Origin of the sequence: Vibrio sp. 947 (assembly GCF_033339115.1) — a bacterium.
Lineage (GTDB): Bacteria > Pseudomonadota > Gammaproteobacteria > Enterobacterales > Vibrionaceae > Vibrio > Vibrio alginolyticus.
In genome coordinates, this window is sequence record NZ_JAWOTX010000027.1 from 1 (window position 1) to 57,671 (window position 57,671).

Here is a 57,671-nt window from a genome sequence, read left to right on the forward strand (position 1 = left end):
CGGCCTGTCACGCCGGGGGTCGCGGGTTCGAGTCCCGTCCACTCCGCCACTTATATTAAGCCTCAGTCGAAAGACTGGGGCTTTTTTCGTTTTGGTTAACTGACTTACCTTAAACCCACTTTCATATTGAAACCTTGCATCTAGAGGCAGGCTTCCCTCTGGCGATGCTTTCTAAGCCCTGTTATGAGTGAAGTGGAACTCAGTTTTGTGTGGTTTCTACTGAACCGGGTCCTAGTATCGAGCGCTAGTTCTCAGCCCTTATGCTTACTTACCAAAGCTTCCTTTATTATTACCTGGAAAATTTATTCACTAGGTTATGTTATTTTCGGGGGAGATTTCTCTGCTTTAGATGTTTTGATTTAGCCATAGGCGCTTATTAATATAAACTCAGCGCATTTAAAACTTTCCAAACATGGATTTTGTTTTGTCGATCTATTTAAGCCAGTGTCTTAAAGTGTATTCGCTACTTCTTCCCTCTAACCCTCTCCAACCTACAAAGCCACCACTACATTCGTATAACGTGAGCGGTATAGGTGCTCTCATAGCTGTGTTTGCTGAGTAAGTCGTTCACCTAGCACATTGACTGAGGAAAAGTCTTCTTTCAGTGGACCTTCGTGTAAGTCACGATAGTTTTAATAATTATCTGGTACTTTTTATTCTAAAGGTGTACGCTTCACATCGAGTGTTTTTTCGACAGTAAATCATGTTATATCTCTTGTTTAAAAGCTTTGTAAGAAGGCTGAACTCCGTGCAAAAAACGCGATGAAGTGTTGCTCGGAGTCTTAAATTAATCTTCATCAGGTGTTTTATGTGTGGGTAGCTTCGCTGAAGTTATACGCAGGCGTCTCTACACCTGATAAAAGAGAAGAGATGGCCGGTGATATTTCATCATCGGCCTTTTTGTATCTGTTAAGCAGCTACAAAGCATTACCCAGTATTGAAATAAGGGCCGGTATTGATCACCGGCCCTTTTTTATTTGGTTGAAAACATGAGTATTTTACAAGTTAAAAATTTGTCTTATCAGATAGCCGATAAGACATTATACAACAACGTGACCTTTCGTATTAACGTGGGAGAGAAAATAGGTATCACTGGAGCGAATGGCGTTGGAAAAAGCACCTTATTAAAATTGCTTATTGGTGAATTATCTGCAGATAAGGGCTGCATTGACTGGTTACCAAACCTTGAGGTGGGGTATTTAGAGCAACATTTTAAGATGGATAATGCGCTGACGGTTTATGAATGCTTAAAGAGTGCTTTTGAGAACTTATACGCTGCCGAGCAGAAGCTTTGGACTTTGTATCAGGCGATGACCGAGTCTCACTCTACATCTCTTTTAAGCCAAGTCGCTCGGCTACAGGCATATTTAGAAGATGAAGACTTCTATGCAATTAATACCAAAATTGAACGAGTTGCTGTAGGTCTTGGTATTTATCAATTTGGCTTAGATACACCGCTTGTCTCGCTAAGTGGTGGTCAAAGACACAAAGTCCTTTTAGGCAAGTTGTTACTTCGCAACCCCGATGTGTTAATTCTTGATGAGCCGACAAACTATCTTGATGCTCCGCACATTGAATGGCTAGTCGCGTTTCTCAATGATTACATTGGCACCGTTTTACTGGTTTCTCATGATATTGATTTCCTTAATCAAGTAGCGACCAGTGTTTGTGATATTGATTATCAAACGGTTCGAAAATACAGCGGTACTTATGTCAAAGCAATGCAGCAAAAGCAGCACGACGGTGCTTTATTAGAAAAGCAATATAAGGCTCAGCAAAGTGAAATTCGAAAGTTAGAGAAATTTATTGCCCAAAATGGTGCAGGAGTTAACGCCAGTCTTGCTAAAGGGCGTAAGAAGAGACTGGATAAAATCGAACGTATTCAACTGAATCATGTAGAGAAAGTATCGACGTTTGACTTTGCTTACCAGCCCATTGAGCAACCGAATGTGGTTGAGGCAAAAGCGTTGATGATCGGTTATCAGCAGCCTCTGCTTCCAGTATGTGATATCACGTTAGCGCGCGGGGAAAAGTTGGTTGTTGCTGGCTTTAACGGCGTGGGTAAGTCGACCTTACTTAAAACCCTGATGGGGAAGATCGAGCCACTCTCTGGTGAGGTGGTATTGGCAAAAGGTGCAATGATTGGTTATTTTTCTCAAGGTTTGTCTTGGCGCCATCCTCAGAACACGCCTGAACAGGAGCTGTGCTCTTGTGCGCCAACAATCTCAAGCAAAGAGTCACGCAAGCTATTAGCTCGCTTTGGGATCATGGGGGATAAGACGCAGCGCCACTTAGATACATTGAGCGGTGGTGAGCAAACTCGGGTGAAACTGTGTTGTTTATCGGTTCAGAAATGCAATGTTTTGCTGTTGGACGAACCAACAACACATTTGGATAGCAGCAGTAAAAATGCGCTTAAAGAGGCTCTCCATCGCTTTTCCGGTAGCGTGATTGTGGTATCTCATGAGAAGGCATTTTTGCAATCTTGGCCTGATAGAGTTTTAGATATTTCGTTGCTCACTTGTGCTGAATCGGAAACAGAACAGGAGGTGGAGCTATGATGCGGTCCATTATCCTATTTCTCGTTGCTTTTCTTGTTGGTGCTGATGAGTTGATGCTTGGATCTATTCTTGAACCTATCGGAAATGATTTAAGTGTTCAACCGAGTCAGGTTACCTTATTTATTACGGCATATAGTTTGGCCATAGCAATTTTCGCTCCTTACCTGGGCCGTTTATCAGACCGAGCTGGGCGTATTCGTATCATGGTGCCTGCTTGCTTTGTATTTGGGGTTGCGTCTATTACGACGGGCATAGTTCATGATTTTGAACTTGCTATTGCAACTCGTGTGATCACTGGTATTGCAAGTGCAGGCATGTTACCAATTGCATTCGCGTTAGCGGGAGACGCGAAGGGTAATAGAGCGATGCGTCAAATTGTGATGGTTCAGGCGGGATTAACGCTAGGTATGATAACTAGCCCGGCGATTGGAGCATTGTTGACCCAGCTTTTATCATGGCGTGCCGCTTTTATTATTTTGGGCGTGGCGGCTCTTTTTGTCGGTGCCATGAGCGTAGTGTCCATGAACAACAAGCATAATGAGTCCAAGAAGTCAGATACTCTGCCACCTATCACAGACGTCATTCATCTTCCATGCGCGTTGAGGGCGATTCTAGCGATGTGTTTAGGCCTAGGGGGAGGTATTGGTGTATTTAACCTGATAGGCCTTCATATTCGAGATACCAGCGAGTTGGCGCTCGGTTGGGTGGGCGCTATTTATGCTGCTCTAGGGATCGTGAGTGTGGTTGGAAATATGTGCGTGGGGAGAGCTTGCCGTTGGCTTGGTAGCTCTCGAGCCGTTATGCGAGTGGCTTTAATGGTGTGCATACCTTGCAGTGCATGGGTGTTCTCAAATGAGATGAGTACGGTTACCGCTTATCTTCCAGCTCTAGTGCTCTGGTCTCTCGCTGGAGGGGTTGGTTCTCCAGCATTACAAGCACATATAGCAAACTTATCTGATGAATATCGAGGTGTGTTGATGTCTTCTGGAATGAGTATGATGCACTTTGGTGTCGCGATTTGGTCTGCCTTGGCGGGCTTCGCGTATTCTGTAGGCAATGAATGTGTCGCTTTCGTGGCTTTGCTATTGTTTGGCTCAGCAGTGGTTATCTTAAAGCCAGTTGGTAATACTGCACAAAGTGAGCGTTATTCGTAGTGTTTTAGTAGATAAAGAAAAGCCGTTACCTAAAAAGGTAACGGCTTGTTCCAAATACTTTTTGAAAAACGGTCTTAGTTCATGCCGTATTATCAATCTTTATATCTCATTTAATCTTTTGTTTTCTCGATTTTGTTTTTAACTGATTGTTTTTTTGTTTATTTTGTTCTGGGTTTTTCTTGGTTGTTCTCAATTAGTGTTGGTTTTTCTCAAAGATTTTTGGGTTGTATTGTGGGTTTTATTTGGTGTGTGTATAGTTTAGTAAATTATTTCGATACGATTTTGATATGGCTATAACTGATTCAAAACTCAAATCCATGCTTGGAAAGGAGCATACGAGGTCACCGATTAAGTTGTCAGATCGTGATGGCTTGTATGTTTATCATCGTAAAACAGGTGTCTTGTCTTTTGTGTACCGTTATCGCTACAACGGAAAACCGAGAGATTTGGCTTTAGGGAAATATCCTAATTTGAGCCTACTGGAAGCGCGCTCTAAGGTTAGGAAGTACAATGAGATTCTTGCTAAGGGGACAGACCCTAAGTTGCATAAAGATTTAGAAAAAAGAAAATCTATTGATGTTGTAACAGTCAAAGGTGCTCTGGAGTATTGGTTGGTGAACTATGCTGAAAAGCGTCGTAAGAATTACCATAAGCACCGATCGCAATTTGAAAGGCACGTATACCCATTAATAGGACACTTGCCATTAGAGCTATGTGAGACAAGGCACTGGGTTGAAGTTTTTGATGCGATTACTAATGGTACTTATCATCGTGCCGCCCCCAAAGCATCAGGCTATATCCTTCAGAATGCCAAGCAAGCATTGAAATTCTGTCGAGTAAGGCACTTTGCCGTATCTCACGCACTCGATGATCTAAACGTGGTAGATGTAGGTGAGAAGCAATACAAGCGAGATAGGGTTTTAGAGTGGGAAGAACTTCATGATGTATGGAAGTGGACCTCAAACGAAAAGAACCCTCCTTATTACAGACACCTGTTTTACCTACTGATTCTTTTTGGGTGCAGGACGCAGGAAATTAGATTATCTACGGTTGATGAGTGGGATTTGGAAAGTTTAATTTGGACAGTTCCCAAGCATAAAAGCAAAACAGGCAACGCCATTCAGCGCCCAATCCCTGAACAGGTAGCTGGCTACATTAAATTACTAATAAATAGTGGTTCAAATGACTACCTTCTGGGAGATGTAAAGCGCCCTGAAGCTGTTTCTAGTTTCGGTGGTAAGCTTTGGAAAAAGCTAAATCATGAACACAGTTGGACGCTCCATGATATTCGCAGGACTTTCACGACAATGCTAAACGACTTGGGGGTAGAACCCTATATCGTAGAGCAAATGTTAGGTCATGCTTTAGGAGGAACGATGGGGATTTACAACCGATCACAACACTTGGAAAAGAAAAGGAGAGCTTTAAACCTCTGGTTTAGCAAGCTTTTAGAAATGGAAGTTCAAGATAATGTTGTAAATATATCTATACCTGCTGTAGGTGAATAGGTGAGCAAAACTTCATATTAAAAAATTGATGCTTTACTTCGCGGCATGTATCTTTGCGCCATCATTTTACTAAATAGGATTGAATTGCAGTGAAGTATTGGATTTCGCTTATGGTGTCGTCATCGATGTTGCTAGTTGGATGTCAGTCTACACCCAAGGATATGGATCATGGTATCAAGCTAGATCTTGAGGCTAATAAAGAGATCTTAATGAATTTAGTTAGAGAGGGCTTAAAAGATCCTGACAGTTTGAAAAACTTTAAAATTGTCAGTGAATACAAGTGTTGGCTTACAGGTAACCTATACTCATATGTTACTGGTTCGGCGTCTTGGTGTTATTTAGCAACTTATCAAGCCAAAAACAGTTATGGGGGCTATGTACGAGGAACATCGAATTTCTACTTTAGCCAAGATAATGGTGTTATACATAAAAGCTACAACACCTCTATAGATGGTATGGTTTCGGATGAATTTGTAATGTACAAAGGTGAAAGTAAGCTCATCAATACATATTAAAAACTGCACTGTACAAGGGTAGCTAAGGTGTTGGCTACCCTATCTCCCCCTACAGCTAGATACTCATCTGGCGACATGCTCACCTGAGAAATAGAAATCTTAGTAATTTAGATCCACTGACATATATAAAAATTACAATAGTCTGCTACACCCATACTTCTTTAGCTGGTGGATTGTTTCTTTAGAGCGCTCTTTAGTAAGGTAAGACAGCCTGTAGATGATCTCACGTTTGAGTTGAATATTGTCTCGATGTAGTTTGTAGTAACAATGTTCAGGAACGCTTAGTTTCCCTTCAATGGTTATTTCTTTCCATTGACTCTTTAAGAACTCGATGATGCGGTGTGAAGATTGAACTTTTCTACCCTCAAGAAAGAGCCATATATGATAGTGTTGCTGACTTGATTTACTTCTCTCCCTTGCCCAGCAGTAGCCAATTTTTTTGAGCTTGTGAGTTCGTGTTAGTAGTGTCTTGCTGTGCCGGAAGAAATTACTTATACATTTGTTATCATCAGAATACGCCCCTTCAGGTAGATGTAGTTGAAATGAAATACAGATAACTCGAGCATAGGCTTCTTGCATGAGGTTTAGTTGGCGGATCATCGCCTTTAATCGAGTTTGGTTTATAAAATACTGGCACTTAGCTCCCACGTTAACTTCCCAATGCATACCATCGATTGAAATATATGGGTTATTTGTATATTGGCTCATGGCTGCTGACGTTTCTTGATTGCTTCTAAACCAATGGAAGTGAAAAGCAAGGTAGGGATATTAATAAATACCCCACACCTATTTCGGTTTAATGTTATGTGCTTTCAGGCTTTGATGACTAACTTGTCATTGATAAAACTAGCTTAATGTTCTCAATTTCGGACATAATTTTAGCAACAGCAACCCGCGGTTAATCACTGCTATGTTGGCTCAAGAAGTGCTCTATCTGGCTCTCTCTCCAGCCTAGAGCACGATTTCTTGACTTGATTGGTACAGGGAATCGTTTTTCTACTTTCCACCAGCGCCAGAGCGTCTTAGGGGAGCGTCCCATGATTGCTGATACTTCTTTGACGGTTAGTAATCTATCAAATGGTTTGTTTACTAAGGTGTGCATATATTTTCCTCTTTGTGCGTGTTGAGGATCTATACGTTGCCATTGAGAATTGTTTGGTGAAGTTCTCATTTAATCTTAGTAAAGCTCATATGAAAAAACTTTAAGCACATAGCTGTGCAGGAGATTAGATTTAGTAAAAGCTATACGAAAGTGGTTTGACGTAGTTGGGTTTTTTTGTGGGTTTTAAAAGAGAAAAGCCAATATTCATTACGAATATTGGCTTTAATATCAATGAGATGTGAAACTTAATTAGTTCATGCCGTATTTCTTAAGTTTCTTGCGAAGAGTACCGCGGTTGATACCCATCATAGTTGCTGCGCGAGTTTGGTTACCGCGAGTGTACTGCATGATAGTATCTAGTAGTGGCTGTTCAACTTCAGCTAGAACTAATTCGTATAGTTCTGTTACTTCCTGGCCGTTTAGTTGAGCAAGGTAGTTTTTAAGAGACGCTTTAACAGAGTCACGTAAAGGCTTCTGAGTAATCTGGTCTTGTGACGTTACTGTAGTTACTGTTAATGCTTCTGAAGTCAGATTTTGTTCGAACATATTCGGTCTAGCTCTTCTCTTAATTATGATGCAACGTTATCAAAATAACCTTCTAACGCCTCAATTTGCAGCGGAGCTGCGTCGATAGCGTTGAAGGTACGGCGAAACTCACTTGCCTGTTCATGCTCTTTCAGGTACCACCCAACGTGCTTGCGCGCGATACGTGGACCTAAGAACTCCCCATAAAACTCATGCAGAGCATTTACATGACCAAGCATAATGGTTTTCACTTCCTCAGTTGGAAGTTCCTCCATTGTGGTGCCGTTTTCCAAATAGTGATGGATTTCCTGGAAAATCCAAGGACGACCCTGGGCAGGGCGTCCAATCATTAAAGCGTCCGCACCGGTGTACTCCAGTACAAATTTGGCTTTCTCCGGGCTATCGATATCACCGTTCGCGATAACCGGAATTGAAATCGCCTCTTTTACCGCTTTAATGCTGTCATATTCGGCCTCACCTTTGTACATACATGCTTTCGTTCTGCCATGCAGAGCAAGAGCTTGTATGCCGCAGTTTTCGGCTAATTTAGCGATCTGGACACAGTTCTTGTTGTCTGTATCCCAGCCAGTTCGAGTCTTTAACGTTACAGGAACGTCCACTGCATTCACGACCGCTTTCAAAATCTCTTCGATAATGTTTGGGTATTGAAGCAGAGCAGAGCCCGCTAGCTTCTTATTCACTTTTTTTGCCGGGCAGCCCATGTTGATGTCGATGATTTGTGCACCGTTCTCAACACTGAATTGAGCTGCGTCCGCCATAAGCTGTGGATCGGAACCCGCAATCTGTACAGAGCGAATGCCCGATTCGCCCTCGTGTACCATGCGCTGTTTCGACTTTGACGTTCCCCATAGTTTTGGGTTAGCAGACATCATTTCACTGACGGCCATTCCCGCACCATAGCGAAGACACAACTCGCGAAACGGTCTATCCGTTACACCAGCCATAGGGGCTACGATTAGATTGTTCTTAAGTTGATAGTTTCCGATTTTCAAAACGTCATCACAGTTCTGTACCAGCAAGGGCGCGCATTTTACGCATTTTTTCACTGCGTGAAAAGACTAATATTTGAGCATTTACAAATTGTTTTTGTAAATTGTATGAATTTCAAACAATTAGCTCTGAAAACCTTGTCTAGCCTTGCTTACGACCAGAGATGCGACACCATTCACTTTGCTCAACAATCGGGTCAATGTGAAGCTCGTCACGGTAATAGTTCGCAACATCTTCAGCTTGAGTGTCTAATACGCCGGACATAGCGAGGTCGCCATTTGGCTTAACTAGCCCTTTGATGATAGGTGCAAGTTCACGTAAAGGTCCTGCAAGGATGTTGGCCACAACGATGTCAGCGACGAGACCTTCAGGTTGATTTTGCGGTAAGTAAACTTCTAGTTTGTCTGCAACGCCATTACGCTCAGCATTGTCTTTTGAAGCAAGCAGGGCTTGAGGATCAATGTCGATCCCTATCACTTTTTCAGCGCCCAGTTTGATCGCTGCGATCGCAAGAATACCTGAGCCACAACCGAAGTCGATAACGGTCTTACCGCTTAAGTCCATGCTTTCTAGCCACTCAAGACAAAGTGCTGTTGTAGGGTGAGTACCCGTACCGAATGCAAGGCCTGGATCCAACATAACATTAACAGCGTCAGGATCTGGAATATCGCGCCAGCTTGGACAAATCCATAAGCGTTCACCAAATTTCATTGGGTGGAAGTTTTCCATCCATTCGCGTTCCCAGTCTTTATCTTCAAGCTGTTCTACTTTGTAAGCAAAATTGTCAGCCAGCATGTTGCTCGCTTTAACTTGGTCGATGATGAAGTTAGTGTCTGCTTCTGCATCATACAGTGCCAGAATATCAGTATCGCCCCATAAGCGAGTTTCGCCAGGTAGAGGTTCGAATACAGGTGTATCCTGCGCGTCTAAGAATGTAACAGACAGCGCGCCAGTCTCTTCCATTAGCATATCGCCGATTTGCTCAGCGTTTTCATTGGTCGCGTTGAGTTTGATTTGAATCCAAGGCATTGGTTTTTGCTCTTAAAGTGAATGAAGTGGCGCAGAGTTTACCAGAACTCTACGATTTGTTTGAGTATATACCCAAATAAGCCGATTTATATGTTGAGCCCTTCGCGTACATATAAAACAAAAATGCCCACGGGAGTGGGCATTTTTTAAGACGTTTGCTTAGGCTTATTGTAAGCCAAGCTTCTTCTCTAGGTAGTGGATGTTTGCACCACCGTGTTGGAAGTTTTCGTCATTCATAATGGAGAATTGCAGTGGCACGTTAGTTTTGATGCCTTCGATGATCATCTCACCCAGTGCGTTTTTCATACGTGCAATCGCTACATCACGGTTCTCACCGTAAGTGATCAGTTTACCAATCATTGAATCGTAATGAGGTGGAACTGTGTAGCCTGTGTAGATATGAGATTCCCAACGTACACCCATACCGCCAGGAGCGTGGAAACGCTCGATCTTACCCGGAGATGGTAGGAAGCGCTCAGGGTCTTCTGCGTTGATACGACACTCAATCGCATGGCCACGGATCTTAATATCATCTTGAGTGAATGACAGAGGCTGACCCGCTGCAACACGAAGCTGTTCTTTGATTAGGTCGATGCCAGTAACCATCTCTGTTACTGGGTGCTCTACTTGAATACGAGTGTTCATTTCGATGAAGTAGAACTCACCGTTCTCGTATAGGAATTCAAACGTACCTGCGCCGCGGTAACCGATCTCGATACATGCACGAGTACAGCGTTCACCGATGTACTTACGCATTTCTTCTGTGATACCAGGTGCTGGAGCTTCTTCCACTACTTTTTGGTGACGACGTTGCATTGAACAGTCACGCTCACCAAGGTGGATTGCGCCGCCTTGACCGTCAGCAATAACCTGAACTTCAACGTGACGAGGGTTTTCTAGGAATTTCTCCATGTAAACCATGTCATTGTTGAACGCCGCTTTTGCTTCAGCACGTGTCATTGCAATAGCTTGGATAAGGTCTTTCTCTGCGCGAACAACACGCATACCACGACCGCCGCCGCCGCCAGATGCTTTGATGATTACTGGGTAACCAATGCGCTTAGCAAATGCTTTGTTTTTCTCTTCGTCATTGTCTAGAGGGCCGTCAGAACCCGGTACACAAGGAACGCCTGCTTTCTTCATTGCATTGATAGCAGATACTTTATCGCCCATTAGGCGGATAGTGTCTGCCTTTGGACCAACGAAGATGAAACCACTGCGCTCAACTTGCTCTGCGAAGTCTGCGTTCTCAGACAGGAAGCCGTAACCTGGGTGGATAGCCACAGCACCAGTCACTTCTGCTGCAGAAATGATGCGTGGAATGTTTAGGTAGCTGTCGATACCACGAGCAGGGCCGATACATACGGTTTCGTCTGCGAGTAGTACGTGCTTAAGATCGCGGTCCGCTGTTGAGTGAACAGCGACGGTCTTAATACCTAATTCTTTACAAGCGCGAAGAATACGAAGTGCAATTTCACCTCGGTTCGCGATGACTACTTTGTCTAGCATAAGGCAAGCCCCGCTTATTCGATTACAACAAGAGGTTGGTCGAATTCAACTGGTTGGCCGTCTTCAGCTAGGATTGCTGTAACAACGCCAGATTTGTCCGCTTCGATTTGGTTCATCATTTTCATTGCTTCAACAATACATAGAGTATCGCCAGCATTTACTTTCTGACCCACTTCTACGAATGCTTTAGAGTCTGGGCTTGGAGAGCGGTAGAAAGTACCAACCATTGGAGAAAGAACTTGGTGACCTGCAGGTGTTGCTGCTGGAGCTTCTGCTGCTGGCGCTTCCGCTACTGGTGCCGCTGCTACTGGAGCAGGTGCCGCCGCTGGAGCTGCTGCGTAGTGAATTGGTGCTTGAGGGGCTGCAGTGCCATGACGGCTGATGCGCACTGACTCTTCACCTTCAGAGATCTCTAGCTCAGCAATGCCAGACTCTTCAACTAACTCAATTAGCTTCTTGATTTTACGAATATCCATCTTTTCTTTCTCTTTTATCTTGTGATTAAGACAACCCTCGTAGGGTTGCAGAGTGTTAGGGTTACTTTGCCTGAAGCTTATTGATCGCTGCAGACAGAGCAAATTCATAACCTTGTGCGCCTAAACCGCAAATCACACCCTCTGCTTTATCTGACAGGTAAGAGTGATGACGGAATGGTTCACGTGCGTGCACATTTGATAAGTGCACCTCAATAAATGGGATGGCGACGCCAAGTAATGCATCTCGCAGCGCCACACTAGTATGAGTGAAAGCCGCTGGATTGATGATGATGAAGTCAATCTTGCCATAGGCAGCGTGAATGGCTTCAATCAGTTCGTACTCACGATTTGATTGTAGGTGTTCCAGTTCTACCCCAGCGTTATGGGCTTGCTCTGTAAGAGTATCCACAACTTGAGCTAAGGTACTGTGACCATAGTGTGTCGGTTCGCGCAGACCCAATAGATTAAGATTTGGTCCGTTTAGAACAAGAATCCGTGACTTTGCAGACATTGTGTTGCTATCTTCCCTTATCGTGAGTGGAACGTTTATATTCCCAAATATACGATAGTTCAGCACGATTTTTTTGTTAAAACCGAGCAAATTTTAAAAAATCGACCAAGATTATAGCTAATTCATAGCAATTAGCAGCAATTTACTGGTCTAATCTCCTAATAGCCACTCTCGTTTCTGTAACCAAGTTAACAAAAACAACATAATTGCCATATTTTTTGTGTGGCCAATTTGTGCACTAAAGCAAAAAACCGCCATGAGTGATGGCGGTTTTTAAAGTGCTTTTAAAACAGTTGGTTGAATTTATGCCAATTCTGCTTTCTCTGCGATAAGTTTATCTACAACGCTCGGATCGGCAAGCGTTGATGTGTCTCCGAGGTTGCTAGTATCACCCGTTGCAATTTTACGCAGGATTCGACGCATGATCTTACCAGAACGAGTCTTCGGTAAGGAATCCGTCCAGTGCAGTACATCTGGTGTTGCAATTGGACCAATTTCTTTACGCACCCAATCTTTCACTTCTTTGTGTAGCTCTGCTGACGGGAATTCACCATCGTTCAAGGTAATGTAAGCGTAGATAGCTTGGCCTTTGATATCATGCGGAATGCCCACAATAGCGGCCTCAGCAATTTTATGATGTGCGACAAGAGCCGATTCTATTTCAGCGGTACCCATGCGGTGACCCGACACGTTTAGTACGTCATCAACACGGCCCGTGATCCAGTAGTAACCGTCTTCGTCACGACGAGCCCCATCACTAGTAAAGTACATTCCCTTAAAGGTTGAGAAGTAGGTCTGTTCAAAGCGCTCGTGGTCGCCATAAACAGTACGCATCTGACCTGGCCATGAATCAAGGATCACCAAGTTACCTTCTGCTGCGGTTTCTTCAATGATGTTGCCCATGTTATCAACCAGTGCAGGTTGGACTCCGAAGAATGGTCGAGTTGCTGAGCCTGGTTTTAAATCTGTTGCGCCTGGTAGTGGTGCAATTAAGATACCGCCGGTCTCTGTTTGCCACCAAGTATCAACGATAGGCGAGCTCTCGTTACCAATCGTTTTGTAGTACCACTCCCACGCTTCAGGGTTGATAGGCTCACCTACTGAACCCATCACACGTAAGCTTGAACGAGATGTCCCTGCTACCGCTTCGTTACCTTTTGCCATTAGTGCACGAATAGCGGTTGGCGCAGTGTAGAGAATGTTCACTTGGTGCTTATCAACCACTTCACTCATACGAGCCGTGCTTGGGTAGTTTGGAACACCTTCAAACAGAATGGTTTTGGCCCCGTTCGCTAGTGGACCATAAATTAGGTAAGTATGGCCTGTAATCCAGCCCACATCCGCGGTACACCAGAAGGTTTCTCCTGGTTGATAATCGAAGACATATTTAAAGGTCATTGCCGCGTAGACGAGGTAACCGCCTGTAGTATGTAGTACGCCTTTAGGTTTACCTGTCGAGCCAGATGTGTAGAGGATGAACAGCGGGTCTTCGGCTTTCATCTCTTCTGGTGGGCAAACGTCAGAAACGTTGGCTGTTGCTTCGTGCCACCAAACATCACGGTGTTCATGCCATTCAACATCACCACCTGTACGTTTAAGCACGACGACTTTATTGATGGTTTTTACGTCTGGGTTGGTTAGTGCTTCATCCACGTTCTTTTTCAGTGGAACAGCGCGTCCGCCACGTACGCCTTCGTCTGCGGTGATCACGACTTTAGCGTCAGAGTCGATGATACGGCCGGATAGCGCTTCTGGTGAGAAACCGCCAAATACTACGGTGTGAACCGCACCAATACGGGTACAAGCGAGCATAGCCACTGCAGCTTCTGGCACCATTGGCATGTATAGACACACCACGTCGCCCTTGCGTACGCCTTGCTCTTTCAATGCGTTGGAGAATTTACACACTTCTTTGTGCAGTTCGTTGAAAGTGAGTGTTTTGTCGTCGGCTGGATCATCGCCTTCCCAAATGATGGCGACGTCATCCCCGTGTTCTGCAAGATGACGGTCAATACAGTTAGCCGAGACGTTCAGTGTGCCATCTTCAAACCAGCGAATATCAACATGGCCAGTGTCGAAAGAAGTGCTTTTTACTTTGGTGAAAGGTTTGATCCAATCAACGATTTTGCCGTGTTCGTTCCAGAAGCCCTCTGGATCGGTTACCGACTGCTGATACATGGCTAAGTAAGTATCATTATCCGCGTGTGTATGAGTTTTAATATTTTCTTTTACCGGATAAACGTGGGCTTCGCTCATGGCTTCTCTCCTTGTGCCTTATTTCTCGGCCTTACACCAATCTAGATAAGATTTTGAATATATTTTTGTAGGGCTGTTTTTTGGTTCTAAATAACTTGGTCGTGGTAATGACGACGTTGTGCTTATAACTGTCAGTCACCGCGCGTATTTCCACAATTAGACTTTAGGATGAGAGTGATAGAAGCGCCGGGAAATCGCTGAAACAAAAGTATTTCTGGGAGCTAGGTCAACTGATTTTTATGTATACGGTGCGGTTAGGTTGGGTAAATCGCCTTTCGTTAAGCGGACAAAGACCAAAGCGGCAGAAATCGCGTCTTGCAAGGCGTCGTGTTTGTCTTGGATAGGAAGTTCGAGGTGTTTACAAATGGCATCCAGACTTAAGTCGAAATAGGCATTCGGCAAATGTCGTTCCAACTTATCGTGATAAATCTGACTGACCTCGATGAGTGGGTTAGGAAGTGGGAAGCCAAGTTGCCTCAGACAAGCAAGGTCTAAGATCTTTTTATCGTAACGAATGTGATAGCCCACAAGTGGTCGGTTGCCGATAAAGTCGAGCAGCTCGAGCAGCGCCTCTTTTTCACTGATGCCATCGACTAAGTCTTGGTGGCGAATTCGATGGATCTTGACCGAGCCAGAGTCGAGCGATTGCGGCGCGCGTAAGCGGACTTCAAATGGTTGACTGGTGATGATGCGGTTGTCGATGATCTTGGTGGCTGCAATAGTCACCAGCTCGGCGCGATTTGGGTCAAGGCTGGTGGTTTCGCAGTCAAGAGAGACGTATTCTGTTTTATCTGGCGTGCAAAACAGCGACTGATAAGGCGAGCCTTTCAATTTGTAATGCCAGTATTTGCGTTGTAACCAGTTCATTGCTTACGCCTCTGTGATTTATGAAAATCAGGGTTAATCACGAATTTGATAATGGAAGCCTAAAAATTGCTTAAATTTCTTCACCACATGTAAGCTGTGGCGAAGCAAATCACGCTCAGTTCTATCCAGTTGTTTAATATCAATGTTATTCAACGCTTCTTGCTTTTTGAGTTGCTGATTGAGGCGAAGTTTAAAGAACAATTTCAGTGCTTCGTTGAGATTATCTGCCGTTTCGGATTCTAAGATGCGCTTATTTCTCAGAGCTTCAATGCGCTCAAACGTGTTCTTCTCCTCAATGGCATATTCCAAAGACAAGGTGCGAATGCCGTGTACAATTGGGAAAATACCGCCGCGTTTAATGTCCAATCCGTCTTTAGCACTTTTTACGTTGCCAAATAGAGTTAGGGGCACAGAAAACTGCAAGGCAGGGCGAGTAAAATCAGACAATATCAACATGCGATCTTTCATTGTGTCACGAAGATGCGCCGCAATTGGAGCCAGCAGCTCGCAATTCCCAGCAACAGCATGGGCGTCACTGAAAATGGCTAAGTCCATGATTTGTTCTGGTTCGGCTTTAGCTATCCAGTGGTTTAGGGTGCTTATCCATTCTTGCTGTGTTTTGACCCACTTCGGGTTGTTAACCATCACTTTGCCAAGGCAAAGTGGATAACCGAGCTGTTGTAGGGTGTGTGTGAAGGATTGCATCACTTGTTCGCAATGAGGCCATTCCAGACCATCTTGAATAATCAGGGCATTGTCTTGATCAGTTTTGAGAATTTGCTCTCCTCGGCCTTCAGAGCCGAGTACGATCAAGCAACAATGGTCGTGCAAGGCTGGTGGTATCACTAACTCGAACGCTTTCTCGATAATTTGTTCGTTTACGGCTGAGATAAGCTCCATGATGAAGCGAGTGCGGATGCCGTTTTTCAATAAGCTCTCGACCAATTGACGTTGGCGGTTTGAGGCCAAAGCGAGCTCTTCCACGCTGCTTGCTCGAGCAATACTGAGCGTTAACACGTGAGAGTGGGTTGAGAATGCGCTGAGAATTTGGGTCATATCCAGCATGCCGACAGCTCTGTTGCCTTCACATACCATGAGGCGTTTCATTCTATTTCTGGTCATTGTGATCATGGCGTTGAATAGAAAGTCTCCATCATCAACGTGATAAACAGGAAAGCTCGCGATCTCACCCACTGGTGTGTCGAGCGCGCAACCATCTATCATCACAGAATGCAGCATATTAGTACGAGTCACTATTGCGTACGGGTGGGCTGATGGCCATTTTTCCAATCGTGGATCATCGCCATGGAGTTGAACCAATGCAGCGTCAATCCCATTTTCTTTTAAGGAACGTGTTACCTCGTTAATTGGTGTATTTGGTTCAAGGATCATCGGTGGGTGATAAATGCTGCGGTCAACTTTAGTGAGAATAAACTCCGCTAAGTTTTGCTGTTGATGGGCCGCTTCGATGAGCTCTTGCCGTTTCGATAAATTGTTATCGAAATAGGCTGCAAACTGGCCATTTTCGTTGTAAAGGGCAAGGAAAATTTCTTTCGGCAGTAGGTAAGAGAGCGTGTCCTCAAGCGCGATGTAGTGATGACGTACCTTGTCTTCAAGTAACGAGCGTACATCGAACATATCGTCGTTGGCATAATGTGCGAACACTTCCTGTTGATCGTTGGAGCGCTCTTCTACCGCGCCTTTGATCAGAATATGTAAGTGGGGGTTCTTCTGTCCGCAGGATAAAATAACATCTCGAGCTCGATAGTAGGCGACGTCCAGAGAGGATCGCAGTCGCGTTTGTTGTGCTTCAGTTAAGCGATCGAACGGTGGAGATTGCATGTTAAATTTGTCAGGCATGAGAACACCCAATAATGATGGAAGGAACACTCTCTAAGTCTGACAAATTTCTTACCGGAAGCCAGACGACTTTGGTCTAAATTACGATGTTTTCGCTTGAAGATGCCAAATGTCGCAAAGTTAGTATTCCATCGAGGAAACGATAAGTTTCTTATTCTTCCCTTTTTATAATACGCATGGCGATCCATAATTCCCGGCTCGAACGTTGGTGTTCCCGTTTTAGGATATTAGTAATGTTGAAACCTTCTCCGTATGGCTGGATTTCCCAGTACTTTCTCGGATTCTTCTTTGCGTATGGCGTGTATCTGCCATTTTGGTCACTTTGGTTTAAGGATCAGGGCGTATCTTCGACAGATATCGGTTTGCTGGTCGGGTTAGGCCTTGCGACACGTTGTGTTGCCAATATCGTGATCACCCCACGAGTACACAAAGTCGAACATCTTATGCCTGCTTTACGTTGGTTGAGTTTCGCTGCCCTCCTTTTTGTTGGATTTCACTTTTTTACGGGTGGTAGCTTTTGGTTAATGGCACTAGCGACAGTGTTGTTCAATCTTTGTTGTGGACCGATTATTCCGTTGTCGGACGCGATGGCAAATTACTACGCTCGCCTGAAAATGCTCGATTATGGCCGCACGCGGCTATGGGGTTCGATCGCCTTTATCGCAGGCTCGACGGCAGTGGGCTACCTGGTGGCTGAATTTGGCTCCGATATGATCTTGTACACTGCGATGTTCGGCGTGTTTATCTCGTTGCTGTTTGCTATGCGACCGACTAACCCAATGCCTGTAACGCACGGTGGGCAAAGCGCAGAACGTCCAAAGCTGACCGCTCTTTTGACCGACAAGCCGATACTAAAATTCTTAGTGTTGGTGTCACTAATTCAGGGCAGTCATGCGGCTTACTACGGCTTTAGTGCGATTCACTGGAAGGCCGCTGGTCACTCGGAAGATGTCATTGGCTACTTGTGGAGCTTAGGAGTGGCCGCAGAAGTGGCAGTGTTTGCATTGAGTAAGCGCTTATTCGTAGGTTGGTCAATACGCGCGCTGTTTATTGCTGCTGCCGTTGGTGTAATGATGCGTTGGGGTATTACGGCGTCGACAACATCAATTATTGCTTTGGTGGTTGTTCAACTATTGCATGGTGTGACTTTCGCTACCGCACACATTGCCGCGATCCAATATATCCAAAACTCCGAAGAAAATAAGATCGTAGCGTTGCAAGCGTTGTATAACGCGATTCCGTTGGGCGCATTTATCGCGTTAATGACCGTATTGAGTGGCTGGGGTTATGAGCACTGGGGACCGCTTGTGTTCTGGGGCATGGCCGCGATGGGGTTATTGGCTCTGTTCATCAAGCTTGATTCGCAAGACCCACATCAGGTGGTTGATGTATCAGACAAGCCACTTGAAACACAGAATTAGACTTATGTAACAAAGGTTAAAAACTAAGCTTTGTCTCCGTTATCAAAGCAGTGTTAAATGAAACCTCTCCCTCATGGAGAGGTTTTTTTATTCTCTTGCTTTAAAAGTAGCAAGAAAGGCAAGAAAGGATATCGGATGCAAGGATGGCTGGTGGTTCCCGTTTCTTTAGCGTATTTGGGAGCTTTATTTATCATCGCGTGGTACGGCGACATTCAGAAAAGGTGGCTAGCGCGCTGGCGGCCTTGGATTTATAGCCTTTCCATTGCGGTGTACTGTACATCGTGGACCTTCTACGGCACGGTCGGGCAGGCCAGCAGTAATCCTTGGTCTTTCTTACCCATCTATATTGCTCCCATTTTAGTGTTTACCATCGGATGGCGCGTTTTAGCTCGGCTTATTTTGATTGCTAAACGGGAACACATCACGTCGATTGCTGACTTTATCGGAGCACGCTACGGTAAATCCCAAGGTTTGGCCGTGGTTGTTACGCTCATAGCGGTTGCGGGAATTTTGCCGTACATCGCTTTACAGCTGCGTGGTATCACTATGGGGCTTGAAATCATTGCTCCAGAGCTGGCTACTGATTTTGGTTATCAAAACGATAGCGTGTCGTGGTTTGTTGTGGTCGCATTGGCGATTTTTACGATGCTATTCGGTACCCGCCACATTGATAACACGGAACACCATCGTGGGATGATGATGGCAATTGCCTTCGAATCCATTATCAAACTGCTGGCTTTTTTAGTGGTTGGTGTCTTCATTGTTTGGTTGGCGATGAACACCGAGAATTTGAGCTTAATTGATGTTGCCGCACAGACGTATCAGTCACCAAATATCCCGACTATATTGATTCATACTGTACTCACGATGCTGGCGATCGTTTGCCTTCCGCGACAATTCCATACGATGGTGGTGGAAAATGAACGTGCTCAAGATTTGCACGTGGCTCGTTGGTTGTTCCCCATTTATCTGATCTTAATGGGGATTTTTGTTTTACCTATTGCGTGGGTAGGGCAAGGTCTCTTGAGTGGCGCTTCGCCTGATACTTATGTCATCAGTGTGCCGATGTCGGTAGGGGCGAGTGAAATCGCCTTGCTTGCGTTTTTAGGCGGTACTTCAGCGGCAAGCGGCATGGTTATCGTATCGACGATTGCCTTAGCGATCATGGTCTCGAATGACTTGGTTATGCCATTGCTATTGCGTCGCATGCGACTGACGCAGCGTAACCACCACCATTTTTCTGAATTATTACTGCGGATCCGCCGTGGTTTGATTTTAGTTTTGTTGATTGGCGCGTGGTGTTTCTATCAAGCGTTGGACACCATTCATTCACTGTCTGCTATCGGCTTTCTCTCGTTCGCGGCTATCACGCAATTCGCTCCTGCGCTGGTTGGCGGTATGTATTGGCGTCAAGGGAATAAGAAAGGCGTGTATGTTGGCCTCGCAGTGGGTTTTGCTACCTGGTTGATTACGTTAATGAGCCAAACAGACATGCTTGCCGGAGACGCCAGTAATAACTTCCTGATCTGGTTGATTACGCCACCAGAGGTATTGGCTAGTTTTGATATCGCGATTTCAGATTGGGGGATGATCCTCAGCGTGGTCGCTAATGCAGTGTGTTTTGTTGTGGTTTCTATGGCTACCCGACCAAGCCTAAGTGAGCGCTTACAATCGGCATCATTCGTTGGTACACCGTTGCCTGAAAGCGAAAATATGAGTCTGTACCAGAGCCGCGTTACGGTTGCAGAACTGGAAATGCTAGCGTCCAGATTTGTAGGACGAACGCGAGTTAAAGCGGCGTTTCAAGCCTACTGGAGCCAGCAACGAGAAGAGTTGATGCCGAATCAACAAGCGCCATCTTCTCTGATTCGGCATACGGAGCGTGTGCTAGCAGGGGTATTTGGAGCATCTTCTGCTAAGTTAGTGCTTACTTCTGCTCTACAAGGAAGAAACATGCAGCTTGAAGAGGTGGCGACTATCGTCGATGAAGCCTCTGAACTGTACGATTTTAGTCGGGGTTTACTCCAAGGTGCGATTGAGCATATTGGACAAGGTATTGCGGTCGTCGATAAGCAACTACGCTTGGTAGCGTGGAACCAACGCTATTTAGAACTCTTTGAATTTCCGCCAGGCTTGATTCAAGTAGGTCGACCGATTGCGGATGTGATTCGGCACAATGCAGAGCAGGGGTTGTGTGGCCCTGGTGACCCTGATGACCACGTCCGTCGCCGTGTTTATCACCTTGAGCAAGGGACTCGGCACACCTCTTCTCGGGTTCGTCCCGATGGTCGCGTGATAGAGGTGCAAGGTAACCCAATGCCAGGTGGTGGCTTTGTGATGAGCTTTACCGACATCACCGTATTCCGTGATGCAGAGCAAGCACTGAAAGACGCCAACGAGACATTGGAAGAAAGGGTACGTCTGCGGACTCGAGAATTAGAACAACTTAACAAGCAGCTGGTGGAAGCGACGCAGCGCTCGGATTTGGAATCGAAGTCCAAATCACGGTTCTTGGCGGCAGTAAGCCATGACTTGATGCAACCGCTCAACGCGGCGCGTCTATTCGCATCTTCACTATCGGAAGTCGCCAAAGACAGCGAAGCCAAAAAGCTGTCAGCACACATTGAAAGTGCTTTAGAGGCTGCCGAAGACTTAATTGGAGATTTGCTGGATATCTCGCGTTTGGAATCGGGCAAGTTGGAAGTCAACGTGCATGGCTTTGCGTTAAATGATGTGTTATCGAATTTGAATGCTGAGTTTAGTGCGTTAGCCAAACAGCAAGGTATAGAGTTCACCATGATTCCGTCCTCACTCATGGTTAAGTCGGATCCCAAACTGCTGCGCCGTGTGGTGCAAAACTTCCTGACCAATGCGTTTCGTTATAACCCGAATGGCAAAGTCGCACTCGGTGTTCGCCGCGTGAAAGGGCGAGTGCGTATTGATGTATGGGATAATGGAGTGGGGATTGAAGAAGAGAAGCAGCAAGAGATTTTTGAAGAGTTTAATCGCGGAACTCAAGTTCGTTCCGACCAAGGTCTCGGACTTGGTTTGGCGATTTCGAAAGGAATTGCTCAGGTACTTGGGCATGAAATTTCGATGCGCTCTTGGGTTGGAAAAGGCAGTGTTTTTTCCATCACCCTAGATAAAGCTGATCATGTTCAGCCTCATCCAGTTCACGTGGCAATGAGTAAGCAATCTGAACTTGGTCATCTGAGAATCCTATGTGTCGATAATGAGCCTGACATTCTAGTCGGCATGGAAAACTTACTTTCCCGATGGGGCTGCGATACACGAGTTGCGATTGATTTAGTTGAAAGTCTACAAGCGCTTGAGGATGGTTGGATTCCGGATGTAATTTTCTCCGATTACCGACTTGATGATGGTCGTACTGGTTTAGAAGTGCTACAGCAATGCCGCCTGAGATTAGGCCACAGCTTTGAAGGCGTCATCATCAGTGCAGATCGTACCGATGATATGCTTGATGGCATCAAAGCAAATGGGTTCAGCTTTATTGCTAAGCCAGTTAAGCCGCTTAAGCTGCGTTCGGTGCTCAATCGAGTCGCTTAGGATTGGAGTGTTTGAAAAATCGCTATAAAAAGAGACCTCCGAATGGAGGTCTCGATGTTTGTAATCTTAGTTGATAGGCTGAGTTTGCCGCTTATTCTGCGACGCCGCCTTGAGTCAGTTTGGCTGGATTAAGCAATCGCTCTAGTGTGGCTCTATCCAAATCAGTTTCTTCTTCCGCGACATCAATAATCGCGCGTCCCTGTTTGTAGGCTTTTTTCGCGACTTCTGCCGCTTTTAGGTAACCAATGACAGGGTTGAGAGCCGTGACCAAAATAGGGTTTTTGGCGAGTGCTACATCCAAGTTATCTTGGCGAACTTCAAACGTCGCAATGGCTTTGTCAGCTAAAGCGGTTGCGCTGTTAGAGAGTAACTCGATGCTCTCCAATACGTTATGAGCAATAACTGGCAGCATGACGTTAAGCTGGAAGTTGCCCGCTTGGCCTGCGACGGTAATGGTGGTGTCATTACCAATGACTTGCGCTGATGCCATAGCTGCGGCTTCTGGGATCACAGGATTTACTTTGCCAGGCATGATGGAAGAACCCGGTTGCAAGCCTTGTAATTCAATCTCACCTAAACCAGCTAATGGGCCTGAATTCATCCAACGAAGATCATTTGCGATCTTCATGATCGCAACTGCTGCTGTTTTGAGCTGTCCCGACAGAGCGACGATCGCATCTTGACTGCTTAAATTGAAAAAGAAGTTATCACTGGCCGTGAACTGAATACGAGTTGACTGGGTTAGGTTGCTAGCGAATAAGTCTGCAAAGCGTGGATCGGCATTGATCCCCGTTCCAACCGCCGTACCACCTTGGGCTAAGGCTTTTACAGCAGGAAGTGTTTGTTCAATCGCTTGTTTTGCATGCTCGATTTGGAACTGCCAACCGCCAAGTTCTTGAGGAAAGGTAATTGGCATCGCATCCATTAAGTGGGTGCGACCGGTTTTTACAACATCTTTCAATGCTTGTTGCTTAGACTCTAGTGTTTGGCTTAGGTGTGACAGGGCCGGGAAGAGCTGTTTTTCAATGGCTAATGCTGCGCTAACTTGAATGGCCGTCGGTACCACATCGTTGCTGCTTTGTCCCATGTTGACGTGATCATTAGGGCTGACAGTGCCGCCTAGATGCTGGGAGGCCAGTGTTGCAATCACTTCATTCGCATTCATATTTGAGCTAGTGCCTGATCCCGTTTGGAACACGTCAATTGGGAATTGCTCAATATGATTGCCTTCGATAATTGCTTGAGCTGCGTCAGCAATCGCGTTGGCAATATCTCCCTCAAGCAGCCCTAGCTGTGCGTTGGTGAGTGCCGCAGTCTGCTTGATGTGTGCTAACGCTTTGATAAAACCAGATGGCATTTTATGTTGACTGAATGAGAAGTTATCGACGGCGCGTTGAGTCTGGGCTTGGTAGAGAGCATCTGCAGGGACCGTTACTTCGCCCATACTGTCAGTTTCTATGCGGAATTCGGTGCTCATGGTAGGGATCCTTTTGGTTAATCGAGTGAGATTTGAATCAGGCGTAATTGTTGTTGTAGTGCGAGAAATTTCACGTCGCCTTGTTCAAACTGGTAGTAATAGCGTTTGAGGCAGAATAATGGCGTATGGATAGAATCGAGACAGACACGACGGAAGATACGACTGCGAGTTGAGTCTTGAATTGCGTCTAGTAAATGGAAATAAACCTGACGTAAAAACAGCTCACACAACAATAGATTTTCTTCATCGGCATCGTGTTCATAACAAGAAGACAACACCATTCCCCAATGAATATAGTCATGAATCACGTCTGGCTCAAAGCCATGTGGTGCGGCGAGAAGGAATCTATCTTGGGCTTTAAAAAATGCGTTAAAGATGTCCCGTTTGTTGTCCATAACCACCTCTCATTAAATGTAATGATAATTATTATCAATTAACTTGTGAGTTGGCAACCCTTTTTAGAGTAAGAGGTTGTTGAAGAAAGACTTACTGAAACAAAAGCCGACGCAAAGGCGTCGGCTGAGTAGGAATTCATTTATGCTGAGTGAAACTAAGTCACTGTCGTTTGAATACCGGTGAATTAGCTTGTCACCGTTATTCAGTAAATAAGGTTTCGTACTTCACAAATGCGGTTTGTGTTTCACCATAATACAGTGTACCGCCTGATTGAATGACGACTCTTAACCAGCTTTCTGCAGATGCAGGCTTTGGTAAGGTGATGTACCAGCTTTGGCCTGCTTGATCGGCGGGCTTCATATCAATCGGTTGAGCGTTTTTCTCTTTGTCACTCACAATAGAAACTTTAACACCTTCGAGTGGGTAAGCGGCGTTGAGTGATAATTCTAAGTTATTTTTAGTGAGTTTTTCCGAGCGAAATTTCACTTTAAAATCGCCATTTTCCATATCACACAGACCACTGGTGTAACGACAATTAGACTTACTCGCGAGTTTGTAAGTTTCCCCTTCTTGTGCCGCGTGGGGCTTCTCGCTGAGGGCCATATCGGTACCGAAGTAAGCGATCAAAGAGAGAACTGGCGCAATCAGTAGAGCGAGAATAAAGTGCTTGTTTTTGAACATCTTGGCTTCCTTGCAACGACATACTGCGAATATGGTAACTGAAAAGTGAGAATAAAAAAGCCCCGGACGGCTGGTTCCAAACGGGGCTTTTGTGGTTTTGATTAGTTTTTAGTGATCCACTGCACTACCAGCACCTACTGGCACGCGAACGTGTTCGACTAGGTCTTTTACTTCTTGTGGCGTTTCTGCTGTTACTTTGGAGACAGCGAATGCGACGATGAAGTTAAATAGTGCGCCAATAGCACCAAACGCGTTTGGCTCAATACCCAGGAACCAGTTTGTTCCCCAGCTTTCTAGATATTTCCAATCAGCAACGAAAAGGATGCCTTTGTGTTGGAATACGTAGAACAGCGTAATACTGATACCCGCAATCATACCGGCGATTGCGCCTTCTTTGTTGATGCTCTTGCTGAAGATGCCCATCATCAATGCAGGGAAGATGGATGAAGCGGCAAGACCAAAGGCGAGTGCTACCGTACCTGCGGCAAATCCAGGCGGATTTAAACCGAGATAGCCTGCGGCTGCTATCGCTACTGCCATTGATATTCGACTAGCAAGTAGCTCTTTTTTCTCGGATATGTTCGGATTGATAACCCCTTTGATTAAGTCATGGGAAATAGCTGAAGAAATGGCGAGTAGTAAACCTGCTGCGGTAGATAGTGCAGCTGCAAGACCACCTGCTGCCACAAGTGCAATCACCCAGTTTGGTAGTTTAGCGATCTCTGGGTTAGCCAATACCATGATGTCGTTATCAACGCGCAGTTCGTTGGTGGACGCATCTGAAGTGTATTGGATATTGCCATCGCCATTTTTATCGTCAAAACCGAGTAGTCCAGTTGTTTCCCAGTTTTTGAACCACGCAGGACGCTCGTCATACGCTAGGTGCTGACCCGGAGCTGGATTTACCGTATTCATTAGGTTGAGACGAGCCATCGCTGATACCGCTGGTGCAGTAGTGTAAAGGATTGCGATGAAGATCAGAGCCCAGCCTGCTGATGTACGTGCGTCGCGAACCTTCGGCACGGTAAAGAAACGGATAATTACGTGTGGTAGACCGGCAGTACCAATCATCAGTGACATGGTGTAGACAAACATATTAAGTGTGTCGCCACGTACTTGGGTCGTGTATTCACTAAATCCGAGTTCGGTCACCACTTGGTCAAGCCGATCGAGTAGATAGACATCGGTACCAGCCATGGTACTCCCTAGACCAATTTGTGGGATTGGGTTACCAGTGAGTTGCAGAGAGATAAAGATTGCAGGGATAGTGTAAGCAAGAATGAGTACGCAATATTGAGCAATCTGCGTGTAAGTGATGCCTTTCATGCCGCCAAGAACCGCGTACATGAAAACGATACACATACCAATTAATAGGCCAGTGGAGTAATCCACTTCTAAGAAGCGACCAAACGCAACGCCCACGCCTTTCATCTGACCGATAACATAAGTCACTGATGCGATGATAAGACAAACAACCGCTACGATACGTGCTGTGTTGGAGTAAAAGCGTTCACCAACAAACTCTGGCACCGTAAACTTACCAAATTTGCGTAGGTAAGGCGCTAGCAACAGCGCAAGCAGAACGTAGCCACCAGTCCAACCCATTAGAAATACTGAGCCGCCATAGCCCATGAAGGCAATTAAGCCTGCCATTGAGATAAAGGACGCTGCGGACATCCAATCGGCTGCGGTTGCCATACCGTTTGCAATCGGGTTTACACCGCCACCAGCAACATAAAACTCTTTGGTTGAGCCGGCGCGAGCCCAAATAGCAATCCCGATGTACAGGATGAACGTGGCGCCAACGACCAGGTAGGTAATAGTTTTCAAATCCATCTGAGTGACTCCTTATTCGTCCACGCCGAATTCACGGTCAATTTGGCGCATCTTCCATGCGTAATAGAAAATAATTCCTAGGAAGGCATAGATGGAGCCTTGTTGAGCAAACCAGAAACCGAGTTTGTAACCGCCTAGTTGAAATTGATTTAGTACGTCGACAAATAAAATGCCGCAGCCGAAAGACACGACGAACCAGATGACCATTAGGCCGATCATGAGCTTCACGTTTTTGTCCCAATAGGCTTTGGCTCTTTCTTCGCTTTCAAATGCCATTGCCGTCTCCTTACGATTGGTATTGTTGTTAATGAAATGTTTCAATATGTACATTAGCAAGGTGTTGGCAATAACTCTTTTCAACTTTAGTCGGGGTGTTAAAAATGAGGAACCTCCATACTATGGGCTTTTGCAGCGAATAAAGGGGTAAAATGTTATGTTAATAAACTGTTAAGTTAGCCAAAGGTCTAAAGGTTGATTGGATAAACAAGCATGATTAAGACTGGCCATTAATCTTTTCTTCATTGAATTTGGAGATGCTGTGTAAATATTGGTGGTGATCTTGTGGCTCTCAATGAGAGAAGGCGTAGATAAGAAAGCTCACAAGTAATTTATTTACATAAAGTTTTCGCATCAAATCACCGTTTTAACTCACAATAAAGTAATATAACTGAGTCATTCTCGTACAACCTCGCATTTTGAGACGGTGTAAAGGGGAGGCGGATTAGGGCATTACCTCATTAACGAAGTAGCCTTGCTCATCACAATTATTATCGTTTTTCATTAAGGGAGGGTGAGAATGGACGCAGACACCATTAACAGTTTTTTTCTAATAGGTGCGTTGTTAATCGCACTTAGCGTTCTTTTAAGCCCAGTGTCTTCTAAGTTGGGGATCCCAATTCTTTTGGTATTTTTAGCCGTTGGAATGCTGGCGGGGGAAGACGGCTTAGGCGGCATTTTATTCGATAACTTTTCCATCGCTTATTTGGTTAGTAACCTCGCATTAGCCATCATTTTGCTTGATGGTGGGATGAGAACGCGGGTCGCCAGCTTTAGGGTTGCGTTATGGCCCTCGGTCTCTTTGGCGACATTTGGCGTTGCGATCACCACCATTTTGACCGGGCTGATGGCAACGTGGTTATTCGACTTAGATTTATTGCAAGGCATATTGGTTGGTGCGATTGTTGGTTCCACCGATGCTGCCGCGGTCTTCTCTCTACTCAAAGGTCGTAGCCTGAACGAACGTGTTGGTTCAACGCTGGAAATTGAATCCGGCACCAATGACCCAATGGCGGTGTTTCTGACCGTAACTCTGATTGCTATTTTAGCGAACCCTGGCGCTGACTTAAGTGCGGGCTTTTTGGCGTTCAGTTTTCTTAAGCAGTTTGGTATCGGCGCGTTACTTGGCTTCGCTGGTGGCTGGATCTTATGGAAAGTTATCAATCGCAATCAATTACCAGATGGGCTGTATTCTATTTTAACGGTCAGTGGTGGCTTGCTTATTTTTGCTTTATCTAACACTTTGGGTGGCAGTGGTATTTTGTCGATTTACCTTGTTGGTCTTTTATTGGGTAACCGTCCAACACGCAGCCGCCACTCTATTCTTCATGTTTTAGATGGTATGACGTGGCTAGCTCAAATTGGTATGTTCTTGGTGCTTGGTTTGTTGGTTACACCATCTAATTTACTCTCTATTGCCTTGCCAGGTCTTGCGCTTGCTTTCGGGATGATTTTGTTTGCCCGACCAATCTCAGTTTGGATTGGTTTACTGCCATTCAAGAGTTTCACGCCACGTGAAAAGTGGTTTGTCTCTTGGGTAGGATTGCGTGGCGCTGTACCTATCATCCTCGCGGTATTTCCAATGATGGCAGGGTTGCCAGATGCTCAACTGTACTTCAATTTGGCATTCTTTGTTGTAATGGTGTCTTTGATAGTGCAAGGGGGGACGTTGACCAAGGCGATGTCTCTTGCAAAGGTCGAGCTACCTTCTAAGCCTGAGCCAATTTCGCGTACGGGTGTAGAGATTTACCCGACCAGTGAGTGGGAGCTGTTTATCTATAGACTTAAAGCAGATAAATGGTGCATTGGTGAGCCATTACGTAGTCTTTCGATGCCGGAAGGAACGCGTATCGCCGCTGTATTTCGCAGTAAAGAGCTATTGCACCCATCCGGCAGTACGCGTCTTGAGGAAGATGATACCTTGTGTGTATTAGCACAAGAAAAGGATTTAGATGCACTGAGCTTACTGTTTAGTGAAGCCCCAGAGAAAGCGTCGCTAGCGCGATTCTTCGGTGACTTCTTCCTCGATATTGAAGTGAAGCTTGCCGATATTGCCGTGATGTATGGTTTGAATCTGGGGGATGAACCGCTGGATAAAAGTTTGAGAAACCTTGTCGAAGAGCAATTAGGTAGCACGCCAGTATTGGGAGACCATTTCGAGTGGCAAGGTTTGCATTGGATCGTCGCTGATGTTGTTGATCAGCAGGTCACGAAAGTCGGTATCCGATTGCCAAACGAAAAAAGTAAGTCTGACGATAAGACGTCAATCTAGTCGCTCATTTCCGTCAGCATAATCACGGCTTGCGTGCGGTTCTTTACACCGAGCTTACGGAAAATCGCTGTCATGTGCGCTTTTATGGTGGCTTCTGAAACATTCAATTCGTAAGCGATTTGCTTGTTCAGCAAGCCATCGGACAACATTCCCAACACTTTATATTGCTGTGGTGTTAGCGCAGCAATCTTTTCTGCTAAGTCATTACATGCCGCGTTATTGGTGATCAACCCTTCAGGGAAATATGGGTCGCCATTCAGCACTTGATTGAGTGCGTTCACTAATTCGCGCATGTCGCTGGACTTGGGAATAAAACCAAATGCACCATGGCTTTTCACCTGCGTCACGATCGCCGGCTCTTCACTCGCTGAAACGACGACGATAGGTAAATCTGGATGCTCTGCTCGCAAATGAATCAAGCCAGACATACCATTTGCTCCTGGCATTTTGAGGTCCAATAGCACTAAATCTGGCTCTTCCTCTCGTTCTAACAAAGCCAGAAGTGCGTCGAGTGAGTCCGCTTCCAGCAAATTTGCACCACTAATAGCCATGTGGATAGATTGAAACAAGGCATTCCGGAAGAGTGGGTGATCATCTGCAATAATGATGGTGTAGGTCGAATCCATGACGTTAAACACTTTTGACTATTTCGTTAAATTTATTATTGTCCAGCTTTGAGAGAGTGGACAATATTTATTCGCTAAAAGTCTGAACCAAATCGACTTTTATTAGGAAAATTGCATATAAACGCAATGTTCTTATTCAAATCTGAGCAATAAAAAACGCCAGTGGACATCACTGGCGTTTGAATATCTGGTTATCAGAACTGCTTGATATGCTCTAAGAAAGGCTCAGCTTGCATAAAGCCCGTCAAACGAGCGTTTGAAACGTGTTCGCCACTGGCATCCCAAAACTCAATTGTTGGTAAACCAAGTACATTCATGTGCTTCAGTAGTTCGATGTCTTGCACTTGGTTTTTGGTCACGTCCGCTTGCAGAAGAACGAAGTCTTGCAGTTTTGCTTCGACGCTTGGGTCATGGAAGGTGTACTTTTCAAACTCTTTACATGCTACACACCAATCGGCGTAGAAATCGAGCATGACGGGTTTACCTGCCGCTTTCGCAAGTGCCAGTTGTTCTTCAAGCTCCGCCACGTTAGCAATGCGAGTAAAGCTAACAGTGGCTTGCTGAGTTTGTGTTGTGTTGTTGCCAAACCAGTAATTTAAGATAGGTTGTGCTGAGGCTAGCAAACCTAAGACGGCGATTATGCCCACGGCACTTTGTTTCCAGCCACCAAACTCTAGACTGTTTTTGATGTGGTATAGCCAACCAAAAGCAGCAATACCCAGTGCTGACCACAGAATCGTTGACCACATTTCTGGCATGATGCGTTCTAGTAAGAAGATAGGTGCGGCAAGCAGAATAAAGCCGAACAGCGTTTTCACGCGGTCCATCCAACCGCCGGCTTTTGGTAGCAACTTGTTGCCAAATACCGCTACAAGGATCAGCGGAATACCCATGCCCATCGCCAGCGCGTATAACGCGATACCACCGGTAAGCAAATCGCCGCTTTGTGCCACGTAAAGTAGCGCACCAGACAGAGGTGCCGTGGTACATGGTGAGCACACCAGTCCAGAAATCGCCCCCATGGCGAATACGCCTGCACTGCTGCCACCCTTTTGCTTATTACTTAAGTTATTCAACCATGTTTGAACGCTGCTTGGTAGCTGTAATGAGTACAGACCAAACATAGACAAAGCGAGTGCGATGAACAGTACGCTCAAGCCAATCAGCACATAAGGGTGTTGCATTGCCGCTTGGAACTGCATACCTGCAGATGCCACCACAAGGCCGAGTAGGGTGTAAGTCAGCGCCATGCCTTGTACATAGACAAACGACAAGCCTAGCGCACGGCGCTGACTCAGTTTGCCACTGCCAAGCACTATGCTGGTCAGAATTGGGTACATCGGCAGCACACAAGGTGTAAACGCCAAGCCCACACCAAGCGCTAAGAACAGAAGTGGTGTCCACCAGTTATCAGCAAGGTTGGCTGCAAGGCTATCTTGCTGTGTTACTGGCGCCGATGATGTGTCACCAGACGTAGATGATTGCGCCGCTGGTGGCGTTGCTGTTGGTGCCTGTTCTGCTTTTGATGCAGTTGTCGCCGTTGTTGAATCTGAGTTCGACGAAGTAAACGCGCTGATAGGAATCACGCGAGTTTCTGGCGGGTAACAGAAGCCTGCTTTCGCACAACCTTGGTATTGCACCACCACGCGCGCACCGTCTTGCCAATCATGCATTGGTACATTAACGAAGAGAGGTTGAGTATAGATATGCACGTCACCAAAGAATTCATCTTTATGCGGTGTGCCGTCTTCCATTTGCAGTTCGCCTAGCGATACTTTCTCACCAGCTACAGACAAGCGCTCTTGATATAGGTAGTACCCGTCACGTACCTGCCAATCGAGCATCAATTTGTCATCTTGCTGGTAGAAGTTAAATGGAAACGCCTGATCAACCGGAACAAAGCTGTCGCTGCTGCTACCAAAACTGTTGTTCTGGCTACTGTTAAACTGGTCTTTGCCAAATAAAGCTAAAGACGGAGTGGAAAAGGTAATGAGCCCTAAGAGTAAAACGGAAAGTAATGCGCGCATAAAAGAGTCAATTCATCTTAGATAATTGCCGTTAGTGTAACTCAATCAGACCCGGAGGCGAGTCAATAAGTTTCATGAAAATGAAGATTTATTGAGCATAAATCAAGACAACAGGGAATAAAAAAGGGAGCCGAAGCTCCCCGAGTAAGACTCTGTTTCTACTAGATCAGTAGACCACCGAATGCGAAGCCAAGTGCTACCGCAGAAGCGATGGTTACCACACCAGGTACAAAGAATGGGTGGTTGAATACGTACTTACCGATACGAGTTGAACCCGTGTCGTCCATCTCAACCGCGGCAAGTAGCGTTGGGTAAGTTGGCAGCACGAATAGCGCACTTACTGCTGCGAAAGATGCAACTGCGGTAAGTGGTGCGACACCGATTGCTAGTGCTGCTGGCATCAGCGCAACAGTGGTTGCACCTTGTGAGTAAAGCAGCATTGAAGCGAAGAATAGAACGAGTGCTAGCATCCATGGGTAGTCTGCTAGTAGCGCACCCGCAACTTCTTTGATGCCGTCAACGTGCGCGTTAACGAACGTAGAACCTAGCCATGCCACACCAAGAACACACACACATGCTGTCATACCAGAGCGGAATGTTGCTGCGGCTGGGATTTTGCCAGCATCGATTTTACAGCTCATTACGATAGCTGCCGCAGCTGCTAGCATTACCGTCATGATAGCTTCGTTACGACCTAGAGCAGGGTTCTCGATAAGGCCAACAGAGCCAGAAATTGCTGCTGCGTAACACACGACAAATGCGATTGCGCCTAGGAAGATGAATGTTGCTTTCTTCGCTGTTGGTAGGATTTCGCGTTTTGCTTCTGTATTTAGCTTGATTAAGCCTTTTTCTAGACGCTCTTGGTATTCAGCATCGTCTTTTAGCTCACAGCCCATGAAGTTCGCCACGAACGCACCGATCATGCACGCGATGAACGTCGTTGGGATACAGATTGCTAGTAGTGTTAGGTAGTCAACGCCAAATGGGTGCAGCATTGCCGCGAACGCTACAACAGCCGCTGAGATTGGTGATGCGGTGATAGCGATTTGCGATGCTACGACCGCGATAGACAGTGGACGAGAAGGGCGCACGCCTTGGCCTTTCGCTACTTCTGCAATCACTGGCAAAGTAGAGAATGCCGTGTGGCCAGTACCCGCCATTAATGTCATTAGGTAAGTTACGATAGGCGCATAAAAGGTGATGCGCTCAGGATGCTTGCGCAAAAAGTTTTCAGCAACTTGCACCATCCAGTCTAAACCACCAGCTACTTGCATTGCTGCGATAGCGGTGATTACAGACATGATGATCAAAATTACGTCAACGGGAATGTAAGCTTGGCTTGTTGGTACGCCCAAGATCAAAGACAACGCAATGACCCCAGCACCACCGGCAAAACCAATGCCGATACCACCGATTCTTGCCCCCAAATAGATGAAGAGCAGAACCACGAAGAGTTCGACCATGACCATATTGATACCTCTTTAGTTTTTTATTTGATTCTGATTTTTTGAACACTCAGGAACAGGAGTAAATGCTCAGAGAATGAGAACCTAGTGGTTTAGCGGCAATAAAAGCATATAAAAAATGTGGTTAACCGTATGAGAGCCTAAAAAAGGGGCCTGAGTGGCCCCCTTCGGATTCGTTATTACTCGTAACGTTTTGCTTTGTAAGTAGGATGCATGAAGTTTTCTACTGACAAGATTTCATCAAGCTCCTCTGCTGTAAGCAGACCGCGCTCTAGCACGACTTCACGAACACTCTTACCAGTTTCTGCACAAATCTTACCTACGATGTCACCTTCGTGGTGGCCGATGTATGGGTTTAGGTAAGTGACGATACCGATAGAGTTGTAAACGTAGTTTTCGCAAACTTCTTTGTTCACAGTGATGCCGTCGATACATTTATCACGTAGGTTCACACACGCGTTGTGTAGTAGAGAGATAGACTCAAACACACTTTGTGCGATCACAGGTTCCATTACGTTTAGCTGTAGCTGACCGCCTTCTGCTGCGAAAGAAACCGTGTTGTCGTTACCGAGAACTTTGAAGCAAACTTGGTTTACTACTTCTGGGATAACTGGGTTTACTTTAGCTGGCATGATTGAAGAGCCTGCTTGCATTTCAGGTAGGTTCAATTCATTTAGACCTGCACGAGGACCAGAAGAAAGTAGACGAAGGTCGTTACAGATCTTCGATAGTTTCACTGCTAGGCGTTTTAGCGCGCCGTGAGTCATTACGTATGCACCACAGTCAGACGTTGCTTCGATAAGGTCTTCTGCTGCAACAACGTCAAGGCCTGTTACTTCCGCTAGGTGTTTTACTGCAAGCGCTTGGTAGCCAGTTGGTGTATTTAGACCAGTACCGATTGCGGTTGCGCCTAGGTTGATTTCTAGGAGGAGTTTAGATGTGTAATCTAGAGCACGAATCTCTTCGTTTAGTGTTACCGCCCACGCATGGAACTCTTGACCTACTGTCATTGGTACTGCGTCTTGAAGCTGAGTACGGCCCATTTTCAGTACATCTTTAAACTCAACGGCTTTAAGTTCGAATGCGCCTTTTAGGTACTCAATTGCTTCCATTAGCTTGTGTACGCTGTTGTATACCGCAATACGGAAACCTGTTGGGTACGCACAGTTGGTTGATTGGCTCTTGTTTACATGGTCATTTGGGTTAACAAATTCGTATTGGCCTTTCTCTTTACCCATCAACTCAAGCGCAACGTTTGCGATCACTTCGTTCGTGTTCATGTTAACTGAAGTGCCTGCACCGCCTTGGAATACGTCTGATGGGAACTGATCCATGCACTTGCCAGTTTCTAGGATCAAATCACACGCTTCGATGATGTAGTTTGCAACGTCTTTTGGAATAGCGCCAAGTTCTTTGTTTGCTAACGCTGCTGCTTTTTTGGTCATTACCATGCCGCGTACAAATTCTGGTACGTCAGAGATGGTCATATTAGAGATGTTGAAGTTCTCGATCGCACGTAGCGTATGAATACCGTAGTACGCATCTGCAGGGACATGACGTTGACCTAATAGATCTTCTTCAATACGAGTGGCTGGGTTTGCTGTTTTTGGAGCATCAGATAGGGTAGCCATAGCAGGATCCTTAGATGATAATTCTGATAATAAAGTTATTTATTAGCCATTTCTGCAATCTAGAATCCATTCATCAGAATTTTTGGCTGGAAAATCCGTCCTGACTTATGTGGCACATGATACTGCACCTAGCGCATAAAAATAGTAACTAGATCACCTTTTTCGTTTTTCATGAGTCAATAATTTGCAAAGTATGAACGGGTTATTAATAACCCTTTATGGGTACTCGATTTTCCTCGACAAACATGAGTTTTTAGAGTTCGAAATTAGCACTTTAAAAGCACGAAAAAATCGGTATGCAATTGAATGAACGCGCTCCCGCTACTTTGTCTAAAAGAGAAGGAGACCAGTATGAACACGCTTTTTTACAACGATTCGTTTGAGCTTAGTCTGCTTTTACCATTACACTGAATTAAACAAAGGAGGGCGTGTGTTTCCTATCTTATTATTAGCGTTTATTTTTGTTCCGATCATTGAAATCGGCTTATTTATTCAGGTGGGCGGCTTTTTAGGTTTATGGCCGACCATTGCACTAGTCTTAATCACGGCATTTGTTGGTGCATCGTTGGTTCGTAGCCAAGGTATACAAACACTGATGTCAGTACAGGGGCGTCTTGAACAAGGTGAAATTCCAGCCCAGCAAATTTTTGAAGGCGTAATGCTAGCGGTGGCTGGCGTGCTACTGTTAACCCCGGGCTTTATGACCGATGCCCTTGGTATGTTGGTGTTGCTTCCTGCGCCACGCGCCGCGATAGCTAAATACTTGATGAGCAAAATGGTGGTGAAAACCATGCATGGCGGTGGCTTCCAAGGTGGTTTCTCTAACCAGGGGCCATTTGAGCAAGACCCGTTCCGTCGTGACCCATTTGATTCCCAGTCAGATAATGGCAATACCTTCGAAGGGGAATACGAGCGTAAAGACGATGATGATCGCAACAAGCTCAACTGATTGAGTTAGACAGTAAAGAAAACAAAAGGGCGCACCAAGCGCCCTTTTCTGTATTTGGAATTCGTGCTGCTTACAATGCGCCTTCAAAGCCCATTTGACGCCATGCTTCAAAAGCAATGATCGCAACGGCATTCGAAAGGTTTAGGCTGCGCGCATCTGGCATCATTGGAATGCGAATACGCTGCTCCATTGGCAAGCTATCGATGATTTCAGCAGGCAAACCACGAGTTTCTGGACCAAACATCAAAACATCACCCGTTTGGTATTGTGCATCAACGTGGTGACCTGTGGTTTTGGTGGTGCAGGCAAACAATCGGTAGTTACCTTGCTTCTCTTTCTCTAAATATTCTAAGAACGCTTGATAGTTTTTATGACGCGTTACGCGAGCTAAATCATGGTAATCCAAACCAGCGCGGCGGACTTTTTTCTCTTCAAGATCGAAACCCAGAGGTTCAATTAAGTGAAGGTTTGCACCGCAGTTGGCGCATAGTCGAATGATGTTGCCGGTGTTCGGCGCGATTTCTGGTTCGTATAAAGCGATATCAAACATGGTATTGAAATAGAGTTGGTCAAAGAGAGGGGCAGTATATACCCAAGTCACCGAAATATGCGAGATTCAGCAAGATTGACCTGGGTATGAAAGCAGGCATTAGCGCGGATGTTAATACCGTAAGTAGCGATGCTCTTTATAAGAGAGCGTGAGCATAGTTTTCTTCAACTGCTCGCCAGTTGACGACGTTCCACCACGCATCAATATATTCTGGGCGACGGTTTTGGTAGCTGATGTAATACGCGTGCTCCCACACGTCTAATGCGAGGATTGGTTCACCGCGCACATCCACTACATCCATCAGAGGGTTGTCTTGATTACTGGTGGACGTAATGTGAATCTCACCATCTTTTACGATCAGCCATGCAAAGCCAGACCCAAAGGTATTGATGGCAGCTTGGGCAAACGCCTCTTTAAATTGCGCAAAGCTACCAAATTTATCGTTAATTGCTTGAGCAAGCGCGCCTTGAGGCTCTCCGCCACCGTTTGGTGACATGCAATTCCAATAAATGATGTGGTTGTAATAGCCGCCACCATTATTACGTACCGCAGGGCTGAGCTTAGAGATATTGTCAAAGATCTCGTCTAATGACTGAGTTTCGAGCTCGCTCCCTTCAACGGCATTTACAAACTTATCAAAGTACGTCTTGTGGTGTTTGCTGTAATGCACTTCCATGGTTTTCGCGTCGATGTACGGCTCTAGTGAATCGTACGGGTAAGGCAGAGCGGGAAATGTATGTGACATAGTAAATCCTCCTTAATTGGAAAACTCACTTTAATGCTAACGATAATCATTATCAACTTTGATCTTTGTAAGGGTATTCTAAGAAGCCTCACCAATTTCTAAAGTGAGGGTGGGGCTGTGAATCACTCACTCTAGAAATATGGTGCGAATTATTGTTAGTTCATCAAATTGAGACTAACAATTGATCGGTAAGGTGATACTCATACGCAATCCGCCTAAAGGACTTCGGCTGGCTGCGATCGTGCCACTGTGCTGGCGAATGGCACTTTCGGTAATGGTTAGGCCGAGACCTGTGCCGCCAGAGTGGCGATCGCGTGCCGTGGAAACGCGATAGAACGGGCGAAAAATCGCGGCCAGTTCCTCTTCTGGTACACCTTCTCCATTATCGTCAACCGTGATACGAAGCGTATCGTCATCGGCTTTGATGTCGATTTGTACCTCATCTTTTCCGTAGTAAATGGCGTTACGAACGATATTTTCCACCGCACTCATCAGCAGTTTAGGGTTACCGGAAATATTGCGCTTAGGTAATTCTGAATAGTGTAGCTGTTTGCCCATTTGCTCTGCTTCAAACTGCGCATCTTTAATGATTTCTTCCCATAAACTTTCTAGTGGCTGTGTTTCGCGAGTCATATGACTGTTCGCCTGCATGCGAGAAAGCTCTAATAGTTCGCTGATCATCTGTTCCAAGCGCTGCGCTTCGGTATCGATACGAGTCAGTTCTGGGCTTTCGCCTTGTTTACGCGTCGCTAATGCGCTTGCCATGCGCAGACGAGTTAAAGGTGAGCGCAGCTCGTGAGAGATATCGGATAGCAAACGTTGTTGTCCTGAAATCATTTGATTAACCGCTTCGACCATCTGGTTGAAGCTGCTGCCTGCTTGACGAAATTCCGCCGTACCTTTTTCTAAATTTGGGTCTGTGACAAATTCACCTTTCGCCACACGTTGAGCAGCGGCTTCAAGACGACGTGCAGGCTGACTCAAAGCCCAAGCAAGCCATAACAGCAATGGTGTACTAACCAGCATGACCGCAAGCAAGAGCTGGAATGGGTGATCAAACAGACGCAGGAGTAGAGGTGGTGGCTCATTCCACTTGAAGCCCACGTACATCAAGATATCGGAACCTGCCAAAGTGATAGGAATTGGGCCCGCAATCATGTATCGACCATACAGCTTCTGCTTTGGATTATTGTAATCTTCGATACTGGTGACAAAGTTTTGCATGGCACGCAATTGAAAATTGCTGCGTTTTTCTGTCGTAAGAACATTACCGCTGTAGTCAGAAAAAAAGACTCGTGGGCGAGGGTCGTGCTTGCCGTGGCGGTTGCCCTCGATACGAAAAAGTATGCGGCCTAAATCAGTTTGCTGGCTGTATTTTTGTTGGATTGAGTCACGCGTTTCTACCATACGTTTGTAGTGTTCTTCTGGAATATCGCGAGCTTTGCGTGGGTCCAAATGTGGCAGTGATAGCACGGCTATCAATACTAATAACATGGTGAACCAAAAAATGGCAAAGATGCGTCCATACAGGCTATTGATGTTTGGCAGTTTGATGCGTGATAGGTGCATTAATCCTCCTCAAGCAGCATGTAGCCACGACCACGCAGGGTTTTAATTCGCGGCTTGCCATTGCTTTGATCTGGTAATTTTTTACGTAAGTTCGAGACATGCATATCGATAGCGCGATCAAAAGCAGCGAGTCGTTTACCAAGCACATCTAAGCTCAGTGTCTCTTTGGTCAGCACTTGTCCTGGGTTTTGTACGAAGTGGGTGAGTAGCGCAAACTCGGTTGCCGTGAGGTCGAGTAGCTGTTGCTCACAATACGCTTCTTGCTTACCGGGATAGAGGCGGATTTCTTGATACTCAATGCAATCGCTGTTTTTGGTATTTTTTTGTGTGCTGCTAGTGCGGCGTAAAATCGCACGGATACGCGCCAACAGCTCTCGGTCACTAAAAGGTTTTGGTAAATAATCATCCGCGCCCAGTTCCAAGCCGATCACGCGATCAATTTCTTCCCCTTTAGCGGTCAGCATCAAGACGGGAGTTTCCCAATTTTCACGTAAGCGTTTCAGCGTTTCCATGCCATTGAGTTTTGGCATCATGACATCCAACAAAATCAAATCAATCTTATCATTGATCGCGGCTAAGCCGGCTTCACCGTCATTTGCTTCGCTGACGTCAAACCCTTCGAAACTGAGTACTTCTTTTAATAAGCTGGTTAGCTCGATATCGTCATCGATTAAAAGAATGTTTGCCATGGGGGCACCTATAGTAAGTTACCGATAGCCTAATATTACATTGGAATGATGCGCAACGAAGAGGAGAAAAATCACTCTTTACGATTCTTTACGCTCCCTATACGTCGCTTTACCTAGCGGGTCGTATTCTATACTCAAGCGCTGTGAGAACAGCTCAGAAGAACCACTCACCTGTGTAAGGAATCGTATTATGAAGTCTGCAAAAAAACTTGTGTTAGCTGCTGTTGTTCTACCTCTTACTCTTGGCGCCGCAAGCGCATTCGCTTACGGTGGTAAAAACCACCATAAAGGTCCTCGTGACGAATGCGGCATGGGTATGGACCGAGGTGTCATGCGTCAACTAGACCTGACTGATGCACAAAAAGATCAGCTAAAAGAAATGCGTGAAGCAAACAAAGCGGAAATGAAAGCAAAATTCTCTGATGGCAAAGAAGCACGTATGACTGAGCGTCAAGCGCATCACGCAAAAGTGCAATCGCTTTTGCTGGCGGATAATTTTAATGAAGCTCAAGCTACCGAATTAGCAAAAGAGATGGTTGAGCGCCAAACGGAACGTCGCGTGCAAATGCTAGAAAGAAAGCACCAAATGCTTAGCGTATTAACACCTGAGCAGAAAGCGAAATTTGTTGAGCTACAAAATGAACGTATGCAAGAGTGTGGCGACAGAATGCACAAGCGCATGGAAAAGTCGCGCAATAATTAAGTCATGAATTGATGTTATATAAAGAGGCAGCCATTGGTTGCCTCTTTTTGATCTGGTTATTTCATGGTCATTCAATATACTCAACGTATGGTTTTAGTTAACTCTTTGATTATGAAACAGCAATACGCACGTTTAGTTACGACCGCCGCTTGGACTGCAACCATTGTGGCGACGCTTCTTCTGATAGTAAAAGTCATCACGTGGTGGGTAACCGGCTCAGTGAGCTTATTGGCGTCATTGATTGACTCCATGTTAGATATCGCGGCTTCGGTTGTGAATCTTGTGGTGGTTCGTTACGCCTTACAACCGGCAGACCGCGAACATACGTTTGGACATGGTAAAGCTGAGTCCTTAGCGGCCCTAGCCCAAGCAATGTTTATTTCGGGCTCGGCAGTATTTTTGATTCTTAACGGGATTGACCGATTTTTCCGCCCGCATGCTTTACACGCACCGGAGTTAGGTGTGTATGTATCGCTGTTTGCGATTGTGGTCACACTTGGCTTGGTGATGTTCCAAAAACATGTGGTTCGCGTGACGGGGAGCCAAGCAATAGCGGCGGATTCTCTGCATTATCAGACTGACTTGTATATGAATGCTGCGATCATGGTTGCTCTGGGGCTCAGTTATTTTGGAGTGACTCAAGCGGATGCTGTGTTTGCGATTGGTATTGGTGTCTTCATTCTTTATAGCGCTTTCAAAATGGTCAGCGAAGCGATTCAAACCTTACTTGATAGAAAGTTGCCCGATGAAGAGCTTGAGCAAATTAACCAAGCTTGTTTGAGCGTAAAAGGGGTATTGGGCGTGCATCAGTTACGCACGCGAATGTCAGGACCGACGCGCTTTATACAGTTGCATTTAGAGCTAGACGATAACTTAAGATTAATTGAGGCGCATTACATTGCTGATAAAGTGGAAGATAATTTATTGGCTCTGTTTCCTGATGCGGATGTATTGATCCATCAAGATCCATTGTCTGTCGTTTTCGGACCTGAGAAAGAGCAGAAAGCGCAAGATTGGTAGGCTTGAAAAATCCATCAGTGCCCGACGACAAACAGGTACTTATTGACTATCTTTCCATCAATACTTATTAAGATTCGTGATCCTGATATGAATCAACAAAGTTTCATAGAGAAACTGTAATACTCTTACATAAGTAGAAAAGTTACATAAAAAAGTGCGTTTTCATTGGTAATCCTGTAGAGGAAATGTAACATAACGCACAGTTCTGGATTATGCAGGTTGCTTGGTAACAAGGGGCCTAAAAGAAAATTAAATAATTGATTGCCAAAGATCGAGGGTGAGCATGATTAAGAAGATCGGTGTTTTAACAAGTGGCGGTGACGCACCTGGTATGAACGCTGCGATACGCGGCGTAGTACGTACAGCACTATCCGAAGGATTGGAAGTATTCGGTGTGTACGACGGCTACCTAGGCCTATACGAAGGCCGCATCGAGAAGCTAGATCGTTCTAGCGTTTCAGATGTGATCAACAAAGGTGGTACGTTCCTAGGTTCTGCACGTTTCCCTGAATTTAAACAAGTGGAAGTTCGTGAAAAAGCGATTGAGAACCTGAAAAAACATGGTATCGATGCACTAGTGGTAATCGGTGGTGATGGTTCGTACATGGGTGCGAAGAAACTGACTGAAATGGGTTACCCATGTATCGGTCTTCCGGGCACAATCGACAACGATATCGCAGGTACGGATTACACTGTGGGCTACCTAAGTGCACTAAACACCGTTATCGATGCAATCGACCGTCTACGTGATACTTCTTCATCTCACCAACGCATTTCAATTGTAGAAATCATGGGCCGTCACTGTGGTGATTTGACTCTGATGTCTGCAATTGCGGGCGGTTGTGAATACATCATCACTCCGGAAACTGGTCTAGACAAAGACAAGCTGATCAGCAACATCCAAGATGGTATCGCTAAAGGTAAGAAACACGCGATCATCGCGCTTACTGAGCTAATGATGGATGCTAATGAACTAGCACGTGACATCGAAGCCGCGACAGGTCGTGAAACTCGTGCAACAGTACTTGGTCACATCCAACGTGGTGGTCGTCCAACTGCATTTGACCGCGTATTAGCATCTCGTATGGGTAACTACGCTGTTCACCTATTGATCGAAGGTCATGGTGGTCGTTGTGTAGGTATCGTGAAAGAGCAACTTGTTCACCACGATATCATCGACGCAATCGAAAACATGAAGCGTCCAGTACGCAACGATCTATACAAAGTTGCTGAAGAGTTGTTCTAAGCAAGCTTGAAATAGATAAACAAAACCGCGGCTTTCCGCGGTTTTTTTGTATTTGAGAATCAACAAAAAGAAACTAGCGATAGACGAGTGTTAAGACACGCTGCTCTGCTCTATGAGCGTTAATTTTCGCTCGCGCAGCGCAAACAAGTAGCCCAGTAGCCCACCCAACGTATTCCCAACCGCGATACCGATAAACAAGCCTTCAATGCTGTAGATTTGGCTCCCGATCCACGCCGATGGCAAGGTAAAAATGAACAGCCGCATAAAGCTCCACTGGAATGCACGCAATGGCTTGTGCATCGCATTCAAACCACTGACTAACATCATTACGATGCCTTGGAAGCCATAACTAAATGGCACCACCAGTAAATAATGCCAAAGCAGGTTTTTCACCGCATCTTCCTGAGAAAACAGCGCAGCCAGAGGAATGCTCAGTGGCACCATCATCAAGAAGATAAACCCTTGGAATACCACTGCAAAACGCATGCTAATAAATAAACCGGAAAAGGCTCGTTGCGGTTGTTTGGCTCCTAAATTTTGTGCCATAAACGGTGTGAGGGCAGAGGTCAGCGACATCAATACTAAAATCAATATGGACTCAATACGCTGCGCTGCGCCGTAAGCAGCAACCGCCGCTGTACCGTGGTTGGATAACAGCATCATCAGAATGGCACCGGACAACGGATTCATCGCGTTTGATAGCGCTGCAGGGGTACCAATTTTTAGTGTCTGTTGCCAGTCTTGTTTCAGCAAAGCCCATTGGGGTTGAGCAAGCAATTTTTTCCGTTTAATTAGCACATAGAATGAGCCACACAAAGCACCTAACCAGCTAAAGGCACTTGCTATGGCTGCGCCTTGAATGCCAAGTTCCGGAAAAGGGCCATAACCGAAAATCAACAATGGATCGAGCATGCCATTAATCAAACCAGCCAACATCATGACTTTTGCTGGTGTTTTTGTGTCGCCAGTAGCTCGGATAGCACTGTTGCCCGCCATTGGGATCACTAGCAGAGGAATGGTGAGATACCAGACCTGCATATATTGCTCAATAAGAGGGATGAGATCATCAGACGCACCAAGAAAACGAAACAATGGCGCAATGGTGGTAAAGCCAATAGAAGACGCGATAGCCACAAGTAACACGGCTAACAACAAACCGTGGGTGGTGAACCGAGCAGCTTGTGGTGCATGACCTTGCCCAAGCAAGCGACCAATATTGGTCGATAGTCCCATCCCAATCCCCATCGTAATGCAATTAACCGCAAAGGTGACAGGAAAGGTATAGCTGATAGCCGCTAGCGCTTGAGTGCCAAGCAACGAGATAAAAAACGTGTCCACCAAGTTAAACATCAAAATTGCGATCATGCCCATGGTCATGGGTACGGTCATTTTCCGCAGCGTTTCAGGAATGGGTGCGGTCAACAAACCATGCTTATCGGTCGCTTGGGGTTCCAGCTTGTTATTTTCCTGCATGTGTGACAACTATCTGGTGAGCAAACTGCAAGGATACAAGAAAGCGAGATGCCGAGCGAGTGAGCATTTCTAACGCAAACCGTTGCCTAGTTGTTCGTTATTTTAACTAAGTCACAAAAATTTTGTGCCACCCCCTTGGGATCGCTGCTTCGACCCCTTATATAGGGATCACGTGTCTGGGGCTACAGTCCCTAAGGACAATTATCAAATAAACATGGAAATTTTCAGGAGAGACGACCGATGAACATTCGTCCATTACATGACCGAGTTATCGTTGAACGTAAAGAAGTTGAATCTAAGTCTGCTGGTGGCATCGTTCTGACTGGTTCTGCTGCAGAAAAATCGACTCGCGGTGTTGTTCTAGCTGTGGGTAAAGGCCGCATCCTAGAAAACGGCACCGTACTGCCACTAGACGTTAAAGTCGGTGATACCGTTATCTTCGCTGAAGGTTACGGTACAAAAACTGAAAAAATCGACGGTAAAGAAGTGCTTGTCATGTCTGAAAACGACATCATGGCGATCGTTGAATAATAGCAATCATTGAGTAATTTTTTGCTCAGATTCAATTACGAAATTACACACAAAGAATTTTAGAAAGGAAATCAAAGATGGCTGCTAAAGACGTTAAATTTGGTAATGACGCACGAGTTAAAATGCTGGAAGGTGTAAACGTTCTGGCTGACGCAGTAAAAGTAACATTGGGTCCTAAAGGACGTAATGTCGTTCTAGACAAATCTTTTGGTGCACCGACTATCACTAAAGATGGTGTATCAGTAGCGCGTGAAATCGAGCTGGAAGATAAATTCCAGAACATGGGCGCACAAATGGTTAAAGAAGTTGCGTCTAAAGCAAACGACGCAGCGGGTGACGGTACAACAACAGCAACGGTACTAGCACAATCTATCGTTAACGAAGGTCTAAAAGCAGTCGCAGCGGGCATGAACCCAATGGATCTTAAGCGTGGTATCGACAAAGCTGTTGCCGCGGCAGTTGAGCAACTAAAAGAGCTTTCTGTTGAATGTAACGACACAAAAGCGATCGCGCAGGTTGGTACTATCTCTGCAAACTCAGACGCAAGCGTAGGTAATATCATTGCAGAAGCAATGGAGCGTGTGGGTCGTGATGGCGTTATCACGGTTGAAGAAGGTCAGGCGCTACAAGACGAGTTAGACGTAGTAGAAGGTATGCAGTTCGACCGCGGTTACCTGTCTCCTTACTTCATCAACAACCAAGAATCAGGCAGTGTTGATCTAGAAAACCCATTCATTCTTCTTGTTGATAAGAAGATCTCAAACATTCGTGAGCTTCTTCCAACGCTAGAAGCTGTCGCGAAAGCATCTCGTCCACTGCTTATCATTGCAGAAGATGTAGAAGGCGAAGCGCTAGCAACATTGGTTGTGAACAACATGCGTGGCATCGTAAAAGTTGCAGCTGTGAAAGCACCTGGCTTCGGTGACCGTCGTAAAGCAATGCTACAAGACATCGCTATCCTAACTGGCGGTACTGTGATTTCTGAAGAGATCGGTCTAGAGCTAGAAAAAGTTGCACTAGAAGATCTAGGTCAAGCGAAGCGTGTTTCTATCACGAAAGAAAACACGACTATCATCGATGGTATCGGTGAAGAAGAGATGATCTCTGGTCGAGTAGCTCAAATTCGTCAACAAATCGAAGACGCAACTTCAGACTACGACAAAGAGAAACTACAAGAGCGCGTAGCGAAACTGGCTGGCGGTGTTGCAGTAATCAAAGTCGGTGCAGCGACTGAAGTTGAAATGAAAGAGAAGAAAGACCGTGTAGAAGATGCGCTAGCCGCAACTCGCGCAGCGGTTGAAGAAGGTGTTGTTGCTGGTGGTGGTGTTGCACTTATCCGCGCGGCATCTAAGATTGCTCACCTAACGGGTGACAACGAAGAACAAAACGTTGGTATCCGCGTTGCACTACGTGCAATGGAAGCGCCAATCCGTCAAATCACGAAGAACGCAGGTGAGGAAGACTCAGTGGTTGCGAACAACGTGAAAGCGGGTGAAGGTAGCTACGGCTACAACGCGGCAACAGGCGAATACGGCGACATGCTAGAAATGGGTATCCTAGATCCAACTAAAGTTACTCGTTCTGCACTACAATTCGCAGCATCGGTTGCAGGTCTGATGATCACAACTGAAGCGATGGTTACTGACCTACCGCAAAAAGACGCGCCAGCGATGCCTGACATGGGCGGCATGGGTGGCATGGGCGGTATGGGCGGCATGATGTAAGCCAGCTTATCTCATCGCTCTAAGGAAGCCCTTATAGCGGAAAGATAACCGACCAAACCTTTAAAAGTCGAGGCAGATGCCTCGACTTTTTTATGCGTGCCACCTGAGAAACATGACGTTCTGGAGTGGCTTATCATGAGATTTTTGAGCGTAAAAAGCGCCATTTCAGAAGCAAAAAAATCGAAGAGAAATATTTTTTCTTTTGAGTCAGATGGTTAAATCTGACCTACCGCTAACACTTTTTGAACGTGGATAGCGCAAAATCTGAACATTACACTATGTTGTAAATTGTTGCTTCCCATCATGGAGATGAAAATGAAAAAGCTTATGACGTCATTGGCGGTTGCAGCCGCTATCGCATCACCAGTTGCTCTTGCTGACAGTACACCTGTGATGTTCTCTACTATCGACAACACAAACGCACCTTCTAACTCGTCAGTTGGTGGTGTTCGTTTAGCTGTGTTGCATGGACAGGTGAATGAGGTTAAAGGTGTCGACTTTTCACTGCTTGGTATGTCAGAAACGGATCGTACGACAGGTGTGAACTTCGGTCTGTTTTTTGGTGCAGCAAAGGTAAACCAAGAAATGAAAGGTGCGTCTTTAGGCTTAGTTAACTGGAACCAAGGTCAGACGACGGGTGTTAACTTGGGTGCTGTCAACATTACGAACAATGTAAAAGGCTTGAACTGGAGCGCGGTGAACTATTCTGAAGGCTACACCATGGCGGATGTGGGCTTAGCGAGTATCTCTAAAAAGTCTAACTTCCAGTTTGGTTTCTTCAACATGACCGATCAAATTGATGGCGTACAAATTGGTCTTTTGAACTGTGCGGATAACGGTTTCTTCAAGTGTTTCCCACTCATCAACTTTGCTAAGTAATCCCTGAGCAAGTCAGAATCTTTAGATACAGAAAGCCCTCGATATTCGTCGAGGGCTCTTTAATTACTGATGAGATGAAGTGAGTTTCTCGGAGCGTTAACTATTTAATTAATCGTGATGAAGTTTTGCGTTGTTGAATTCTTTGATGAACACCGCGGCGTAATGCTTTGATGTGGTTTTCTGCTTTATCCACACCTAACAACACGGTTAATGTCAGGAGAGTAATAACCACCGACTGCGTTAAATAACCCAAACCTATCATCAAACCTAAACCTGCTAGTACCCATATTACAGCCGCGGATGTTACGCCATGGATTTTTCCATCGAGTGTCATCATCACCCCTGCACCCAAGAAGCCGACGCCAGTAATGATCTGACCAAGCACTCGTGCTTGATCAAGTGTATTTGGCGATAACGACACTGCCATCGACATAAACAGGTAGGTGCCTGAAATAATTAATATTGCTGTGCGAATGCCAACCGGTTTACCACGAGTTTGGCGCTCTATACCGATCATGAGCCCATTAATGGCGCAGCATAGTAGGGCAGGCCAACTGAATGGGCCAAGATCGAAAATTTGTTCGAATGCTGTATGCATCTTGACCTCCAAAAGTGCGGAGTATGCATAGACTTACCGTGCAAAGCGAACAAAAATAATCAATCTAGACGACAAATTTAATTGAGTGTCAGAGCTTATTCTAAATGCAAATCCAACGGCGTTTTACTTGGCCTGCCACCAATTTCTCGTGTGAGTTTTGGTACCAGATAACCCGATACACGCGTGATGAGTCCGCGCATAATAGCTTTCGCTTCTGCGTCCGAAATAAAGTAGTGCGCTGCTCCTTGCACCTTATCAAGAACGTGGAGGTAATAAGGCAAGATACCCGCGTCAAATAAGGCCTCACTTAACGCCACTTGAGCTTCTACCGAATCATTCACGCCTTTCAGTAGAACGCCTTGGTTTAGAAGCGTAACGCCCGCTCTTTTGAGCTTGAACATCTGTTCAGCAAATTCGTCATTGATTTCGTTGGCATGGTTGATGTGAGTGACGAGGATGATTTGTAACCTTGATGCTTGCAGCAGTTGGCATAGTTCATCAGTGACTCGAGCAGGAATCACCACAGGTAAACGGCTATGAATACGCAGACGTTTGATGTGAGGAATATGAGCAATGTGCTCTAAAAGCCAATGAATCTCATCGTCTTTTGCCATTAATGGATCACCACCTGAGAAGATGACTTCGTTCAACTCTGGTTGTTGTGCCATGTACTCTAAGCACTTGGTCCAGGCTTGTTTCCCGCTTTTGTTCTCTTGATAAGGGAAGTGACGACGAAAACAGTAACGGCAATTTACCGCGCAGCCACCTTTGACAATCATCAGGGCGCGGTTGCGATACTTGTGTAGCAGGCCAGGGACTTCATTGTCCTGCTCTTCCAATGGATCATTGGAGTAACCCGGATGCACCTCAAATTCGTCGCTCAGTGGTAAAACCTGACGTAAAAGAGGGTCTTTAGGGTTGCCTTTCTCCATCCTATCGACAAAACTTTGCGGTACACGCTGTGCAAACAGCTTGCGCGCGGCAAACCCGTCTTGCCACGGTGAAGGATCAATTTCCAGTATTTCGAGCAATTTTGCAGGATCAGAGATCCCATTCGCCAACTGTTTGAGCCAGTTTTGCTCAACAGATTCGACTTTTCGGGTTATTATGTGCGGCATTGAATTTAGCTCTAAGAATGTAAGAGGAAAAAATGGCTACAGTTAGCACCAATGAATTTAAAGGCGGTCTTAAGTTAATGCTTGATAACGAGCCTTGTGTAATTCTGGAAAACGAATACGTTAAACCAGGTAAAGGCCAAGCGTTCAACCGTGTTAAAATTCGTAAACTTCTTTCTGGTAAAGTGCTAGAGAAAACATTCAAGTCTGGTGACACTTGTGAAGTGGCAGACGTAATGGATATCGACCTAGATTATCTATATTCAGACGGCGAATTCTACCACTTTATGAACAGTGAAACGTTTGAACAGATCGCAGCGGATGCAAAAGCGGTAGGTGAAAACGCTAAGTGGTTGGTAGAAAACAACACTTGTATGATCACACTTTGGAACGGTAACCCAATTACTGTTACTCCACCAAACTTCGTTGAGCTAGAAGTTGTAGACACAGACCCAGGCCTGAAAGGTGATACTCAAGGTACTGGCGGTAAACCAGCGACGCTATCAACCGGCGCTGTTGTTCGTGTTCCTCTGTTCATCTCAATTGGTGAAGTGATTCGCGTAGATACTCGTACTGCTGAATACGTAGGTCGTGTGAAGTAAGCACTTTATATGATTGTTAGAAAGGTCGCTTCGGCGGCCTTTTTTATTGCCTGTGATTCTTCTCTTTTAATCCCTCTGCGTAAAACATCGATATCCTCCGCAAATTTTTGATGATTTTGTATTGTTCGTAAAAATCTTATTTATTCCATGAATCTGTCGATTATTCCTTAATGTAACATTTTGATACATTAGTACTTGTTGCTGAGTTGCATAGCAATCTGATTTTTATCGATTTAACTTAGTAACAATCCAAAAAAGGAGAACAAAATGGAAAGCAGAGGTTTAGGAAGGGGTTTAAAGGTGGAAGAAAGACGTCAGTTACTACATAAAGGATTAAAAGCAGCCGTATTTGGCGTACCGCTGTTGGCTATAGGCTTAACGATTAATAGCTCGGTGCTGATGACCGATGCGGGTTACAGCTACGTGCATCAGAATAATATTACTGGTGAGTTGGATGTGTTTACTGAACCTGGCATTCATTTTCGCATGCCATTTCTGTCCAAAATTACCAAGTATGACCAAGTGATCACCGTGTCATTCGGTAACAGCAAGGGCGAAGATTTTTATCAACGCCTTGATGCGATTCAGGTTCGATTTGCCGACACCTATATTGGTCAGATCCCCGTAACATTCCGCTTTAAGCTCAGTAATGACCCTGAAGCGGTGAAGAAGATGCATAAAGAGTTCCGCAACAACAGTAACTTGATCGATGCGCTGCTTGTAAAGAACGCACGTAACGTAACGGTGATTACCGCAACCCAATACACGGGTGAAGAGTTTTTCCAAGGTGGTTTGAACCAATTCAAATCGAAACTTGGCGATCAGTTACGAGAGGGGATTTATCTAACAGAGCGACGTCAGGTTGAAGTGGAAGAGTTGGATCTTGCGCCTGTTGGGGCGAATCAAGCTAACGCGAACCAATTACAGCGCACCAATCAACTGGTATGGAAAACTGTGCCAGTCGTAGACAAAACCGGGCAACCAATTCGTCAAGACAATCCGTTACAACAATACGGTATTCAAGTGACGCAGGTGACCATTGGTGACCCGCAGCCAGAAAAGCAATTAGATCAGCTATTGGCAGATAAAAAGCGTTTAGTGGCGGATCGTATTCGCGCGATTCAGGAACAAGAAACGTCGAAAGCACAGGCAGAGACCGAGCAGTTACGCAAAGAGATTCAACGAACACGTGAGGTGCAAGACGCTCAGCGTGGTAAAGAACTCGCAATTATTGCTCAACAAAAAGAAGTGGAAGTTGCACGTCAGATTGCAGAGCGTGAAATCGTTGAAGTGGAAAAAACCAAACGACTTGCTGAAGTCGAGAAGGAGAAAGAGTTAGCTATCGCAGAGGCTAACTTAGCGATTCAAAAAGCGAACGCACTTTCTGCTGAGTTTGAAGCGAAAGCGATATTAGCGAAAGGTCGCGCAGAATCTGAAGTCCTAAAAGGTAAGTATGCGGCGTTAGGAGCAAATCGTGAAGTTTACTTGGCAGAATTGAATCGAGACGTAGCGAACTCTCTGTACAACAATTTGCAAAACTTCCAAGTTCAGATGCCACAAAATTACATTGGTGGAAGTGACGAAACGGGCTTGAAAACAAACCTAGATGTGATTACTGGCTTTGGTGCTCTGGGTCTTATGGACCAGACAAAGAAGGTCGCACAGCAATAAGATCATGGGTGGTCAAAAGCTTAAAAAGCAAAAAGATCATAGGTAACCCAAAGCAATAAAAAAGCTGGCATTTAGCCAGCTTTTTCTTTTTTTGGTCAGTCTCTTAAATCATGAAGATAAAGATAACTGCTAGTGCAGTGATTAAGCCTGCAAATGCGTAACATGCGATTTTACCAATCACACCAGTGTGGAATTTAAGGTCGTGCATACCGTGGTGTACACGGTGCATTGCATGCCACATTGGCAATGCTAGCGTGCCAATGATGAATAGCGCACCGATGATGCTGGTTGCGAATGCAGAGACACGCTCGTAGCTCATCGCTTCTGCGTCAATCACGCCTAGTGGTACCAAGATACCTAGCACCAATACCGTGATTGGCGTGATCATCGCGAACCAAGTACCGCCCGCACCAAACAGACCCCACCAGATTGGCTCATCAGAACGTTTTGGTGATGTGTTTACACTATAATTCGGTTTCATTGCTCAGCTCCTTACACCACGATGAGAACGATCAGTGAGATGAACGCAACCGCGGCCCACTGAGTCAATACGATGATCTTCTTGTCCACTGGTTTGCCCTTCAAACGAATTGGCATTACTTGTGGCATCATGCTGAAGAAAGTTTGAGCGTGGAATAGGCTACCGAGTAGTGCAACGATGTTGATTGCGACTACGATTGGGTTCGCCATGAACGCTAACCAACCTTGCCATGCTTCAGGACCTTTCACCAAGCAACCTAAACCGAAAGTTAGGAACAGAGTGAATAGGATTAACGGAAGCACCGTTGCTTCACGTAGCATGTAGAAGCGGTAGAAAGGATGGTTCTTCCACCAAGTGCGTTTTACTTCACGAACGTAAGGTTTACGATTGCTCATCCTTATGCCTCCACTTTCTTTGGTGAACCATCAGGTTTCAACATAGCAATCACGAAGTCCATAGAAGACTCCACTTTGCCTTGGTTTACTGCCGCTGCTGGGTCAACGTTTTTCGGACAAACTTCAGAACAGTAACCAACAAACGTACAACCCCAAGCACCGTTTTCACCGTTGATAAGCTTCATGCGCTCATCTTTACCGTTGTCACGGCTGTCTAGGTTGTAGCGGTGGGCTAGCGTTAGTGCAGCAGGACCGATGAACTCTGGGTTAAGACCAAACTGAGGACATGCTGCATAGCACAGACCACAGTTGATACAGCCAGCGAACTGCTTGTATTTCGCCATCTGTTCTGGCGTTTGCAAGTTCGTACCGTCTTCTGGTTTACGATCGTTACCAATGATGTATGGTTTGATTGCTTCTAGGCGCTCGATGAATGGCGTCATATCAACAATCAAGTCTTTCTCGATTGGGAAGTTCGCTAGAGGCTCGATAGTCACGCCGTCTGGGTAGTCACGTAGGAAGCTCTTACAAGCAAGTTTCGGTACGTTGTTCACCATGATGCCGCAAGAACCACAGATCGCCATACGGCAAGACCAACGGTAAGACAGATCTTTGTCTAGGTGGTCTTTGATGTAACCAAGTGCGTCAAGTACAGACATGGTTTCATCGAATGGGACTTCGAATGTTTGCTTGTATGGTTCTGCATCTTTTTCTGGGTCGTAACGCAGGATGTCTACTTTTTGAATGCGATTTGCTGACATTATGCTTGCTCCTCTGCGTTCTTCTCTTCAGCCGCTGCTTTTTCTGCTGCTTCACCGTATAGACGAGCTTTTGGCTGTGACTTAGTGATGGTCACATTGCTGTAATCGATACTTGGTGCTGACTCTGGCTTGTAGAAAGCAAGTGAGTGTTTTAGGAAATTCACGTCATCACGTTCTGTACAACCGTCGTCTAGACGTTGGTGCGCGCCGCGCGACTCTTTACGTAGAATCGCAGAGTGAACCATCGCTTCTGCGACTTCTAGGCCGTAACCCACTTCGATTGCGTATAGAAGGTCTGTGTTGAACACTTTACCTTTGTCTTTGATGCTGATGCGTTTGTAGCGTTCTTTCAACTCAGTGATTTTGTCGATAGTCGCTTGCATCAAATCTTCTTGGCGGTATATACCACAGCCCGCTTCCATGGTGTGGCCCATTTCTGTGCGTATTTCTGCCCAGTTTTCGTCGCCTTCTTGGTTCATCAGTTTCGCGATGCGCTCTTCAACGGCTTTGACTTGCGCGTCAATTGCCGCGTCGTTCCAACCTTTGAATTCTGCTGCGCGTTTCACTGCATTTTCACCCGCTACGCGGCCAAATACCACGAACTCAGCCAGTGAGTTAGACCCTAGACGGTTTGCACCGTGAAGACCAACAGACGCACATTCACCCACCGCGAATAGGCCTTTAATGCGAGTTTCACAACCGCCGTCCGTTTCAATACCACCCATGGTGTAGTGAACGGTTGGACGAATTGGAATTGGCTCTTTTGCAGGGTCCACGTTTACATAAGCTTTTGCTAGCTCACAGATGAACGGTAGACGTTCTTGTAGGTACTCTTCACCAAGGTGGCGAAGGTCTAGGTGCACCACGTCACCCAGTGGGTGTTTGATGGTGTTGCCTTTCTGTTGTTCGTGCCAGAAAGCTTGAGAAACTTTGTCACGAGGACCCAGTTCCATGTATTTGTTCTTCGGTTGGCCAACTGGAGTTTCAGGGCCCATGCCGTAATCTTGTAGGTAACGGTAGCCATTCTTGTTAACGATGATACCGCCTTCACCACGACAACCTTCCGTCATCAGGATACCTGTGCCTGGAAGACCGGTTGGGTGGTATTGAACGAATTCCATATCACGTAGAGGAACGCCGTGACGGTAAGCCATTGCCATACCATCGCCCGTTACGATACCGCCGTTGGTGTTACAGTGGTAAACACGGCCCGCGCCACCTGTTGCTAGAACAACAGATTTTGCTTTGATAGTAACAAGCTCGCCTTCAGACATGTGAATAGCAATCAGACCTTGAACTTCGCCTTCATCAACAAGCAGATCCACCACAAAGTACTCATCAAAACGTTTGATGTTGCTGTACTTCATTGATGTCTGGAATAGCGTATGAAGCATGTGGAAGCCAGTTTTGTCTGCAGCGAACCAAGTACGTTCAACCTTCATACCACCAAAGCGGCGTACGTTGACTTCACCGTTCTCTTTACGACTCCATGGGCAACCCCATTGCTCCATTTGGATCATTTCGCGAGTCGCGTTCTCTACAAAGTATTCAACAACATCCTGTTCACATAGCCAGTCACCACCGCCAACAGTGTCGTTGAAGTGGTTGTCTAAGCTATCTTCATCCTTGATAACTGCTGCTGAGCCACCCTCTGCAGCGACCGTGTGGGAGCGCATTGGATAAACTTTAGAAATCAGAGCGACTTCTAAGTCTGGGTTTGCTTCAGCCGCTGCAATAGCAGTACGAAGACCAGCGCCGCCTGCGCCGATGACTGCGATATCTGTGGTGATAATTTGCACAGTTATCCTCCAGTGTGTGATTGCGGAAATCCGCTTGTTATTGTCATTACGAGGCGCTCTTTAAAAAGAACTCCCCAAAAGTAGTAGGGTTAGTGTAGATGAGCCACATGGCAGAAAAATTGATGTAATTGGGTTTTTGCTTCGGTAATGCACTTAAGGGCATAGAATTTACAGGTTATGTGACTGCTATCACGGCATCGAGGTTTTGGCCCTCAAGCATTAACATTAGGGATGTTAAACCTGTGTTGCGTGACATTAACCGCATGGATAATAGGATTTTAACTGAGCGTTTTTTGTTCTGCGGCACGAGTAATGCTTGCCTCAAATTGGCGAGCACATTAGTAAAAAGAAGAAGGGATATTCCTCTCTTCTTGAAGAGTAAAAAGCATGTAGAATGAGACTTTCCTCGCTGAATTAAAGTTTGAGAGACTTGTTATGCAAACCAACTGGCAACCTACTGCTTCCATTGACCAACTTCGTCAACGTGCGACGTTAATCGCGTCGATTCGACAATTCTTCGCTGACCGACAGGTGATGGAAGTCGATACGCCAGCCATGAGTCACGCAACCGTGACTGACATTCATTTGCATACTTTCCAAACCGAGTTTGTTGGCCCAGGCTATGCCGATGGCAGTAAGCTGTTTTTTATGACCAGCCCAGAGTTCCATATGAAGCGCCTTTTGGCTGCGGGCAGCGGTTGTATTTATCAAATCAACAAAGCATTTCGTAATGAAGAGAATGGTCGCTACCACAACCCTGAATTCACGATGTTGGAGTGGTATCGCGTTGGCTTTGACCATCATAAATTGATGGATGAAATGGATGACCTGTTGCAGCTGGTATTGAAGTGTGGCGCAGCGCAGCGCATGACGTATCAGCAAGCCTTCATTGATGTGTTGGGTGCGTGTCCACTGGAAGGCTCGATGACTGAGCTGAAAGCGGCGGCAAGCAAGCTGGGTTTGAGTGACATTGCTGAGCCAGAAGAAGATCGCGATACGCTGCTGCAACTACTATTTAGCGTGGGAGTAGAAAACAAAATTGGTCAGGACGTGCCGGCTTTTGTGTACGACTTCCCTTCATCACAGGCGGCGCTTGCGAAAATCAATCCTCAAGATCATCGCGTCGCGGATCGTTTTGAAGTGTACTTTAAGGGGATAGAGCTGGCGAACGGATTTCATGAACTGGATAACCCGAAAGAGCAATTAGCGCGCTTTGAACAAGATAACGCAAAGCGTATCGAAATGGGTTTAAAACCACAGCCGATCGATTATCATCTGATCTCTGCACTGGAAGCAGGGTTGCCAGATTGTGCAGGGGTCGCGTTGGGTATCGATCGTTTGATCATGCTGGCGCTAGGCTGTGACCACATTGATCAAGTGACGGCCTTTCCATTTCCAATTGCATAAGGACGTCCAATGAACCTGACGGCTGCACGTTTCGTCATCTTTAGCTACGCCATATTGATCGCTTTTTTATCTCTGAGTTCAGGTGAACTGCAAGACTGGGGCAATATCGCGTATCTCGACAAAATGCAGCACGCTATGGCGTACAGCGGCTTTGCGTTTTTAGGTTGTTTTTGCGTGTGGCGTTGGCGTCAACGTTGGGCGGTAGCGATTAGTATTTTGCTATTCAGCGCCGTTATTGAGTGGTTGCAAGGGTATGTAGGGCGACAAACTTCTTGGTTAGACCTTGTCGCCAACTCAACTGGCATCTTAACTGGTCTGTTATGTTACCGTATTTGGAGCCTCTATCGACCTAGGTTGGTGAAGTCGCTATACTCGATTCGTTAATGAAGAGGGAACACGATAACAATGAAAACGCGCGACAAAATCGTCTACGCGGCACTGGAGTTGTTCAACCAACATGGTGAGCGCAACATCACCACCAATCACATTGCCGATCACATCGAAATTAGCCCTGGTAATCTGTATTACCACTTCCGCAATAAGCAAGAAATCGTTCGCGAGATCTTTGCGCTTTATTCAGCAGAACTTTTAGAAAGATTTACCCCTATTCAAGGTTCGCAAGAGAGCCTGACTATGCTGAAGAGCTACCTAGACTCTATTTTTACCTTGATGTGGAAATACCGCTTTTTCTACGCAAACTTACCAGAAATCTTGTCACGAGATGAACAGCTACACGAACAGTACATCGATGTGCAAGAGAAGCTGCAAGCGAACCTCATTGCTATTATGCAAGAGTTCGTAACGATGAAGCTGTTGAATGTCGATCAACAACAGTTGAAGTCATTAGTATGTACATTGCACTTGATTGCGTGTAGTTGGTTGGCGTATCAATCCGCGATGGCTTCAAAAACCAACATTACCGAGCAAATGGTGAAGCAAGGGATGTTGCAGATGCTTAATGTCGTTAAGCCATTAGCAACTGAGCAGGGCTTAGAGCAGCTACTGTTATTAGAAGATGCGGTTAGCAATCTACACAGTTAAACGTCAAACTGCTTAATATTTCGAGAGTCACTCTCATTTTCGAGTCGTGGCTCGAGTTGACTTGTCAAATATGCCACGCACAATAGTCCCATACGCTAAAAACCCTTGCAGGGATAAGATTCTCGATAAAGGAACTATCGCCCCATGAATTACGACATTTTTAATGGTGATGCTGATGGCATCATTGCTCTTCTACAATTGCGTTTGGCTGATCCTGTCGATGCCCAGTTAATAACCGGTGTAAAGCGCGACATCAAGCTGGTGGAAAAAGTAGACGTGCAAGCGGGTGATGAGCTGACTGTGTTAGACATTTCGATGGAAAAGAACATGGCAGGTCTAGAGCAAGCTTTGGCTCAAGGCGCGCACGTCTTTTACGCCGATCATCACAAAGCGGGCGACATTCCTCAGCATGGTAATTTGGATGCGCACATCGATCTCGATGCCAACATGTGCACGGCGTTGATTGTCGATAAGTTGCTTGATGGGCGTTTTCATGACTGGGCGATTACGGCGGCTTATGGCGATAACATGATTGCTAAAGCCGATGAGTTAGCGAATAACGCGGGCTTGTTGCAGCAACAGAAAGAGCAGCTAAAAGAGCTGGGTACTTTAATTAACTACAACGGCTACGGATCGAAGGTCGAAGATTTACACTTTCACCCTGCGGAGCTGTACCGAGCTTTGCTGAAGTACACGTCACCATTTGAAGCTATTGAAGATACGGCCTCGCCATACTACCAATTGCAATCGGCTTACCAACAAGACATGGAGGCGGCTCTCGCAGTGCCTGCCATGCATGAGAGTGATAAGCTGAAGTTGTTTGAGTTACCAAACACGGCGGCATCACGCCGAATCAGTGGTGTTTATGGCAACTGGCTAGCAAACCAAACCCCTGACTCTGCGCATGCGGTACTTACTGAAAATGCAGATGGTACTTATACGGTTTCACTCCGCGCCCCATTAAACAATAAACAAGGTGCCGTTGCCGTGTGTGGTCAGTTCCCGACAGGTGGGGGGCGAGAGGCGGCGGCAGGAATCAACGCGTTAAGCAAAGATGATGTGAATGCTTTTATTGATGCGGTAGAAACCTACTACGCATAGCATTTTCCAAAATATGAATACAAAAAAGGAGCCGAGTGGCTCCTTTTTTATTATAAGTCTAT

The 57,671-nt window shown here is 45.7% G+C and carries 51 protein-coding genes; 20 read left to right on the forward strand and 31 right to left on the reverse strand.

Annotation, left to right across the window (positions count from 1 at the left end; genetic code table 11):
* Nucleotides 1-989: 989 nt before the first annotated feature.
* The 4 genes from R7Q39_RS24260 to R7Q39_RS24275 all read left to right on the forward strand — a co-directional run bounded on the left by R7Q39_RS24260 (nucleotide 990) and on the right by R7Q39_RS24275 (nucleotide 5,738).
* A complete protein-coding gene (locus R7Q39_RS24260) occupies nucleotides 990-2,561 on the forward strand; it encodes an ABC-F family ATP-binding cassette domain-containing protein (RefSeq protein WP_149192313.1) in 1,572 nt (523 codons plus the stop codon).
* Nucleotides 2,558-3,715 (forward strand): MFS transporter, encoded by a 1,158-nt coding sequence (locus tag R7Q39_RS24265; protein ID WP_149192314.1) that lies wholly within the window; start codon nucleotides 2,558-2,560, stop codon nucleotides 3,713-3,715. The genes R7Q39_RS24260 and R7Q39_RS24265 overlap by 4 nt, the downstream gene beginning before the upstream one ends.
* Nucleotides 3,716-4,002: 287 nt before the next feature.
* Nucleotides 4,003-5,223 carry a tyrosine-type recombinase/integrase gene (locus R7Q39_RS24270; protein WP_029855171.1) on the forward strand — a complete coding sequence of 407 codons (1,221 nt, stop codon included), beginning with the start codon at nucleotides 4,003-4,005 and terminating at the stop codon, nucleotides 5,221-5,223.
* 110 nt (nucleotides 5,224-5,333) lie between these two features.
* Nucleotides 5,334-5,738: a hypothetical protein gene (locus tag R7Q39_RS24275; RefSeq protein ID WP_318076978.1), complete on the forward strand. Its 405-nt coding sequence runs from the start codon at nucleotides 5,334-5,336 to the stop codon at nucleotides 5,736-5,738.
* 132 nt (nucleotides 5,739-5,870) lie between these two features.
* Here R7Q39_RS24275 and R7Q39_RS24280 read toward each other — a convergent pair whose 3' ends face one another.
* The 11 genes from R7Q39_RS24280 to R7Q39_RS24330 form a co-directional block, all read right to left on the reverse strand.
* Nucleotides 5,871-6,446, reverse strand: a complete 576-nt coding sequence (locus R7Q39_RS24280) for an inovirus-type Gp2 protein (protein ID WP_206971020.1) — start codon at nucleotides 6,444-6,446, stop codon at nucleotides 5,871-5,873.
* A gap of 190 nt (nucleotides 6,447-6,636) precedes the next feature.
* Nucleotides 6,637-6,840, reverse strand: coding sequence for a helix-turn-helix transcriptional regulator (locus R7Q39_RS24285; protein WP_074534750.1), 204 nt, complete (start codon nucleotides 6,838-6,840; stop codon nucleotides 6,637-6,639).
* Nucleotides 6,841-7,089: 249 nt separating this feature from the next.
* The gene (gene fis / locus R7Q39_RS24290; protein WP_000462885.1) at nucleotides 7,090-7,386 is read right to left on the reverse strand and encodes a DNA-binding transcriptional regulator Fis; all 297 of its coding nucleotides are present in this window, start codon (nucleotides 7,384-7,386) and stop codon (nucleotides 7,090-7,092) included.
* Between the two features lie 23 nt (nucleotides 7,387-7,409).
* Nucleotides 7,410-8,378 (reverse strand): tRNA dihydrouridine synthase DusB, encoded by a 969-nt coding sequence (gene dusB, locus R7Q39_RS24295; RefSeq protein WP_005382505.1) that lies wholly within the window; start codon nucleotides 8,376-8,378, stop codon nucleotides 7,410-7,412.
* A gap of 139 nt (nucleotides 8,379-8,517) precedes the next feature.
* Nucleotides 8,518-9,405 (reverse strand): 50S ribosomal protein L11 methyltransferase, encoded by an 888-nt coding sequence (gene prmA / locus R7Q39_RS24300; protein WP_065274944.1) that lies wholly within the window; start codon nucleotides 9,403-9,405, stop codon nucleotides 8,518-8,520.
* A 165-nt stretch (nucleotides 9,406-9,570) separates the two neighbouring features.
* On the reverse strand, nucleotides 9,571-10,914 hold the full coding sequence (accC, locus tag R7Q39_RS24305) for an acetyl-CoA carboxylase biotin carboxylase subunit (RefSeq protein WP_005382509.1): 1,344 nt from the start codon (nucleotides 10,912-10,914) through the stop codon (nucleotides 9,571-9,573).
* 14 nt (nucleotides 10,915-10,928) lie between these two features.
* Nucleotides 10,929-11,390 carry an acetyl-CoA carboxylase biotin carboxyl carrier protein gene (gene accB, locus R7Q39_RS24310; RefSeq protein WP_005386355.1) on the reverse strand — a complete coding sequence of 154 codons (462 nt, stop codon included), beginning with the start codon at nucleotides 11,388-11,390 and terminating at the stop codon, nucleotides 10,929-10,931.
* 61 nt (nucleotides 11,391-11,451) lie between these two features.
* Complete coding sequence (gene aroQ / locus R7Q39_RS24315; RefSeq protein WP_005382360.1) at nucleotides 11,452-11,901, reverse strand: type II 3-dehydroquinate dehydratase; 450 nt, start codon at nucleotides 11,899-11,901, stop codon at nucleotides 11,452-11,454.
* Between the two features lie 303 nt (nucleotides 11,902-12,204).
* Entirely contained in the window at nucleotides 12,205-14,157 is a 1,953-nt protein-coding gene (acs, locus tag R7Q39_RS24320; protein WP_005386359.1) for an acetate--CoA ligase, read from the reverse strand.
* 237 nt (nucleotides 14,158-14,394) lie between these two features.
* Entirely contained in the window at nucleotides 14,395-15,024 is a 630-nt protein-coding gene (locus tag R7Q39_RS24325; RefSeq protein ID WP_005382363.1) for a 3'-5' exonuclease, read from the reverse strand.
* Between the two features lie 33 nt (nucleotides 15,025-15,057).
* A complete protein-coding gene (locus R7Q39_RS24330) occupies nucleotides 15,058-16,884 on the reverse strand; it encodes a DUF294 nucleotidyltransferase-like domain-containing protein (protein WP_017821769.1) in 1,827 nt (608 codons plus the stop codon).
* 233 nt (nucleotides 16,885-17,117) lie between these two features.
* Here R7Q39_RS24330 and R7Q39_RS24335 point away from each other — a divergent pair, with 233 nt between their 5' ends.
* Nucleotides 17,118-18,305: a 3-phenylpropionate MFS transporter gene (locus R7Q39_RS24335; RefSeq protein ID WP_053307400.1), complete on the forward strand. Its 1,188-nt coding sequence runs from the start codon at nucleotides 17,118-17,120 to the stop codon at nucleotides 18,303-18,305.
* Nucleotides 18,306-18,440: 135 nt separating this feature from the next.
* Nucleotides 18,441-21,872 (forward strand): PAS-domain containing protein, encoded by a 3,432-nt coding sequence (locus R7Q39_RS24340; protein ID WP_054577283.1) that lies wholly within the window; start codon nucleotides 18,441-18,443, stop codon nucleotides 21,870-21,872.
* Between the two features lie 91 nt (nucleotides 21,873-21,963).
* On the opposite strand, the gene R7Q39_RS24345 is transcribed toward R7Q39_RS24340, so the two are convergent.
* The 5 genes from R7Q39_RS24345 to R7Q39_RS24365 all read right to left on the reverse strand — a co-directional run bounded on the left by R7Q39_RS24345 (nucleotide 21,964) and on the right by R7Q39_RS24365 (nucleotide 26,538).
* Entirely contained in the window at nucleotides 21,964-23,349 is a 1,386-nt protein-coding gene (locus tag R7Q39_RS24345) for a class II fumarate hydratase (protein WP_318076979.1), read from the reverse strand.
* Between the two features lie 17 nt (nucleotides 23,350-23,366).
* Entirely contained in the window at nucleotides 23,367-23,744 is a 378-nt protein-coding gene (locus R7Q39_RS24350; RefSeq protein WP_005382370.1) for a hypothetical protein, read from the reverse strand.
* A gap of 199 nt (nucleotides 23,745-23,943) precedes the next feature.
* Nucleotides 23,944-24,426: a hypothetical protein gene (locus R7Q39_RS24355; RefSeq protein ID WP_005382371.1), complete on the reverse strand. Its 483-nt coding sequence runs from the start codon at nucleotides 24,424-24,426 to the stop codon at nucleotides 23,944-23,946.
* A 108-nt stretch (nucleotides 24,427-24,534) separates the two neighbouring features.
* Nucleotides 24,535-26,262 carry a sodium:solute symporter family protein gene (locus R7Q39_RS24360; protein WP_005382372.1) on the reverse strand — a complete coding sequence of 576 codons (1,728 nt, stop codon included), beginning with the start codon at nucleotides 26,260-26,262 and terminating at the stop codon, nucleotides 24,535-24,537.
* Between the two features lie 12 nt (nucleotides 26,263-26,274).
* Nucleotides 26,275-26,538, reverse strand: coding sequence for a DUF4212 domain-containing protein (locus R7Q39_RS24365; RefSeq protein ID WP_005382373.1), 264 nt, complete (start codon nucleotides 26,536-26,538; stop codon nucleotides 26,275-26,277).
* A 520-nt stretch (nucleotides 26,539-27,058) separates the two neighbouring features.
* On the opposite strand from R7Q39_RS24365, the gene R7Q39_RS24370 reads away from it, so the two are divergent.
* On the forward strand, nucleotides 27,059-28,810 hold the full coding sequence (locus tag R7Q39_RS24370) for a potassium/proton antiporter (protein ID WP_005382374.1): 1,752 nt from the start codon (nucleotides 27,059-27,061) through the stop codon (nucleotides 28,808-28,810).
* On the opposite strand, the gene R7Q39_RS24375 is transcribed toward R7Q39_RS24370, so the two are convergent.
* The 4 genes from R7Q39_RS24375 to aspA form a co-directional block, all read right to left on the reverse strand.
* Nucleotides 28,807-29,436, reverse strand: coding sequence for a response regulator (locus R7Q39_RS24375; RefSeq protein ID WP_005382375.1), 630 nt, complete (start codon nucleotides 29,434-29,436; stop codon nucleotides 28,807-28,809). The two genes, R7Q39_RS24370 and R7Q39_RS24375, sit on opposite strands and share 4 nt — an antisense overlap.
* Before the next feature lie 194 nt (nucleotides 29,437-29,630).
* Nucleotides 29,631-31,463 carry a protein-disulfide reductase DsbD gene (locus tag R7Q39_RS24380; protein WP_318076980.1) on the reverse strand — a complete coding sequence of 611 codons (1,833 nt, stop codon included), beginning with the start codon at nucleotides 31,461-31,463 and terminating at the stop codon, nucleotides 29,631-29,633.
* 161 nt (nucleotides 31,464-31,624) lie between these two features.
* Complete coding sequence (locus R7Q39_RS24385; protein WP_005382378.1) at nucleotides 31,625-32,932, reverse strand: anaerobic C4-dicarboxylate transporter; 1,308 nt, start codon at nucleotides 32,930-32,932, stop codon at nucleotides 31,625-31,627.
* A gap of 176 nt (nucleotides 32,933-33,108) precedes the next feature.
* Nucleotides 33,109-34,560, reverse strand: a complete 1,452-nt coding sequence (gene aspA / locus R7Q39_RS24390; protein ID WP_005382379.1) for an aspartate ammonia-lyase — start codon at nucleotides 34,558-34,560, stop codon at nucleotides 33,109-33,111.
* A gap of 430 nt (nucleotides 34,561-34,990) precedes the next feature.
* On the opposite strand from aspA, the gene R7Q39_RS24395 reads away from it, so the two are divergent.
* Nucleotides 34,991-35,509: an FxsA family protein gene (locus R7Q39_RS24395; RefSeq protein ID WP_033907286.1), complete on the forward strand. Its 519-nt coding sequence runs from the start codon at nucleotides 34,991-34,993 to the stop codon at nucleotides 35,507-35,509.
* Nucleotides 35,510-35,579: 70 nt separating this feature from the next.
* Here R7Q39_RS24395 and trmL read toward each other — a convergent pair whose 3' ends face one another.
* From trmL to R7Q39_RS24415, 4 genes are all read right to left on the reverse strand, one after another.
* Nucleotides 35,580-36,059 (reverse strand): tRNA (uridine(34)/cytosine(34)/5-carboxymethylaminomethyluridine(34)-2'-O)-methyltransferase TrmL, encoded by a 480-nt coding sequence (trmL, locus tag R7Q39_RS24400; RefSeq protein ID WP_025768811.1) that lies wholly within the window; start codon nucleotides 36,057-36,059, stop codon nucleotides 35,580-35,582.
* A 136-nt stretch (nucleotides 36,060-36,195) separates the two neighbouring features.
* Nucleotides 36,196-36,804, reverse strand: coding sequence for a superoxide dismutase (locus R7Q39_RS24405; RefSeq protein ID WP_005382382.1), 609 nt, complete (start codon nucleotides 36,802-36,804; stop codon nucleotides 36,196-36,198).
* Between the two features lie 174 nt (nucleotides 36,805-36,978).
* Complete coding sequence (gene cpxA, locus R7Q39_RS24410; RefSeq protein WP_054579327.1) at nucleotides 36,979-38,373, reverse strand: envelope stress sensor histidine kinase CpxA; 1,395 nt, start codon at nucleotides 38,371-38,373, stop codon at nucleotides 36,979-36,981.
* Nucleotides 38,373-39,062: a response regulator gene (locus R7Q39_RS24415; RefSeq protein WP_005382384.1), complete on the reverse strand. Its 690-nt coding sequence runs from the start codon at nucleotides 39,060-39,062 to the stop codon at nucleotides 38,373-38,375. The genes cpxA and R7Q39_RS24415 overlap by 1 nt, the downstream gene beginning before the upstream one ends.
* Nucleotides 39,063-39,252: 190 nt before the next feature.
* Here R7Q39_RS24415 and R7Q39_RS24420 point away from each other — a divergent pair, with 190 nt between their 5' ends.
* The 3 genes from R7Q39_RS24420 to pfkA all read left to right on the forward strand — a co-directional run bounded on the left by R7Q39_RS24420 (nucleotide 39,253) and on the right by pfkA (nucleotide 42,031).
* Nucleotides 39,253-39,765 (forward strand): CpxP family protein, encoded by a 513-nt coding sequence (locus tag R7Q39_RS24420; RefSeq protein WP_237306802.1) that lies wholly within the window; start codon nucleotides 39,253-39,255, stop codon nucleotides 39,763-39,765.
* A 111-nt stretch (nucleotides 39,766-39,876) separates the two neighbouring features.
* Nucleotides 39,877-40,785 carry a CDF family cation-efflux transporter FieF gene (fieF, locus tag R7Q39_RS24425; protein WP_025768809.1) on the forward strand — a complete coding sequence of 303 codons (909 nt, stop codon included), beginning with the start codon at nucleotides 39,877-39,879 and terminating at the stop codon, nucleotides 40,783-40,785.
* Between the two features lie 283 nt (nucleotides 40,786-41,068).
* Nucleotides 41,069-42,031, forward strand: a complete 963-nt coding sequence (gene pfkA, locus R7Q39_RS24430; protein ID WP_005381521.1) for a 6-phosphofructokinase — start codon at nucleotides 41,069-41,071, stop codon at nucleotides 42,029-42,031.
* A gap of 90 nt (nucleotides 42,032-42,121) precedes the next feature.
* On the opposite strand, the gene R7Q39_RS24435 is transcribed toward pfkA, so the two are convergent.
* Complete coding sequence (locus tag R7Q39_RS24435) at nucleotides 42,122-43,504, reverse strand: MATE family efflux transporter (RefSeq protein ID WP_318076981.1); 1,383 nt, start codon at nucleotides 43,502-43,504, stop codon at nucleotides 42,122-42,124.
* Between the two features lie 240 nt (nucleotides 43,505-43,744).
* Between R7Q39_RS24435 and R7Q39_RS24440 the strand changes: the two genes are divergently transcribed.
* The 3 genes from R7Q39_RS24440 to R7Q39_RS24450 all read left to right on the forward strand — a co-directional run bounded on the left by R7Q39_RS24440 (nucleotide 43,745) and on the right by R7Q39_RS24450 (nucleotide 46,638).
* Nucleotides 43,745-44,035: a co-chaperone GroES gene (locus R7Q39_RS24440; protein WP_005381516.1), complete on the forward strand. Its 291-nt coding sequence runs from the start codon at nucleotides 43,745-43,747 to the stop codon at nucleotides 44,033-44,035.
* A gap of 77 nt (nucleotides 44,036-44,112) precedes the next feature.
* Nucleotides 44,113-45,759 carry a chaperonin GroEL gene (gene groL / locus R7Q39_RS24445; protein WP_005381509.1) on the forward strand — a complete coding sequence of 549 codons (1,647 nt, stop codon included), beginning with the start codon at nucleotides 44,113-44,115 and terminating at the stop codon, nucleotides 45,757-45,759.
* A gap of 315 nt (nucleotides 45,760-46,074) precedes the next feature.
* Nucleotides 46,075-46,638, forward strand: a complete 564-nt coding sequence (locus R7Q39_RS24450) for a VC2662 family protein (RefSeq protein ID WP_005395435.1) — start codon at nucleotides 46,075-46,077, stop codon at nucleotides 46,636-46,638.
* 100 nt (nucleotides 46,639-46,738) lie between these two features.
* Here R7Q39_RS24450 and R7Q39_RS24455 read toward each other — a convergent pair whose 3' ends face one another.
* Both R7Q39_RS24455 and epmB read right to left on the reverse strand, forming a co-directional pair.
* Nucleotides 46,739-47,236, reverse strand: coding sequence for an MgtC/SapB family protein (locus R7Q39_RS24455; RefSeq protein WP_005381504.1), 498 nt, complete (start codon nucleotides 47,234-47,236; stop codon nucleotides 46,739-46,741).
* Nucleotides 47,237-47,331: 95 nt separating this feature from the next.
* Nucleotides 47,332-48,354, reverse strand: a complete 1,023-nt coding sequence (gene epmB, locus R7Q39_RS24460; protein WP_213877749.1) for an EF-P beta-lysylation protein EpmB — start codon at nucleotides 48,352-48,354, stop codon at nucleotides 47,332-47,334.
* 32 nt (nucleotides 48,355-48,386) lie between these two features.
* Here epmB and efp point away from each other — a divergent pair, with 32 nt between their 5' ends.
* The gene (gene efp, locus R7Q39_RS24465) at nucleotides 48,387-48,953 is read left to right on the forward strand and encodes an elongation factor P (RefSeq protein WP_005381500.1); all 567 of its coding nucleotides are present in this window, start codon (nucleotides 48,387-48,389) and stop codon (nucleotides 48,951-48,953) included.
* 267 nt (nucleotides 48,954-49,220) lie between these two features.
* Entirely contained in the window at nucleotides 49,221-50,624 is a 1,404-nt protein-coding gene (locus tag R7Q39_RS24470) for an SPFH domain-containing protein (RefSeq protein ID WP_237306800.1), read from the forward strand.
* A gap of 103 nt (nucleotides 50,625-50,727) precedes the next feature.
* Here R7Q39_RS24470 and frdD read toward each other — a convergent pair whose 3' ends face one another.
* From frdD to frdA, 4 genes are read right to left on the reverse strand one after another with little or no spacing between them, the layout of a single operon-like run.
* Nucleotides 50,728-51,105, reverse strand: a complete 378-nt coding sequence (gene frdD, locus R7Q39_RS24475) for a fumarate reductase subunit FrdD (protein WP_005381493.1) — start codon at nucleotides 51,103-51,105, stop codon at nucleotides 50,728-50,730.
* 11 nt (nucleotides 51,106-51,116) lie between these two features.
* Nucleotides 51,117-51,500, reverse strand: coding sequence for a fumarate reductase subunit FrdC (gene frdC / locus R7Q39_RS24480; protein ID WP_005381491.1), 384 nt, complete (start codon nucleotides 51,498-51,500; stop codon nucleotides 51,117-51,119).
* A 2-nt stretch (nucleotides 51,501-51,502) separates the two neighbouring features.
* Complete coding sequence (locus R7Q39_RS24485; RefSeq protein ID WP_005381489.1) at nucleotides 51,503-52,261, reverse strand: succinate dehydrogenase/fumarate reductase iron-sulfur subunit; 759 nt, start codon at nucleotides 52,259-52,261, stop codon at nucleotides 51,503-51,505.
* The gene (gene frdA, locus R7Q39_RS24490; protein WP_005381487.1) at nucleotides 52,261-54,060 is read right to left on the reverse strand and encodes a fumarate reductase (quinol) flavoprotein subunit; all 1,800 of its coding nucleotides are present in this window, start codon (nucleotides 54,058-54,060) and stop codon (nucleotides 52,261-52,263) included. Before frdA ends, R7Q39_RS24485 begins: the two co-directional genes overlap by 1 nt.
* Nucleotides 54,061-54,495: 435 nt before the next feature.
* Here frdA and epmA point away from each other — a divergent pair, with 435 nt between their 5' ends.
* The 4 genes from epmA to R7Q39_RS24510 all read left to right on the forward strand — a co-directional run bounded on the left by epmA (nucleotide 54,496) and on the right by R7Q39_RS24510 (nucleotide 57,609).
* A complete protein-coding gene (epmA, locus tag R7Q39_RS24495) occupies nucleotides 54,496-55,467 on the forward strand; it encodes an elongation factor P--(R)-beta-lysine ligase (protein ID WP_237306799.1) in 972 nt (323 codons plus the stop codon).
* Nucleotides 55,468-55,476: 9 nt separating this feature from the next.
* Nucleotides 55,477-55,851 (forward strand): VanZ family protein, encoded by a 375-nt coding sequence (locus R7Q39_RS24500; protein WP_017635567.1) that lies wholly within the window; start codon nucleotides 55,477-55,479, stop codon nucleotides 55,849-55,851.
* Nucleotides 55,852-55,872: 21 nt separating this feature from the next.
* Nucleotides 55,873-56,508 carry a TetR/AcrR family transcriptional regulator gene (locus R7Q39_RS24505; RefSeq protein WP_005381480.1) on the forward strand — a complete coding sequence of 212 codons (636 nt, stop codon included), beginning with the start codon at nucleotides 55,873-55,875 and terminating at the stop codon, nucleotides 56,506-56,508.
* A 144-nt stretch (nucleotides 56,509-56,652) separates the two neighbouring features.
* Nucleotides 56,653-57,609 carry a DHH family phosphoesterase gene (locus R7Q39_RS24510; protein ID WP_237306797.1) on the forward strand — a complete coding sequence of 319 codons (957 nt, stop codon included), beginning with the start codon at nucleotides 56,653-56,655 and terminating at the stop codon, nucleotides 57,607-57,609.
* Nucleotides 57,610-57,671: the final 62 nt, after the last annotated feature.

Excerpts from the sequence above, each read along its gene's own strand:
- prmA (WP_065274944.1), bottom strand. The coding sequence starts at position 9,405 with ATGCCTTGGATTCAAATCAAACTCAACGCGACCAATGAAAACGCTGAG.
- trmL (WP_025768811.1), bottom strand. The coding sequence starts at position 36,059 with ATGTTTGATATCGCTTTATACGAACCAGAAATCGCGCCGAACACCGGC.
- R7Q39_RS24435 (WP_318076981.1), bottom strand. The coding sequence starts at position 43,504 with ATGCAGGAAAATAACAAGCTGGAACCCCAAGCGACCGATAAGCATGGT.
- R7Q39_RS24285 (WP_074534750.1), bottom strand. The coding sequence starts at position 6,840 with ATGCACACCTTAGTAAACAAACCATTTGATAGATTACTAACCGTCAAA.
- cpxA (WP_054579327.1), bottom strand. The coding sequence starts at position 38,373 with ATGCACCTATCACGCATCAAACTGCCAAACATCAATAGCCTGTATGGA.
- R7Q39_RS24385 (WP_005382378.1), bottom strand. The coding sequence starts at position 32,932 with ATGGTCATGGTCGAACTCTTCGTGGTTCTGCTCTTCATCTATTTGGGG.
- frdD (WP_005381493.1), bottom strand. The coding sequence starts at position 51,105 with ATGAAACCGAATTATAGTGTAAACACATCACCAAAACGTTCTGATGAG.
- epmA (WP_237306799.1), top strand. The coding sequence starts at position 54,496 with ATGCAAACCAACTGGCAACCTACTGCTTCCATTGACCAACTTCGTCAA.
- R7Q39_RS24505 (WP_005381480.1), top strand. The coding sequence starts at position 55,873 with ATGAAAACGCGCGACAAAATCGTCTACGCGGCACTGGAGTTGTTCAAC.
- R7Q39_RS24265 (WP_149192314.1), top strand. The coding sequence starts at position 2,558 with ATGATGCGGTCCATTATCCTATTTCTCGTTGCTTTTCTTGTTGGTGCT.
- R7Q39_RS24450 (WP_005395435.1), top strand. The coding sequence starts at position 46,075 with ATGAAAAAGCTTATGACGTCATTGGCGGTTGCAGCCGCTATCGCATCA.
- R7Q39_RS24370 (WP_005382374.1), top strand. The coding sequence starts at position 27,059 with ATGGACGCAGACACCATTAACAGTTTTTTTCTAATAGGTGCGTTGTTA.
- R7Q39_RS24350 (WP_005382370.1), bottom strand. The coding sequence starts at position 23,744 with ATGGACAACAAACGGGACATCTTTAACGCATTTTTTAAAGCCCAAGAT.
- R7Q39_RS24335 (WP_053307400.1), top strand. The coding sequence starts at position 17,118 with ATGTTGAAACCTTCTCCGTATGGCTGGATTTCCCAGTACTTTCTCGGA.
- R7Q39_RS24380 (WP_318076980.1), bottom strand. The coding sequence starts at position 31,463 with ATGCGCGCATTACTTTCCGTTTTACTCTTAGGGCTCATTACCTTTTCC.
- R7Q39_RS24375 (WP_005382375.1), bottom strand. The coding sequence starts at position 29,436 with ATGGATTCGACCTACACCATCATTATTGCAGATGATCACCCACTCTTC.
- R7Q39_RS24415 (WP_005382384.1), bottom strand. The coding sequence starts at position 39,062 with ATGGCAAACATTCTTTTAATCGATGACGATATCGAGCTAACCAGCTTA.
- aspA (WP_005382379.1), bottom strand. The coding sequence starts at position 34,560 with ATGGCTACCCTATCTGATGCTCCAAAAACAGCAAACCCAGCCACTCGT.
- fieF (WP_025768809.1), top strand. The coding sequence starts at position 39,877 with ATGAAACAGCAATACGCACGTTTAGTTACGACCGCCGCTTGGACTGCA.
- accC (WP_005382509.1), bottom strand. The coding sequence starts at position 10,914 with ATGCTAGACAAAGTAGTCATCGCGAACCGAGGTGAAATTGCACTTCGT.
- R7Q39_RS24270 (WP_029855171.1), top strand. The coding sequence starts at position 4,003 with ATGGCTATAACTGATTCAAAACTCAAATCCATGCTTGGAAAGGAGCAT.
- R7Q39_RS24405 (WP_005382382.1), bottom strand. The coding sequence starts at position 36,804 with ATGTCACATACATTTCCCGCTCTGCCTTACCCGTACGATTCACTAGAG.
- R7Q39_RS24260 (WP_149192313.1), top strand. The coding sequence starts at position 990 with ATGAGTATTTTACAAGTTAAAAATTTGTCTTATCAGATAGCCGATAAG.
- R7Q39_RS24470 (WP_237306800.1), top strand. The coding sequence starts at position 49,221 with ATGGAAAGCAGAGGTTTAGGAAGGGGTTTAAAGGTGGAAGAAAGACGT.
- R7Q39_RS24420 (WP_237306802.1), top strand. The coding sequence starts at position 39,253 with ATGAAGTCTGCAAAAAAACTTGTGTTAGCTGCTGTTGTTCTACCTCTT.
- groL (WP_005381509.1), top strand. The coding sequence starts at position 44,113 with ATGGCTGCTAAAGACGTTAAATTTGGTAATGACGCACGAGTTAAAATG.
- R7Q39_RS24275 (WP_318076978.1), top strand. The coding sequence starts at position 5,334 with ATGGTGTCGTCATCGATGTTGCTAGTTGGATGTCAGTCTACACCCAAG.
- aroQ (WP_005382360.1), bottom strand. The coding sequence starts at position 11,901 with ATGTCTGCAAAGTCACGGATTCTTGTTCTAAACGGACCAAATCTTAAT.
- fis (WP_000462885.1), bottom strand. The coding sequence starts at position 7,386 with ATGTTCGAACAAAATCTGACTTCAGAAGCATTAACAGTAACTACAGTA.
- accB (WP_005386355.1), bottom strand. The coding sequence starts at position 11,390 with ATGGATATTCGTAAAATCAAGAAGCTAATTGAGTTAGTTGAAGAGTCT.
- frdC (WP_005381491.1), bottom strand. The coding sequence starts at position 51,500 with ATGAGCAATCGTAAACCTTACGTTCGTGAAGTAAAACGCACTTGGTGG.
- R7Q39_RS24510 (WP_237306797.1), top strand. The coding sequence starts at position 56,653 with ATGAATTACGACATTTTTAATGGTGATGCTGATGGCATCATTGCTCTT.
- R7Q39_RS24365 (WP_005382373.1), bottom strand. The coding sequence starts at position 26,538 with ATGGCATTTGAAAGCGAAGAAAGAGCCAAAGCCTATTGGGACAAAAAC.
- R7Q39_RS24455 (WP_005381504.1), bottom strand. The coding sequence starts at position 47,236 with ATGCATACAGCATTCGAACAAATTTTCGATCTTGGCCCATTCAGTTGG.
- R7Q39_RS24360 (WP_005382372.1), bottom strand. The coding sequence starts at position 26,262 with ATGGATTTGAAAACTATTACCTACCTGGTCGTTGGCGCCACGTTCATC.
- R7Q39_RS24330 (WP_017821769.1), bottom strand. The coding sequence starts at position 16,884 with ATGCCTGACAAATTTAACATGCAATCTCCACCGTTCGATCGCTTAACT.
- acs (WP_005386359.1), bottom strand. The coding sequence starts at position 14,157 with ATGAGCGAAGCCCACGTTTATCCGGTAAAAGAAAATATTAAAACTCAT.
- R7Q39_RS24340 (WP_054577283.1), top strand. The coding sequence starts at position 18,441 with ATGCAAGGATGGCTGGTGGTTCCCGTTTCTTTAGCGTATTTGGGAGCT.
- R7Q39_RS24280 (WP_206971020.1), bottom strand. The coding sequence starts at position 6,446 with ATGAGCCAATATACAAATAACCCATATATTTCAATCGATGGTATGCAT.
- epmB (WP_213877749.1), bottom strand. The coding sequence starts at position 48,354 with ATGCCGCACATAATAACCCGAAAAGTCGAATCTGTTGAGCAAAACTGG.
- efp (WP_005381500.1), top strand. The coding sequence starts at position 48,387 with ATGGCTACAGTTAGCACCAATGAATTTAAAGGCGGTCTTAAGTTAATG.
- R7Q39_RS24325 (WP_005382363.1), bottom strand. The coding sequence starts at position 15,024 with ATGAACTGGTTACAACGCAAATACTGGCATTACAAATTGAAAGGCTCG.
- R7Q39_RS24500 (WP_017635567.1), top strand. The coding sequence starts at position 55,477 with ATGAACCTGACGGCTGCACGTTTCGTCATCTTTAGCTACGCCATATTG.
- R7Q39_RS24440 (WP_005381516.1), top strand. The coding sequence starts at position 43,745 with ATGAACATTCGTCCATTACATGACCGAGTTATCGTTGAACGTAAAGAA.
- R7Q39_RS24485 (WP_005381489.1), bottom strand. The coding sequence starts at position 52,261 with ATGTCAGCAAATCGCATTCAAAAAGTAGACATCCTGCGTTACGACCCA.
- R7Q39_RS24345 (WP_318076979.1), bottom strand. The coding sequence starts at position 23,349 with ATGAGCACCGAATTCCGCATAGAAACTGACAGTATGGGCGAAGTAACG.
- pfkA (WP_005381521.1), top strand. The coding sequence starts at position 41,069 with ATGATTAAGAAGATCGGTGTTTTAACAAGTGGCGGTGACGCACCTGGT.
- R7Q39_RS24355 (WP_005382371.1), bottom strand. The coding sequence starts at position 24,426 with ATGTTCAAAAACAAGCACTTTATTCTCGCTCTACTGATTGCGCCAGTT.